Source organism: Acinetobacter thutiue (assembly GCF_030385805.1).
In the GTDB taxonomy this organism is placed as follows: domain Bacteria; phylum Pseudomonadota; class Gammaproteobacteria; order Pseudomonadales; family Moraxellaceae; genus Acinetobacter; species Acinetobacter corruptisaponis.
In genome coordinates this window covers 115,343-170,047 of sequence record NZ_JAUDZE010000007.1, presented here as the reverse complement: position 1 = coordinate 170,047, position 54,705 = coordinate 115,343, and the positions used below count along the sequence as shown (strand labels likewise).

The following is a 54,705-nucleotide window of genomic DNA, read 5'->3' as shown; positions in this document are numbered from 1 at the left end:
TGATGGTAGTGTGGCGTTTGCCATGTGAGAGTAAGTCATCGCCAGCTTTTAAATTGAAAACCTCCCAACCAATGTTGGGAGGTTTTTTTATGCTGAAGAAATAAAGAATATTATAATGAAAAGAAGATTCCAACAAAATTTAATATCCATTTATACTCAATAAAATTTAGATACTTACACAGTATAAGTGAAACCGATGACAAATGTTTATATTGCTGGTTCTGGTAAATTAGCCCTCGAATTATTGAATAGATTAATGCCTGACCATAATTATGAGGTACGGGCATGGGCTGATAGAAAATTGTCAGAACTTTCTATTGTGGTACACGCTGGTTCAGGACGAGAATTAAAGGACATCATTGGGTATTGTGAACAGACAAACTCTGTTCTAGTTGAGCTATCAACTGAAACGAACCTATCATCTGAGCCTTTAAATATTCCAGTCATTCTATGTCCCAACACCAACATTTTAATGCTCAAGTTTATGTTTATGCTGGAAAAGGTAGGCTATAGCTTTAGTCAATACCAGATTAACCTGACTGAGTCGCATCAATCGGGCAAGACTTCAACGCCAGGAACCGCAATTGCCATGGCGAAGTCATTAGGGCTGGCAGAAGAGAATATTGAGTCGATTCGTGATCCTAAAATACAGCGTGAGGAACTAAAAATTCCAGAACAGAGTCTGAATCGGCACGCCTATCATCGAATTGAGATTTCTGATCATCAGTCCTGTTCAATTAATATGGAAACCAAGGTATTGGGTGATTCACCCTATGCTGAGGGTGTTAGGCAAATTATTATTGCCGTCAGCAACAATACACTCGAAAAAAGGCTTTATCAGGTTACGGAATTTATTGATAAAGGCTGGATATAAACCAATAGCACTGCATTGATTGCTAGGGCTTATTTTTAGAATAAAACCATGTATAGAAAATTTTATTGGGATTATATTCTATATGCCTTGATTGCGTGTAGTTTACTTGTTGGTTATGCCTACATTGACCAGGAACCCTTTAACTGGGTGGCTGTCATATTTGCCTTTATTTTTGGCATTTTATTGATGACATTTATCATGATTAGGTTGCCCCTATTTAATCAATATTATATTCATCGCGCTCAATTGAAGCATAAGATATTAAAAATGAAAGCACATGATCATGGTACTCATCGTGTTGTACCAGTCATGGCCAGTTTAATCTCAGCAATGATTTTCGGTATTATTCTCTATGTTTTAGGTTTTGAATCTTTTAAGGTTGAATGTTTTGTTGCTGCCATTGCAACTGGGGTGATGAGCTTTTATTACGCTCCTGATTAGTCGTCTGTACCTTAAAAAATCATAAAAAGGAAGTTTCTGTGTTGAATGTCATTGTGCAGTTGATGGGTGGAATCGGGTTATTCCTTTTAGGCATGACCTTGATGACAGATAGCCTGAAAGCAATGGCAGGGGAAGCACTACGTCAATGGTTGGTAAGATTTACTGATTCTCCAATCAAGGCGGTTTTATCAGGTATTGGGTTGACACTGGTCGTGCAGTCCTCAACAGCAACCACCTTGGCAACAATTGGTTTTGTAAGTGCTGGGGTACTTAGTTTCAGCCATGCGATTGGGGTGATCATTGGTGCCAATATTGGAACGACCAGTACGGGCTGGATGGTGGCGCTACTTGGTTTAAAGTTTTCGATTTCAAGTTTTGCCTTACCATTGATTGGTATCGGGGCCTTACTAAAATTATTGGGAAAAGAAAGGGTTGGGTTTATTGGACTGACCCTGGCAGGTTTTGGTCTATTGTTTTTTGGTATCCAGCTTTTGCAGGATGCCATGAGTGGCGTGGCTGAACTGATTGATCTCTCGCGCTGGGCGGAACCGACGCTGTTGATGCGTTTGTTTCTGGTGCTGGTCGGTATTCTCATGACGATTGTACTCCAGTCATCCAGTGCGGCAATTACCACAACTCTTGCGGCATTGTCTACCCAAACCATTAATTTGGAACAGACCCTGGCGTTGGTGATTGGGCAAAATATTGGAACGGTGGCGACAGCAGTTCTGGCGGCAATCGGGGCAACCACGAGTGCTAAGCGAACGGCTGCGGTTCATGTCATTTTTAATGTGGTCACTGCGGTTTTTGCATTTACGCTTTTATCTCCAGCGTTTATATGGGCGTATAACCATATTGAAACCATTCATCAACTCGGAGCGGTTTTGCTGGTTGCCGCATTTCATACTTGTTTTAGTGTCTTGGGGGCATGTATTTTTATGCCTCTTTTACCTAGGTTTGAACAGTTCATTATTTACCTGCTTCCAGAAAAAGAATATTCAACAACACGTTATTTGGATGAGTCTCTGTATAGTGTTCCTGCGCTGGCAATTGCCGCAGCAGAACGAGTGTTGTTACAATCGATTGCTGATATGTATGGGATTTTTATACGCTGTATCCGTCGGGAAATCGTTGCTGGGTTGGTGAGGACAGATGAGCTTGATCATATTCTGGTAAAAGTTGAAAATTATCTGGATGCAATGACTATCCCACAATCCCTTGCAGATCAACGCCGCTTTATTATTCTGTTGCGGCTGGCTGTTTATGTCCGTGTTTTAAGGAATGACTTAAAGGATGTCTCAAAGATTGAAACTATTCAACATCAGGCTGCCATTTATGATTTAGCACAGCATTTTGCGGCATTGATTGAGCAGTATATTCCTTATTTATTACAGGAACCATTTGTAAAAATACCTAAATCTTTAGTGGATGAATTGAGCTTGATCGCGAATGAAATGAAAGAGAGACAAGAGTCTGTAAGGCAAAAGATTATCGAGGATTCCGCCCATCGAAATGTTTCTGCAACCTATACTCTGGAATTGCTCGCTGCCCAGCGTTGGCTGGAGCATTTGGTTGTACATTCTGAACGGGTTGCAATTCTGCTGGGTGATACCGATCAGGACATTGTCCATGAGGAGTTGGCTTAATGCAGAAGTGTGGTTAAAAGCCAGAACAGGCAATAATAGAAAAAGAGTCGTGAAGCCTGAACTAGAAAGTTTTGTTATAAATCAGCATCACAAATCGTTAAATATCAATTTTTGATGATAAGGTTAAACTGCGTATAATCTTTTTAAAGACGATAAGATATAAAGGATCATTCATGACAACCGACCAACAATTTCCAACACCTGCCAATCTTGGTATTGCGGTATATGCAAATAATGCGGAAGCGATTGGGAATACCCCACTCATTCGTATCAACCATATTATTCAAACAGGGGCAACGGTTTTAGCCAAGGTTGAGAGCCGTAACCCTGCATTTTCAGTGAAATGCCGTATTGGTGCGGCCATGATTGCTGATGCTGAACAGCGTGGTGTACTCAAGGCGGGCATGCATATTGTTGAACCGACCAGTGGCAATACAGGCATTGCACTGGCGTTTGTGGCGGCGGCAAAAGGTTATCCCATTACCCTGACCATGCCTGCAAGTATGAGTCTGGAGCGTCGTAAGGTGCTGAAAGCCTTGGGTGCAAACCTTGTACTGACTGAACCAGCCAAAGGCATGAAAGGTGCGGTGGATGAGGCGGTACGCTTAGCCACTGAAAACCCTGAACAATATTTCTTACCACAACAGTTTGAAAATCCAGCCAATCCACAGATTCATACAGATACTACAGGTCCTGAAATCTGGAATGCCACAGGTGGTAATGTTGATATTCTAGTGGCGGGTGTGGGAACTGGTGGCACCATTACAGGGATTTCACGTTATTTTGAGCAGGTACAGAATAAGCCATTGTATTCAGTGGCAGTTGAGCCAGCTGAATCACCAATTATTACTCAAACTAAAAATGGTGAGGGTATTACACCTGCACCACATAAAATTCAGGGGATTGGTGCCAACTTTATTCCTAAAAACCTGGATTTGGACCTGGTTGATGAAGTCCTGCCAGTGAACAGTGCCGATGCGATTGAGTGGGCAAGAAAGTGTGCCACCCAGGAAGGCATTCTGGTGGGCATTTCAAGTGGCGCAGCATTGGCGGCAGCGGCCCAGATTGCTGAACGTCCAGAAAATGCAGGGAAAACCATTGTGGTGATTTTACCTGACAGTGGTGAGCGTTATCTATCTTCGGTGTTGTTTGAGGGCTTGTTTGACGACGCTTAATCAGTCGTTGAATATAAAAAACCATGCCTAGCGCATGGTTTTTTATTGTCCAATTTAAAGTGCTTTCTTTAAAGCCTTTTCATGTCGCTTCACGGATTTCGCGTATTTCTTGCCTTTGTGTCGGGTCCAGAAACTGCGTTGATAACCTGTCGGTCCGACATTGTAATAGGCAACGGCTTTTGACCAGCTTCCCGCAGATTTATAGTAGGTCGCAAGCACTTGGGTTCCACAATTAATATTGACACTTTCATCATAAAGATTGCCAGGACAGGCCTGACGCCAGTGGCTTGGAATGATTTGGGTCAGTCCCACTGCACCTGTTGGTGAGCGTGCGGCACTATTGTAGTTGGATTCCTGTCGAATAATCGCCGCAATTAAAAGTGGCGAAACATCGTAACGCTCTGAGCTTTGAATGATAATGGGCGATACGCGATTGGCGGTACTAGGTGAAACAGAATAAGCGGTTTGTAATCCTGATGAGAGTTGATTGGAACGATTGGCAAATGATCCGCTTAGACTGCTGCATGCAGACAGGGTGATAGCGGTCAGAACCAGACCGATTCTTAAAAGCAGCAAGATGGGTTTTTCAAAAATGTATTGTTGAGTTGTTAGGATTTGCAAAGCAAACAACCAGAAAAATAAAATGATCAGTCATGGTATTAATCCAAATTGAGTGAGTCAATAGCGATTATTTTATCGTTCTATGTGTATGCGAATTAAACATGAGGCCAATAAAAAAGCCCCGACATCCTGTCGAGGCTTTCTCATATTTGGTTTCTTGCCGCCAACTCCTGTCAACGACCACGTCCTGTGCTTCTTGTTGTTCTGAATGAGACTTCCTGTCTCTCTATGATTTGTATATTAGGGGATAAACCTGCTATCAGCTATTCGCCAATCACCGCAACCTGTGTACGTTTTAACCTACAAAATACAGGGTCATGACCAAACGGTTACATTTTATCAGTGAGGGGTTAAGGCATGCGGCAGTATGTCCCGCAGAAAACCATATGCAATGCCCAACTTTTCAGGGTTTTTTAAAGGCAGCCATTACAGGGAGTCTAAAAGGGACTAAAATCAAACCAGACCTGTAGAAAAAGCTGATTTATGTCGGACATTGTCAAAACCCATATTGAATATGGTTCAAAATCATTTACCGCGATTTTATGGTCATTGTTCTTTGCAGGGTTTGCCTCGTTCTCATCCCTGTACTGTGTGCAGCCGATGATGCCGATTTTTGCAAAGTTCTTTCAGGTCACCCCGACACATAGTAGTTTTCCATTATCCTTTTCCACCATTGCCCTGGCCATTGGCCTGCTGTTTACAGGCTTTATTTCTGATCGTTTCGGGCGCAAGCCGATTATGGTGTTTGCATTGTTCCTTGTTTCGGTTTTATTGCTGGTCAGTGCGTCTTTTCCAATCTGGGAAATTTTCTTAACAACTCGTATTTTTATAGGCTTGGCAGTGAGTGGTGTTGCCGCAGTTGCCATGACCTACATTGGAGAGGAGATTGCACAGAAAGATATTGGTTTGGCGATGGGGCTGTATATCTCAGGCACGGCTATTGGAGGTATGGGCGGACGCTTGATTGCTGGGGTGTTGGTTGATTTTATCTCATGGCAATCAGCAACTTATATTATTGGTTTTATCAATCTTATCATTGCCTGTCTGTTCTATTTACTCTTACCCAAGTCCCAGCATTTTCAACCCTATCCTTTTCGATTTTCCCGTTTTAAGGCGGCGTTTGAACAAAACTTAAAAGACCGTAAATTACGCATCCTGTTTGCCGAGGGTTTTATCCTGATGGGATGTCTGGTTACAGTATTTAACTATATTAGTTATCACCTGCTGGAAGCACCATTTCAGTTATCACAAAGCTGGATTGGCTTAATCTCGATTGCCTATTTGGCAGGAATTTACAGTTCATCAAAAGCAGCGCAGTGGAGCTTTAAGTATGGGCGGGACAAAGTCTTACCCCTCATGTTATTGATGATGATGGCTGGACTGCTGATTACCCTGATTCCAGCACTTTGGACCATTTTGTTGGGACTGATTATTTTTGCCTTCGCATTTTTTGCAGCGCATTCCACCGCCAGCAGTTGGGTATCTGTGCAGGCAATTCAATATCGGGCGGTGGCTGCATCGCTGTATTTATTCTGCTATTACATCGGTTCCAGTTTGCTGGGAAGTAGTGGGGGGCTGATCTGGGAAAACTTTGGCTGGGTCGGGATCAATCTCAGTGTGGTGTTGGTGTTGGCAGTGGGACTGTTTCTGACATTTTATCTCCATGATGCAAAATAATTATTTTCTCAACTTAAACGACAGTTACAGTCGCAGGGAACTTGCTAAAAACCATTGAATTTCGGTAACTTAAGCAAGTGCTATATTCAGCATGACAATACAAAATAAATATGGGGAAAGCAGATGGAATTACATAGTCGTGTTTATTATAAACATCCTGACTCAACAATCATGGGGCAATTAGAAGCGTTATTTACCACACACCATGGAGATGAGGAGAAATTTAATCAGGCAGCTTTATTGATTAACCCACAGGCAGGTGAGATTACTCAAGAACTGCTTGATTTGATTGATTCGATTGAACATGACCTTGCGCCAGAGACGCTTGATTATGTTGCTGGCTTTGCAGTGCTGGATTTTACCCACGGCTCAAACGGTGATGAAAATATTGAGAATATTCTAATTTTCCTAAAAGGCCTGCTGCCAGAAATTGTTGTACAGGCTTGGGGCTGTGGTGACGATGATCCCTGGGAATTCTGGTTTAAGTTTAATGGTGATGAATTAGTTCGTGAAGATGATGAGCCATTCAATGACCCTGAACAGGATGAGGAAATCAAGGCATCCATTTATGCATGGTGGCATCAGGGCTTGCCAGTGGAAATCAAGGAAGGTTTCCTAAACGAAGAATAAGGTTTATCAATCCCTTATCTCTATATTTCCCCATAATCCTGATCAGGGAAGTGGGGAAATATGATTTGTTTATTTTTTAATCTATAAAAATGAATCAAATTCATGTTAAAATGATCGGCTTTCATCTTTAGATGTCTCTCCTCCATCTGCTAGCCGAGATTCGCAAGCCATGTCTACTGCCTACACCATGCAGACCGCGCCCAAAGCGCTGTTTGATTACGACAAATATTGGGCGTCGTGTTTTGAACCCGCACCATTTTTGCCGATGTCACGAGAAGAAATGGACCTGCTCGGCTGGGATGCTTGTGACTTCATTTTAGTTTGTGGTGATGCCTATATTGACCATCCTTCCTTTGTGTCAGGTGTGATTGGGCGTGTGCTTGAGGCACAGGGCTTCCGTGTCGGGATTATTGCGCAGCCAGACTGGACCAATGTGGAAAGCTTCCGTGTGCTGGGCAAGCCTACCATTGCGTGGGGGGTAACGGCTGGGAACATGGATTCAATGATCAACCGTTATACGGCAGATCGTAAAATCCGTTCAGATGATGCCTATTCTCCAAACAATGAAGCCAATAAACGCCCTGACCGTGCGGCAACCGTGTATTGCCAGCGTTGTCGTGAGGCATTTCCAGATGTGCCTGTATTGCTGGGGGGAATTGAGGGCAGTCTACGCCGTATTGCACACTATGATTATTGGTCAGACAAGGTTCGCCGTTCCATTCTGATGGATTCAAAGGCTGACCTGTTGATGTATGGTAATGGTGAGCGTGCCATTATCGAGGTGATGCACCGCTTGGCCAAAGGTGAAAAGGTGCATGACATTACTGATGTTCGTGGCACTGCATTTATTATTAATAAACACAATAAAGCTTCTAAGGCAAAATTCGTTGAAATTGCCAGTAACGATGTCGATACCATTGGACGTGTCGATCCCATCATCAATCCGTATGTGATGACAGAAGACATTGATGGTTGCGAGGTTGAGAAAGAAAAAGGCAATTCTTTAGCCCAATATCAGAATTTCCAGAAAGAAATTGTGGCAAATCCAATTGTACGTGAGGGTGATCAGTTAGACCCTGATACCCAGATTGTGCAACTGAGAGCTGCACCATCCAAGGCGATTAAGCATAAACTGCCACCACGTGAACTGGCGGTGATTCGTTTACCCTCATTTGAAGAGGTGGCAAATGATCATGTGCTGTATGCCCATGCCAACCGTATTCTGCATCTTGAAACCAATCCAGGCAATGCACGTGCCCTTGTTCAGCGCCACGGTGAACGTGATGTCTGGATTAATCCACCGCCGATTCCACTGACCACAGAGGAAATGGATTACGTGTTTGACTTGCCGTATGCACGTTTACCACACCCTGCGTATGGGGATGCACGTTTCCCTGCATTTGACATGATCAAGTTCTCTGTCAACATCATGCGTGGCTGTTTTGGTGGCTGTACATTCTGTTCGATTACGGAACATGAGGGGCGGATTATCCAGAACCGTTCGGAAGACTCAATTTTACGTGAAATTGAAAAGATTCGTGATACTGCACCAAATTTTACAGGCATCATTTCAGACTTGGGTGGCCCAACCGCCAATATGTACCGTCTGCACTGCAATGATCCTGAAATTGAGAAGAACTGTCGTAAGCCATCCTGTGTCTATCCAGGCGTATGCCAAAATCTGCACACCGATCATGCGCCACTGGTTCAGCTTTACCGTAAGGCGCGTGAAATCAAGGGCGTGAAGAAGATCCTGATTGGTTCAGGTTTACGTTATGATTTGGCTGTACTCAATCCTGAATATGTCAAGGAACTGGTTCAGCACCATGTCGGTGGTTACCTGAAGATTGCACCTGAGCATACCGAACAGGGACCACTCTCCAAGATGATGAAACCTGGAATTGGTACCTATGACCGCTTTAAGCAAATGTTTGAGCGTTTTAGTAAGGAAGCGGGCAAGGAACAGTATTTGATTCCATACTTTATTGCTGCACATCCAGGTACAACTGACTATGACATGATGAATCTGGCGGTCTGGTTGAAGAAGAATGGTTTCCGTGCCGATCAGGTACAGACGTTCTATCCATCGCCGATGGCCACCGCCACCACCATGTATTATTCAGGTAAGAACCCACTGTCCAAGGTGGCGCGTTACACTGAAAATGTGGATATCGTCAAAGGCGAGAAACGTCGCCGTTTGCATAAGGCGTTTCTGCGTTACCATGATCCAAACAACTGGCCTCTATTGCGCGAGGCATTAAAAGAAATGGGGCGTTCAGACCTGATTGGAAATTCCAAGCAGCACCTGATTCCGACCTACCAGCCACAGGGAACTGCTGAGGGCGAATATAAGTCGGCGCGCAAGAAAAACTCCACTGTGGCAGGGGATTCCGCAAAACGTACAGGACATCCGCAATCAGGCCAGAAACGTCCACAAAAAGGACAGATTCTAACCCAGCATACGGGCTTGCCACCGCGTGAAACAGGTGAGAAACGTCCTTTCTCGGCAAAGCCAAAACCGAAGTCCAAAGCCCATCGTTAAGTTGAGCTTGGGAAAGCATGAACCCCTCATGCTTTCCTTTAGATACACAAATGAGGGGGTAGTCACAGATTATTGGTAAAACTACAATTTATAGAAACATATACTGACAATATCGACTTGAATATTCCCCGCAGGATGATTATAAATAAAGGTGCAGGACGCTTTTACGACTTTGGTCGGCTGTTCAAACACGATTAAAAAATTTAAGTTTGTACTGCTAAAATGACTTTGCTATCGCTCGCTGTTGATTAAAAAAGTATTGACTAAAAAAATTGGCATCAAAGCCAAAATGATTATAAAAAATCTAAAGGGATTGGTTAGAAATGTATTATTTCATAACAATAGTTGGACTGCTGTTTATTACAGTATTTGCAGTTCGAAGTTTGCACCAAAATCGGCGTCAGGACAGCCCATTGAAACGACGTGGTATCTTGAATATTTCTGAACAGATTACCCTGATGCGTTTACAGGCGGTTTTGCCACGGCATACCGTATTGGCGCATGTGTCTTTTGATGCCCTGCTCACCACAAAGTTTGCCCATACCCGCCGTAAGTATCAGGGGCTGGTTGCCGATTTTGTGGTGCTGGACCAGCAGCATCAGGTGCTTGCCATCATTGAGATTGCAGACGAATCCTATGTCAATCGCCTGCAACAAAAACATTATCAGGACAGTCTGCTGGAACTGGCTGGATACCGTGTATTGCGTTACAGCGCAATTCCAACTGAACAGGAATTACGGGAAGACCTGATTCCTGACCTGTTCGCCCCTGCTGCACCAAGAAGTGCTACACCAGTGACCATGCCACAGGCGGAGCGCGCGATAAAATACAACGTTCTGGCGGTGAAATCGTCCTAGTCTGGACGCACTGCCGTGACGGTCATTTCCACCAGAACATCAGGCGCATAGAGCTTGGATTCCACACAGGTACGTGCTGGGGGATGCCCCTCAGCAATCCACGCATCCCAAACGGCATTCATAGCCGCATAATCTTTTTCAATGTCTTTCAGGAAAATAAACACAGATAAAATATGGGTTTTGTCTGTGCCTGCCTCAGCCAGTAAACGGTCAATGTTGTCTAAAGTCTGCTGGGTCTGTGCGCGAATATCCACGCTGGTGTCATCTGCCAGTTGTCCAGCCAGATGAACCTGATTTCCTGAAATTGCAACTTCGCAATAACGTGAGGTGACATGAAGTCGTTGCACAGACATAATGGTGACCTAATTAAAAAAACATAGGCTGATTGTACTGCATGCCCTTTAGCCACAGTGTAATTTTGTATAAATCAGGCAGCAAAGCTTTCCATGCGAACCAGCCTGCGTTGCTGGAAAAATAAAATAGAGTGTTGCTGCGGACAAATGATCATATTGCCAAGATTCAGGAACTGAATTTTTGCCTCTCTCAGTTGGTTTAGGCAGGATGCGATTGAACTGTGTAATGGGCAGAGCTGGTCAAGTATCATTAAGCTGGTGTGGTACATGGTATTTTCCTTATTTGCAAAATAAAGGATGGAGCGAAGCAATGGCTTCGCCCCAATCGCTTTAGACCGTTTGTTGTTCAGATTGATACCAGTTGACATGGCGTGTGACGAACATGACGCAGGCGATCAGTGCAAAGGACAGGATGGAACCGAAAAGGAATGTTTTTCCACTGGATTGCAGCAGTAGGTACATCATGCCGTAGAGCACACTCAGCAAAATACCAAACAGGATTGCAGCCTTGAGGCCCTTGACCACGAAATATAGATACCAGGTGATCAGGCCCACACAGGCAATTGCTGCAATTAGGTATGCCAGACTAAAGCTGTAATATTCACTGATAGATAACAGCAATACAAAGAATACCCCTTGTGCCATCGCGACCAGCGCATACTGGACAGGGTGGATTTTCAGGTTCTTTAACACTTCAAATAGAAAGAAGCAGCCAAAGGTAATGATAATCACCATGATGCCGTATTTGATGGCACGATCTGTTTGGGTATAAATATTGACCTGATCGAGAAACTGAATTGAAAGGCCCGACTTGGTGGCTGCATTGGGGTAGGGATAGGCAGCCGATGCATCACGCTGGGAATTGAATTGTTGATAGAAACATTCACTATTTTCACACATGGAAAGCTGGTCAAGATTACGTTTGCCCAGCGCGATATTTTTCCAGTCTGCCTGAAACTGCTGTTGCTGGCTGGATTTTTTAAAAGGCAGGCTTTGACCGTCATATTTGGCATCGCCCCAATTGCCCTTGGCCTGATAGGTCATTTCATAGCTGGTGGGAATAAAGGTAAACTCACTCAGTCCCTCAAGCTCAAACTGTAGGTTGAATTTAAAGCCTTGCTGTAATTTCTGGATCAGTTCAGGATATTGCTTGGTGGTGATATGCATCACATCAAAGCCACGCTGGCTTTGGCTCTGTTCAGCAAAGTCAAATTTATAGGCCTTGCCATCAATGTTAAGGTTGGGTTTGGCATTCAGTCCGCGTGTATCCTGAATCGGAAAAACAATTTCAGCCTGATCCCAAAGATAGGTGCGTTGTGGCTCATTGGAAAAGTTTTTAAATATGCCCTGTGCGGTCATGTGGTTCTGGTAGCTGATCGCCTTATAAATGGTGCGCTTATACGTGCTATCTGACACCTTAAACTCTGCTGTCCAGTCGGAATTTTCTGCGCCTAGGGTGATAAACCGTATTTCATTACATTGATAGGTTTCTTTATTTTCATTGGTACAGGTGGTTTGAACCTGATACGGCAGTTTTAAGTAAGGGGCAATCACTTGTTGTGGACGGATTTGCTCATTGGCAATGTCTTTAATGACCTGCTGCTGATAACGTTGTCGTTCGTTCACCAAACCTGAAATAAACAGCAGTCCGAGATAAAAAATCAGGATCAGGAACAGAATCACTCCAATCTTAAGGTTAATAAAGTTACGGCGCATCGTGGAATCCATTGTCATTGTAATAGGACAAGTATCCAGAACTGATATGCGCTTAGGATGAGCTGGGCTTGAAGCTTAAGTGAAGTTTGTGTGAAGTGTGATGCTGACCAGTACACCAGATGCATGATTTTTCAGGAAATCTAGGGTGTTCTCGGCAATATTCTGGATATGAATCTCTCCGTGGTGCTGCTGAACAATCTGCTGCACAATACTAAGTCCAATGCCTGTGCTACGTTGCTGATTGTGGGGACGCGGCAGGGAAAAGTAGGTTTCAAAAACACGGCCCAAAGCGTATTCGGGAATCGCCTCGCCCTCATTAAATAACAAAATTTGCAGATGACGCTGGGCAGGGTCTGCTTTAAGTTGCAATGCAATTAGTCCCTGCGTTGGGCAGAAGTCTCGCGCATTATCCAGTAGGTTGTTGAGTGCCTGTTTGAGCCAAAAGGCATCGGCATATACGCCGCATTGTGGAGGTAGATCAAGTTGTAGCTGAACCTGCTTGAGTTGCAGGGCGCTATGTTGCTGTTGAACACATTGTTGAATCAGGGCATTCAGGTCAAGGGTCTGGAATTCTAGAACATGCTGGTTTTTTTCCAGACGCGTCAGTAACAGCATCCGCTCAATCAGGGATTGCAGGCGCTGGCTTTGCTGCACAATATGGGTGGCAAACTGCTGCTGGTCTGTCAGTGGCAGATCATCTTGCAACAGTTCGGCACTGGCTTGAATTGCAGTCAATGGGCTTTTAAGTTCATGGGTGAGTGTGTTGACATAGTTTTCAACATAGGCACGGTCTTCCAGTTTTTCCCGCATATCGCTTAATGCCTGAGTCACCTGATTCAGCTCTTTGGCGGAGTAGAAAAAAGGTGCTTGATTAACAGGTGCAAGGGCTTGGGCATAACGCCGTACCTTATCAATGCTATGCCTTAGCCAGTAGGCGACAATACTTGCCAGTAATAAACTGAGCGCCGCAATCCACAACGCCTGATAAACCAGTTGTTGTTCCGCACGCTCAATATAAGGCTGTACCGACTGGTTTGGTTTGCCGATACTCACCACACCGATGAGTTGCTGTTGATGGATAATCGGTGCGGCAATATACATGACGCTGCTATTTCGGTCATAGGGATAGATGGCTGTGGAACGTGCGCCATATTTGCCACGCAGGGTCAAATAGACATCATTCCATTTGGAATAGTCCTGTCCAATGGCTTGGTGTTCAGAATCGTAAATCACAATCCCATTTTGGTCAGTAATATAAAGCTGCTGGTTGATTTGGTTCTTTTTATGCTGCCAGATGGTGGCATTCAGTTGGCGTGACAGCGCCGCCTGTATTTTCTGGTCGAACTTGGGAGTATTGACCTGATGCTGGGTGACATCCTCCGCAACCAGTTGTGCAATGATGTTGGCGTTTTCAGCCAGTGTATCTTCAACCACTTGCCGTACATTGGGTTTGACCTGCTGGGTCAGAGTATAGGCAATAAAGCCTAGACTGAGGATAACCACCAGACTAAAGAAAAACCAGATACGGATAAAGATGGACATTGCTTATTCCATTATTATTTTTTTAAACTATAACCAAAGCCCCGATGGGTTCGAATAGGTTCATCATCAGGCCTGACCTGTTTTAGCTTTTGCCTTAAACTCTTGATATGGGTATCAACCGTCCGTTCCAGACTATGCTCAGGATGCTCCCAGATATGATCCATCAATTGCTGACGGCTAAACACTTGTTCAGGATGCTGAATCAGCAAAAACAACAGGCGATATTCATAACGGGTGAGCTGTAGGATTTGTCCGTGATACTGGATTTGCAGCGACTGTGGAAAGCATGACCATACTGAGGACTGAAGCAGGGATTCTGCTGTTCGTGGTGACGATGGGATTGGAGCAACGACCGTGGTTTGGGCTTCCATTCTGCGCCAGATCGCCTTAATCCTTGCCACAATCTCACGCGCGCTAAAGGGCTTGCTGCAATAGTCATCCGCGCCAATTTCCAGACCCACCACACGGTCAATTTCGTCATCACGTGCCGTTAAAAAGAGTAAAGGGGTCTGATACTTCTGGCGCAGTTGCTTGCATACCTCAAAGCCATTGATATCAGGTAGGCCCACATCCAGAATAATAAAATCAAAACCCTGCTGTGAAAGCAGTTGCAGTGCCTGAGTCCCCGTATTGGCCCAACTGACCTGCCAGCCCTCACGTTCAAGTGCATAGCGCAAGGGTAAAACAATGGCGGATTCATCTTCCACACATAGAATTTGTTTTTGATTCATGATGATTGATCATTCAAGATATTCTAATGGTATGGATACAGTTTAGCTGAACACGGCAGGGAGAAAAGTGCAATCCTGAAAATTTTATGGGCGGGGAAATTGAGAAAGGACACCAGAAGCGCCCTGTAATATTCGGATTTGATCGTCACGCCAACCACAGGAGCAGATGCTAAAAGTGAGGATTTCTTTAGCATCAGCAAATCACATGGATAATGTGATTGCGCTGCCTAGAGTACTGAAAAGTGCATAAAAAGCAAACATAAATTTAAACAGAAACCATGCTTTTGGGTAAAAAAACGCCATTACCACAAGCAAAGCTGGGGTTCCTGCTGGGCTTGCTGTAATTGATAAACGCCCACGCCAACCAGACGAAACTGTAAACTGGGTTCAATATGCATTTCATTCAGCAACTGCGACACCACCTGCCACAGGTCCTGCTGCGATTGCAGCGGCTGTTTAAAGCTTTTACTGTGCTGTAAAACCTGAAAATTCTTTAACTTCAACTTGACGTTGACACCACGGGCTGCCAATTGCTTCTTATTGAGGCTACGCCAGACCTGTTCCGTCAATGGCTGCCATGTATGGCTGCATTGATCAAGGGTGTAATCATCATCAAAGGTGATCTCCTTGGAAATTTGCTGCCGTTCCCGTTCAGCCTTGACAGGGCGGTGGTCAATGCCTTGGGCATATAGATAGAGCTGTTTGCCATATTTGCCAAAATGGTGAATCAGCACCTTTTCCTCAATTTGTTGCAGTTGACCCAAGGTATGCAGATTGAGTTGATGTAGCTTGTGCTGGGTCACCTTGCCGACACCGTGAATTTTACTGACGGGCAAATCCTGAATAAAGCTGAGTACCTGTGAGGGCTTGATCACAAACAGGCCATTGGGCTTGTTCCAGTCCGATGCAATTTTTGCCAGAAACTTATTCGGGGCAACGCCTGCGGAAGCGGTCAGTCCAGTGGCTGCCAGAATATCGGCACGGATCTGTGTTGCAACCTCGGTGGCGCTGGGGATGTTTTTTAGGTTCTCGGTCACATCTAGATAGGCCTCATCCAGTGACAGAGGTTCAATCAGTGGGGTATATTGCTGAAAAATCTGGTGGATTTGTGCAGACACCTCTCGGTATTTCTCAAAGTTCGGTTCAAGCACAATCACCTGTGGACAAAGTTTTCGTGCCTGCCCCATCGACATGGCAGAACGCAGGCCAAAGACACGGGCAGGGTAGGAGGCGGCGGCAACCACACCACGGGTATGATGAAAGGCCACTCACTACCACAGGCAAATCCCTGAGCTCGGGACGTTCCCTTAACTCAACTGAGGCATAGAAAGCATCCATGTCGATATGGATGATCTTGCGCAGCTCATTTGCCATCCTGAATGCCTTGTTGTTTTAAAAATATTCGCCACTGTTTGGGAGAGTCGGCATAAACATTTAAATCGACAGGTTTATTAATGCCATCAATTTTGCCATTCTGGGTATGTTGCCAAAACAGCCATTGTCGTCCATCTTTCAGTTTGGGCTGTTCCTGATAATCACGTACCCAGAGCGGTGTATTAACGAAGCTGCCCATCAGCACAATATGGTAAAAGCTCTTGGAAATATAGAAAATGGGCTGCTTGCCATAATGCTGCTGTAGCTGGTCGTGCATGACCTGAATTTCCCTGAGTAACTGCTCCTTGGTAAAGGTGTTGATGCAGTTGCTATCATATTCAAGGTCAATCACGGGTGGCAGGGCATCCGCTTTGTTGGGTACGGTGGCGATAAAGTTTTCCGCCTGCACCTTGCCATCCCGACATAAACGGTAGAAGTGGTAGGCACCGACATGCAGGCCCTGTTCGCGTGCCTTAAGCCAGTTCTCCTGAAAGTTTCGATCTTTAAAGTCGCCACCCTCGGTGGCTTTTAGATAAACAAACTGGTACTGCACTGGAGAGATCTTTTTCCAGTTAATCTCACCCTGATGGTGCGAAACATCAAAGCCACGAATGGCGTAGTCCTGCGCAGAGGCTTTCTGCTGATGGAACAGGCCGAAATAGCTCACCACACCAAGCATGACAGCCAAGCCAACACTGGCATAGGTTGGATAATATCGGGAGAGTGGATGTTTCGCAGGTTTCTTTGCCATGTTGTCAGCTATTACGCGAGGTCTAAACTGGAAGTTGCTTTGCAGTATTGGTCATGTAGGGATTGTACCCGTTTCGCCTTGGCATGGGTCACCTGGCTACCGAATTGTTCCACAAATTTACAGGAAGCAAAGTTTTCAGCACGTTTTTGATAATCCCGAACCCAGTTTTCGCGAATGGGCAGACGTTCCGCACTGATAGGCCATACGCCTAGACGTAAACGTTCCACTCCGATTCTCTAGGGCTTTGGACTGATTCTGGCCCGAAAACAATTCTGGTTTTTACACATTCGCACGTAGTTGGGATCGGTATGAATGGCATTAAACAGCAACAGGGTTTCATCACTCTGCGGGTCGAAAGTTTGGTGCATCACCAAAACACGCAATCCTTTCGGGGTACGGTAAACGCGTAGGTGCCATGAGGGATGTTGTTGAGAGAAAGTCCTGATCAGTTTTAGGGAATGTTGCTCAGGCGTACCTGTAAACCGACTTTGTACCTGAAATAGCAGTCTGGCAAATAGGCTGCCGAGTATTAATGCGATTAGAAATCCCATGACAAACACTATCCATGAGGTAAGGTAAACAGCGACTGCGGTTGATATAAGGAATAATGCTATAAAAGCAATAAGATATAAACTAAAGCGTGGGGCATGGTCAAAATCAATATCGGCAAACAGCACATCAGGTGTATTCAGGCATAAGGCTCCATAAGAATTTCGTGTGATCACCACATCATCATGCTGGGAGATGATCTCTTCACGGATCGGCAAGCCATCTGCGCCGTTGTAGGGAACCTTATGGTCGATTTTTCGGATGTTTTCTCCCGTCTTAAGCTTTTCGAGCGCTTCAGCAAGTCTTTGTTCGGCATGGACCTGTGCCTCCGCAACACTATGATCTGACCAGCCAAAGCGCTTGATGGTGAACTGGCGTGCTGCAATTCTGGTTTTTATTTTGGCCTCGGCCCAATGCTGGGGAACAATCATTGATGCTGTCCTTATTCTTGTCATTCAATTTGGGAGATTTTTCTTGGTTCAGTCTAGTCTGCCATTTCTTTGGGAATTTGCCAAAACACCAATGCAGTGATCAGGTTGATACAGCCCAGTGTCATCAATGTGGCATGGAATGCGGTGGTGAGGGAAGCGCTTGAAAAATGCTGACCAAAAACATTAATCAAGGTTCCTGCCAACGCCACTCCGATACTCATTGACAGCATCATGATCATGGAAAGGAAACTGTTGCCACTGCTGGCATCCTGTTGCGGCAGGTCTTTCAGAGTCAGGGTGTTCATCCCGACAAATTGCAGCGAATTCAGTGTACCAAAGATAAACAGGTGCAGCACTTTAAGCCATAGAGGGGTTGCTGCTGTCATTAGGGCGAAACTGGCGATACATAATCCAACCAGAACGGTATTGGTCAATAGAAAACGACGATAGCCAACACGCTGGATCAAAGGACGGATAATTGGCTTGGAAAATAATGAGCCCAATACCAGTGGAATCATCATTAAACCTGTGAAGAACGGTTCAAAACCAAAAGCCACCTGTAGCATCAGCGGTAAAATAAAGGGAATGGCGTTACTGCCCAGACGCGCAAAGAAATTGCCCAAAACCCCAATCGAAAAAATTTTGTAGCGAAACAGACGGCCATGAAACAGCGCATTTTGATGACTATGCGCATGATAGGCATAGCCAATGGTGGCAATGGTTCCCATCACCAGCAGGCTAATGCTGACAAGGCGGGAATATTGGGGTGCCGCAATATTTTCAATACCCAACGACAGCCCAACCATTGCGATCATCAACAGGATGAAACCACTTAAATCAAAGGGTTTTACCGTCGGTTCGGTTTGGTTGGGCATGACTTTCAGGGTCATGATCATGCCAAGTACACCCATCGGCAGGTTGATCAGGAAAATCCAGTGCCATGTCGCCACCTCAACCAGCCAGCCGCCCAGCGTGGGTCCCATTAACGGGCCAATCAGGCCTGCAAGGCTCATTAAACTCATGGCGGAAAGGAACTGCGAGCGCGGAATGATTTTCAGCAATGCCAAACGTCCCACGGGCATCAGCAATGCGCCCCCAATACCCTGAATCACCCGAAAAAACAGCAGTTGATTCAGGTTCTGCGATAACCCACAGCCCAGTGAGGCAAGGCTAAAAATCACCATTGAGGCAAGGTAGACATTGCGAATCCCAAAGCGGTCGGCCAGCCAGCCACTCAATGGAATGCAGGCCGCCACAGACAGCACGTAGGCCACGATCACCCCATGCATCTGCAAGGGATTTTCATTGAGCTGGGCCGCCATGCCTGGAATTGCGGTGTTGACAATGGTGGTGTCCAGCGCCTGCATAAAAAAGCCAATGGAAACCAGTAACACCAGCAGTCGAAATTCAGGCTGTACGGCTTGATGGGTGGTTGTGGACATGCAATATCATGAATAAAGGTTTTAGCTTAGTTTAAGGCAACCCTGATGAAAATAAAGGCTTAAATTGTCAAGGAGCCGTCATGGAATTGACATGAAACTGTCATCCAACTTGAATCTCAAGGCATTAGCTTAGCCGTACAAAAGAAATGTATGGAAGTTGATGATGAAATTTAAGATTTCAGTTTTATTGACGGCACTGCTGTCGGTGGGGATGGTTGGTTGTGAAGATGATCAGGACATCTTGCCTAAGGAAGAGGTGCAGCCAAAACCAGAAGTGGTTGAGCCGAAGCCTGAACCTAAGCCAGAGGTTGAAGCAACGCCAGAGCGTATTCAACTCAGCTTGTTGGGGCGTTATGAGGCGGGTGCGTTTGGTGTCAGTGCTGCGGAAATTCCAGCCTATGATCCTGCAACGAAACGTGCGTTCATTGTCAATGCCAAAGCAGGTGCATTGGACGTACTTGATTTATCCAATCCAGCTCAGCCTGTGTTGCTCAAATCGCTGACTGTAACGGATATTGCTGCGGGTGCAACCGTGAATAGTGTCAGTATTCGTCAGGGAATTATTGCGATTGCCATTGAGGCAGGCAAGAAAACCGATACAGGTTTTGTCGCTTTTTATCAGGCAAGTCATTTAAGCCGTCTAAGCTATGTGCCTGTGGGGGCATTGCCTGATATGTTGACCTTTAGCCCAGATGGTCAAACGGTATTGGTTGCCAATGAGGGTGAGCCGTCGGATGATTACCAAGTTGACCCAGAGGGTTCAATCAGTGTGATTAATGTCAGTGACATTCATAAACCAAGCGTGAAAACAGCAGATTTCAAGGCATTTAATAACCAAAAAGAAGCATTGCTTGCCAAAGGCGTGCGTATTTATGGACCGAACGCCAGCGTTGCCCAGGATTTAGAGCCAGAATATATTGCGGTTTCCAGTGATGGCAAAACTGCCTGGGCAAGCCTACAGGAAAATAATGCGATTGCAGTGATTGATATTGCCACAGCAACCGTGACTTCGATTGAGGCATTGGGACTGAAAGATCATGGTTTAACGGATAGCTCATTTAAATCCATGCTGGATAGCAGCAAAAATTCAAGTAATGGATTGGATGTGAGCGATTTTGATGGCAAGAAAACCGTACAGGATATTCTGATCAAGGCATGGTCGGGCCTGAAAGGCATGTATCAGCCAGATAGTATTGCTGCATATACCGCAGCGGATAATAAAACCTATTTGGTTTCTGCCAATGAGGGCGACTCGCGTGCATGGGGTGAGACGACCGTAGAATATTTTGGTTTGACCAAGCCAAAAGATTTAGAGAAAAATAAATTAAAACGTTGTGATAACGACAACAGCAAAGGCTTTGTTGAAGAATGGCGTGTGAAGCATCTTGTGCATAAAGATGGTTTTGACCGCCGTTGTGCCGATGATTTACCTGCGCATTTACGTGACCTCGCCGCAGGTGCGCATTTGAACCCAACAGTGTTTGGCTATTGTGGCGCAACTAAGGGCGATGCAGGCGATTGCCGTGATGATAAACAGTTGGGGCGTTTAAAAGTGACATGGACACAAGGCTATCAAACTGAAAATGGTAAACCTGTGTACTACTCCAAAGCAGGCGATAAAATCGGGGTCAATGGTAATCCACTCACTGACTATTTGATGTATGACGCGTTATATGTATTGGGTGGACGTTCATTCTCGATTTGGGATACGCAGAATCAGGTCAAGATTGCCTATGACTCAGGCGACTTTATTGAACAATACCTGAATAGTGATCAATGTAAATTAGGCAAAGATCGCAAGATTCCATGTAAGGACTGGTTTAACAGCAACCACGAAAAAGGCAATACACTGGGTGGACGCAGCAGTAACAAAGGCCCAGAACCAGAAGGTCTGACCATTGGTAAAATTGGCAATAAACAATTCCTGTTCTTAGGCCTTGAGCGTATGGGTGGGGTGATGGTCTTTGATGTGACCCAGCCAAAACAACCGATTTTTCAGGATTATTTAAATACTCGTGAAATCTGGGATGAAGCTGATCCATCAAAGAACTTGTCTGCACATGGTGATCTAGGCCCAGAGGGATTGATCTTTATTGCTGCTAAAGATTCACCAAATGGCAAACCAATGTTGATCGTTGGTAATGAAGTCAGTGGTTCAACCGCGATCTATCAGGTCAATACACAGTAAAAAAAAGCGGATCAGATGATCCGCTTTTTTATGTTCTTTTTAAACCCTGATATGTTCAGGACTATTCAGATTTTTGATGACATTGGAAATCTGCTCAGGATTTTCACAAATAATCAGTTTGGCGCGATGCTGTGGCGGTAAAAAGCCCTCATCAACGGCATGGTCAAGCTGGGCAATCAGCGCATCATAAAAACGGTTGACGTTATAGATAATCATCGGTTTCTGGTGCTGGTTGAGCTGCCCCCAGGTGGCGATTTCCAGAATCTCCTCAAACGTTCCCAATCCGCCTGGCAGGGCGATAAAGGCGCTGGCACGTTCCGCCATCAAGGCCTTGCGTTCATGCATGCTCTTGACGATATGTAGTTCGGTTAGCTGACCGTGTGCAATCTCATAATCCAGCATAAATTCGGGAATCACCCCAACCACTTCACCGCCATGCTCGAGCACGGTGTCGGCAACCTGACCCATCAGGCCAATGCTGGCCCCGCCATAGACGATTCCGAAACCCTGGGTGGCAATATGCTGGGCTAGTTCAATGGCTGTGTCACGGTAAATGGGTTTATTGCCTGCACGGGAACCGCAATATAAGGCAATCAGGGATTGGGTGGTTTTGATGGGAGATGTTTCGTTGTTGTCAGTCATTTTTACAATACTATTCATTCAGTTTATTTTTACCTTATCATTTTCACTGTCGTTGTCTAGGTTAAATGACTTTTATGACAGTTTGATGCACACTTTCCATACAGGGTACTCTGTAAACTTTAGAAAAAAATTACCCAGATCATCCCTATAAAAATGATGAATTCCACCGCAATCTTGCCTATACTGAAAATCCTTTTATTAATCTATGTACCTCTATGAGTAGTGGTTGTTGTCGCTCCGCTTTGTTCTTTTTTCCTATAAAAAATGTTTTGGCTACCTGTGCCGATCTTTTAGATTTTAAATTTCATCATAACACTGCCAATTTTGCAGAGGAGTCAGCTCAATGATTCTGGAATGGATGTCCGACCCCTCTGCATGGGTTGGCCTGGCGACATTGGTTGTACTTGAAATTGTACTGGGTATTGATAACCTGGTCTTTATTGCCATTTTGGCAGAGAAACTACCACCGCACCAACGTAACGCCGCCCGTAGGGTGGGATTGGTCCTCGCATTGCTGATGCGTCTGGTGCTGCTTGCATCCATTGCATGGGTGGTGACCCTAACCGAACCACTATTTCATATATTTGACCATGCTTTCTCAGGTCGAGACCTCATCCTGTTGTTCGGTGGTGTGTTCCTGTTGTTTAAGGGAACCATGGAGTTGCATGAACGGATTGAGGGCAAGCAGGCATTAAAAGAGGAAAACCCTGTCCATGCCGCGTTCTGGATGGTGGTGGTGCAGATCGTGGTGCTGGATGCCGTATTCTCACTTGACAGCGTGATTACCGCCGTGGGGATGGTGAAAGAGCTTTCCATCATGATGATCGCGGTGACCATTGCAATTGGTATCATGCTGCTGGCGTCACGCCCGTTGATGGATTTCGTCAATAAGCATCCAACCGTGGTGATCCTGTGTCTTGGTTTCCTGATGATGATTGGTTTCTCACTGGTGGTGGAGGGCTTCGGTTTCCATATTCCGAAAGGCTACCTCTATGCGGCGATTGGTTTCTCTGTGCTGGTCGAAATGGTCAACCAAACCATGCGCCGCAATCAGGAGAAACTGGTCACCACCACGGATTTACGCTACCGCACCGCATCGGCTGTTTTACGTATGCTTGGCAGTAAAGGCAATGGTGGTGAGGGGCAGAACAACGAGTCTGAAGATGTGTTGGCGACACAGGCCTACGCCAAGGAAGTGTTTGATGAGGACAATGGCGTTTATCACAGCGTACTGGTACAGGGCGTATTGGGCCTGTCTGAGCGTCCTGTAAAATCGGTGATGACACCACGTCCTGAACTGGAATGGCTGGACCTTGAGGCTGACCCAGCCGAATTGAAAGAACGTTTGATGGCAATGACCCATTCACGCCTGATCATTGCACGGGGTGAGCTGGATAATATTGAGGGTGTGGTACTGACCCATAAAATTCTCAATGAATACATTGAAACAGGAACGATTGATTTCAGTAAACATCTGCGTGAACCTGTGATTGTGCATGAAAATGCACAGGTGTTGATGGTGATGGAGCAACTGCGTCAGGCACCGTTACAAATGGCAATCGTACTGAATGAATATGGTTCGATTGAGGGCATTGCCACACCAATTGACGTCCTGGAAGCGATTGCAGGTGAATTCCCTGATGAGGACGAACTTGAAGCGGCAGCGGAAAGTCTTGAAGATGGTTCCATGATATTGGAGGGTTCAACCGATATTCGCCATGTTTCATTGCTGCTGGGTAAAGACCTGGTAGATGAAAGTGAGGAATACTCAACCCTGTCTGGTTATCTTTTGTTCCATTTGGGCCGTTTACCTGAAAATGGTGAGACGGTTGAAGCAGATGGCTACCGCTTTGAAGTGGTGACCATGGATGGGCACAAGATTGAGAAAGTGCGTATCATCGCGGAAGAGAAACAAGCAGAGAAGTAATTAGTTTCCACCTCAATAGCCTTTGAGTTTGATCTTGTTGTACAAGATTTTCTCAGGGCTATTTTTATTTGAGAGTTGAAAATGACCTCCTTAGAAAACTGTCCATGTGGACAGGGGCAATATGTAGCGTGCTGCCAGCCCTTACATTTGAAACAGAAAACGGCCCAAACTGCCGAACAGTTGATGCGTTCACGCTATAGCGCCTTTGCCTTGCAGCAGATTGACTACCTTCTGGAAACCACGGCGTTGGGACAGCAGGCTTTTTTAGACCGCGCCGCAATTGCGGATTGGAGCAAGGCGAATCAGTGGCTGAAACTGGAAGTGGTAGAACACCAGCCCAAGCTTGATAAAAGCCATGCCTTGGTAGAATTCAAGGCCCATTACCATGATGGAAAACAGCAACACGTTCATCATGAGATTTCACATTTTGTGTTGCATCAGCAACACTGGTATTTTCTTGATCCAACGCTGGATATGCAGATCACCATGAAACAACCCTGTATCTGTGGCACGGGGAAAAAATTTAAGCAATGCTGTGCGCAATTCATCTAAGTTTGACTTAAAATAGCGCACACTTTTATGCCTGATTTAAGGATGTAGGCAGATGTTGCTCACCGTGATTTATATAATTGCCATCACTGCGGAAGCCATGACAGGTGCACTTTCGGCAGGGCGACGGAGTATGGACTGGTTCGGTGTGGTGCTGATTGCCTGTGTCACTGCACTGGGTGGTGGCTCCGTGCGTGATGTGTTGCTGGGACATTATCCCCTAACCTGGGTCAAGCATCCTGAATATCTGGTTTTAACCTGCTGTGCAGCATTTGTCACCATTATTATTGCCAAATGGATGAAGCATTTACGCAGTGTGTTCTTATTGCTTGATGCCATGGGATTAATTGGTTTCACCATCATTGGCTGTCAAATTGCCTTGTCGATGGGGCATGGTTTTGTGGTTTCTGCCGTTGCAGGGGTATTAACAGGGGTATCGGGGGGTATTTTGCGCGATATCCTGTGTAATGATGTGCCGTTGGTGTTCCGTCGTGAGCTGTATGCCAGTATTTCCTTTGTTGCGGTGATTTGTTATTGGGTCTGTCTGGAAATTGGGCTGCCACATGACCTTACCGTAATTTTTACATTGGTGTTTGGTTTTACCTTGCGCGTGATTGCAATTTATTTTGGTCTGGAAATGCCAAAATTTATTTATAAGGAAGATGATGCCGAGTCTGCATCTTCAACGGATGAGCATTGATAAAAATTCCCTCAATAGCGAAAACAAGATGTTGAAAAGAGTTGATATAAGTACCTATTGCTGTCACTCAGTAGAAATTGATGGTTATATTCCGTTTTCCATTTGTTTTAATGAAAAGTCTCCAGATTTATATTGGAGAGGTGGCAATGGTCAGAACTCTTTGGTTGAAATAGGATTATTAAAAACAGGCGAGTTATCAACGATTACTCTGGTGAGTTTTAGTAGGCAAGATCTGATAGAAAATCATAAAGATTTATTTTATAACGAGTCCAAAAAAACCTACTTACCAATTTTTGATGTTTCATTCTGGATGGTAAATACAGAAAATTTTTCTAATATTTTTATAGATAAACTTTCTAGCGAATTGCGATTATTTATTGGGAAAAATTATGTTGAGGTTACATTCTTGCCTTTGGAAAGTGCAATTGATTACGTAAAAGATAGTAATTTTGGCTTTGGTTTTAATGATGATGAGCTTGTTGCCTTGCAAATTTTGAATCTTGAGGAGAATAGAATAAATTTACTCAGAGAGAGTCTGCAATAAGATAGTTTCTGGTTAAAAATTTCTTTCGCCATTCATTCTTTTAGGAAGACACCACTTGACGCATAAACAACAACAAAGACTTGTCACAATGCTTTCATCCACATAGCATACAAGGCATTGACGATTACAATGATTTTGGATGACTTGCTGACATGACCAGCCTTGCACATCATGCAACAGAAAACCGCTCCGTAGCCGAATTCACAGAACAAGCTTACCTCAACTATGCCATGTACGTGATTATGGATCGTGCATTGCCCCATATCAGTGATGGTCTGAAACCCGTACAGCGCCGTATTGTTTATGCCATGAGCGAGCTGGGCTTGAAGTCAACAGGCAAGCCAAAGAAGTCCGCACGTACCGTAGGTGATGTACTGGGTAAATATCATCCGCATGGTGACTCTGCCTGTTATGAGGCGATGGTGTTGATGGCACAGCCATTCAGCTATCGCTATCCACTAATTGAAGGACAGGGCAACTGGGGTTCACCTGATGATCCAAAATCATTTGCGGCAATGCGTTATACCGAAGCCAAACTTTCTGCCTACAGTGAACTGTTGCTGAGCGAGTTGGGACAGGGCACTAGTGAATGGCAGGACAACTTTGATGGTTCGATGAAAGAACCAATCACTTTACCCGCTCGTATTCCCAATATTCTCTTGAATGGTACGACGGGTATTGCAGTGGGTATGGCAACCGATATTCCACCACATAATTTACGTGAGGTGGTGAAAGGGACGATTGCGCTGATTCGTAACCCTGAAACCACCGATGAAAAACTGGCGGAATATATTCCTGCACCAGATTTACCGACCAAAGCTGAAATCATTACATCACCTGAAGAATTGCTTAAAATTCAAACCACAGGGCGAGGTAGCTATCGGGCACGTGCGGTGTATACGGTAGAAAAAAATGAAATCGTGATTACGGAGCTTCCATATCAGGTTTCAGGCTCTAAAGTTGTGACTCAAATTGCTGACCAGATGATTGCGAAGAAGTTACCTCTGGTCGCAGATATTCGTGATGAGTCGGATCACCGAAATCCAACGCGTTTAGTCATTGTATTGCGTTCCAATCGTGTTGATGCGGAAACGGTGATGAGTCATTTATTTGCGACGACTGATCTAGAATCCAGCTATCGCGTTAACCTCAACATGATTGGGGCCGATGGTCGTCCGCAGGTGAAATCGATTCGCCGTATTTTATTGGAATGGATTGAGATTCGTAAGCAAACCGTCACCCGCCGTTTGCAGTACCATTTAAATAAAATTGAAAAACGTTTGCATATCCTGGCAGGTCTTTTGATTGCCTATTTGGATATTGATACCGTGATTCGCATCATCCGTGAGGAAGACCAGCCGAAACCTGTGTTGATGCAGCATTTTGGTATTGATGACATTCAGGCCGAAGCCATTCTGGAACTCAAGCTTCGTCATTTGGCCAAGCTTGAAGAAATGGAAATCCGCCGTGAGCAGGAGGAGTTGGAGGCAAAGGCAGCCATTATCCGTGAACAACTGGCAAATCCAGAATCATTGAAAAGCCTGATTATCAATGAACTGAAAGAAGATGCGAAAAAGTTTGGTGATGACCGACGTTCGCCAATCGTTGCGCGTGCGGATGCCGTCCAGATTAAGGAACAGGACCTAATGCCTGCCGAAACCGTGACGGTGGTGTTGTCTGAGGCTGGGTGGGTACGTGCCGCCAAAGGTGCGGAAGTTGATGCGGCCAACCTGAATTATCGTGCAGGTGACCAGTACTTGAGCCACGCAGTCGGTAAAACCAATCAACGGGTGTATTTCCTTGATGAGACAGGGCGTAGCTATGCCTTGCCAATCAGCAGTTTGCCATCGGCACGTGGTTTGGGCGAACCCCTGAGTTCCAAACTTGCGCCAGCAAGCGGCGTATCCTTTATTCAGGTCTTTATTGAGGATGATAACAGTGAGCTGCTTGCCGTCAGTTCAAATGGCTATGGCTTTAAAACCCAGGCCGCACAGTTGGATACCAACGCAAAGGCAGGTAAAGCATTCTTAACTGTTGCAGACAAGGCGACTGCCTTGCCATTGCTTCCAATTCAGCAGGCCACCCATGCTGCAATCCTGAGTTCATCAGGCCGTTTACTGATTATTGACTTGGCCGAACTGCCTGTCCTGAACAAAGGAAAAGGTAACAAGTTGATACAACTTGAGGAAAAAGAGCAGATTTTATCCATGACAACCCTGACGTTAGATGAAATAATCCAAGTCGCTGCAGGACAACAGCACTTAAAACTGAAAGGGGATGATCTCCAAAAATATATAGGAAAAAGAGCAACAAAGGGGCAACTTTTACCACGGGGATACCAAAAAGCAAATAGACTCTTCATTCAGAGATAAGGCTAGTATTCTGTAATACAAATACGTTATATATGACAATGTATTCATATTGTTTGAATAGGTTGACAGGGCAATTCAAAAAGTTAAAAAAAATGTTTTGTCATGGAAAGTAACGTTGTTACATTTTTAAGGATTACCACTCGGAGATAATGGCATTATGGAAAAGATTTGGTTTGCTGAATACCAAAAGACAGGAATTCCAGAAACAGTTGCACTGCCTGCTGAAAACACCTCACTTGTTGATATTTTTGAACGCAATTTCCAAAAATTTGGTTCACGTGATGCCTTTATCTTTATGGATAAAGTTTTAACGTATAATGAATTAGAAGTCGCTAGCCGTAAATTCGCAACCTACCTACAAAGCCTTGGTTTGGCAAAAGGATCGCGTGTTGCGGTGATGATGCCGAACGTATTCCAGTATCCAGTGGTGGCATTGGGTGTGTTCCGTGCAGGTCTGGTACTTGTGAACGTGAACCCGCTCTATACAGCGCGTGAGCTTGAGCATCAGTTAAATGACTCAGGTGCTGAAGCACTGGTGATCATTGAAAACTTTGCCAGCGTATATCAAAGCATCATTGGCAAAACACCTGTGAAGCATGTGATTGTTGCCTCTGTGGGGGATATGTTGGGTACGCTTAAAGGCACCATCGTAAACTTTGTTTTACGCAAGGTTCGTAAGCAAATTCCAGCATGGAGCATCCCTGGCCATGTGAAGTTCAACACTGCGTTGAACAAGGTAAGCCCAAGCAACTACAAGCGTCCAAGCCTGACTTTAAGCGACACGGCTGTACTCCAATATACGGGTGGTACAACAGGTGTTTCAAAAGGCGCTGAGTTGACTCACCGTAACCTTGTATCAAACTTATTACAATGTGAAGCCATCTTCTCAAGCAAGTTTGGTGAAGGTGATGGCACCAAAGAAGACCGTATTGTGTGTGCATTGCCGCTTTACCACATCTTTGCATTCATGGTGTGTGCCATGTATGGGATGTATAAAGGTCAGGCCAATATCCTGATTCCTAACCCGCGTGATCTTCCAGCGGTTGTGGGCGAATTGCGTAAATACCAGCCTTCATTCTTCCCAGCAGTGAACACATTGTTCAATGCCTTGGTGAATAACGAAGAGTTCAAGCAGCTCGACCATAGCAAATTGAAGATGGCGATGGGTGGTGGTATGGCTGTATTGCCATCGACTGCTGAAGCGTGGAAAAAAGTGACGGGCACCATCATCATTGAAGGTTATGGCTTGTCTGAAACTTCACCAGTTGCAACAGCAAACCCACCAGCAACCACAGAGTTCAGTGGCACAATTGGTATTCCATTGCCGTTGACCGAAGTTGTATTGCTTGATGATGATGGTAATGAAGTTCCTCAGGGCGAACAGGGTGAAATCTCGATTCGTGGTCCTCAAGTCATGAAAGGCTACTGGAACCGTCCTGATGAAACTGAAAAAGTCATGACGAAAGATGGCTTCTTCCGTACTGGCGATGTCGGTGTCATGGACACACGCGGTTACTTCAAGATTGTAGACCGTAAGAAAGACATGATCCTGGTATCTGGCTTCAACGTTTACCCAAGTGAAATTGAAGAAGTAATTGCAAAACATCCGAAAGTATTGGAAGTGGCTGCAATTGGTGTTCCAGATGAAAAATCAGGCGAAGTGCCGAAGTTGTTCATTGTGAAGAAAGATCCATCTTTAACCACTGAAGAAGTGCTTGCTTATGCAAAACAAAACCTAACTGGCTACAAGTGCCCACGTTATGTTGAGTTTATGGATGAATTACCTAAATCAAACGTTGGTAAAATCCTGCGTAAAGATTTACGTAAACCAGCTTAAGCTGTACTGTAAAAAACGCCGCAATTGCGGCGTTTTTTTATTTATGATTAGATTTCATTAACCAACGGTCAATATAAGGACGGCCAATTCCCACAATCCCTACAAACACCAGCATGGTGGCAAGCTGAAAACGTAAACGGCTCGGGTCGATTCCATTAAAGCTAAAATAATTGTCGGCAAAGACATATAGCACAATCACCAGTAGCCAGTGCCAAAGAGTGAAACGCTGAATCCCCACCGCATAAAAGGCAATGGTCAGCACCACAAAAGTTCCCAAGGTAGACTGCCAGTTTAAGTTGGCACAAATCACGCTTAGCAGAAACGCCATAATAGGCAGGACCACTTTCAGCGCGCGATCAACCAAAAGCTGATGCTGTCGTTGTTGGGCCAGAACATCAAACATTTCTTTTTGATCTTGAGGTTGCATAACTTGACCTTAAAACAGTATGAAAAACACCACTTCTACACAAAGAAAATAACTAACCTTGCGTTCAGCTACACTTGATTTATCCCATTCACCATCATCTTATCTTATCAATACAGCATCAACGTGCTTTGCTAAGGTTCAGGCTCGTTTGAGGAATAGGGCAAATTGTAATTCTTTCTGAGTTACAAACTCTACAATTTGTGTGTAGTGATCACTCACCACTACACGGGGGAATATACAAGATTAAATATTTTTGTACAGGCAAAGCGGCATTGCATTTTTTTATGCACCAGAATCAGATCATCAACAGGAAATAATCCAGCAGGCTATCTTGCCTCTCGCCCCAATTCATTCTTAAAAGTTCAACAATAGACCCATCAATAATAGACCCATCAATAATGAATAAAAATATCGCTGCATCCTCCATTGTGGCGCTAGTTTTGATTTTTAACAGTAAAGACCAGATTTGCTCCAGTAGCCATGTTCTATATTCAATAACAATTTTATAGGCGTTGGGATATAGCTTCTCAAGCTCAAAAATAGCCTTAAACAACAAATGATACGGGCCATTTAAATCAACATGGAGCAGATAAATTTTCCTCAATTGGTCAACCACATTTGAATGACGATAAGCCGTTTTAATATTGCTGATTTTTTCTTCCAGAGTTTCTTTTTGAAAAACAAGGCACAGTTCTATAAGTTTTTCTTTGGACTGAAAATAACGATAAAACGTTGCCTTCGCCACATTGGTTTCCCTAATAATCCGATCCACACCCACCTCCTGAAATCCATACAAGTTAAAAAGATTTCTTGAGTAATCAAGCACTGACAAGGCTCGTGAGGAGATTTGCAAATTTGGCATAAGCACACCACCGAACATAAGTTTTTTTGTTGTATATCCATGAGATCAAAACATCAGTGTCTTTTCAGGAACGTAGAAAATAGACAAGACTGTGCCTTAGCCATCTCACATGCTTTATTGTTGATATGATTTTTTAGTTGGTCTGATCTAAAGTTTGTAAAACCTATAGACGATCAAACAGCATGAAAGGTTTGCTGGAATGTATGGGAATAAAGGCTTTGGCAATGATTGCCGATGAAAAAACAGAAATGGTGCGCATAGTAAACCCCTGTAAAATAGAAGTTCTACCAAACCATTGCCTGATTATGGTGGCAGAACGAAAGAGGGTTGACCGACTGGGCATACAGAACCAGCACGCGTGAACGCGTCCCTCATCCGTTCTACCGCAAAGGAGGCACGGCTATAGACACTTGAAGTCTTGCCCCAAACCGTTGCGGATGAAGTGTCCGAGTATTATATTTCATCAAGGATTTTATATCGAACTCAGATGATTAAATAGGGTGGCAGAACGAAAGAGGGTTAGCAGACTGGTTTAGACTCCAGCACACCCGAAAGTGTCCCAATCTCGTTCTACCGCAAAGGAGCATAAACACTTGCAGATGACGTTTTCAGACTATATAAAAGAAACACTTGGTGAACAAGCACAAATGAAAATTCAATAGATTATGAGTTATGATAGCATGACCAAAAGAACTTCAAATGATGGATGTGAGCATGCAAGGTATTAGCGGCATTATATTGATTATTATCGTCGCATGTTTGTTGCCGTATGTTTTTACCCTGATTGCAAAATCAAAAGGTGGTTTTCAGGCAAAGGATAACCAGAATCCGCGTGAGTTTTTAGCCAAGACCACGGGTCTGGCGGCCAGAGCCAATGCGGTGCAGCAAAACAGTTTTGAAAGCCTGCCCCTGTTTATTGCCGCAATCCTGATGGCCGAATATATGGTGGTGCCAGAGAAATTCATTCTTACCCTGGGCTGGGCATATATCGTATTTCGGGTGATTTACGGAATATGTTATTTGGCCAATCTGGCGACCTTGCGTTCAATCATCTGGTTTTTTTCAATACTTTGTCCCATCTTCCTTTTTGTGATTACCATTAAAATGACCTAAGCTGCGTTGGGCAGAAAATTCACCAGCGCTCAGCATATCTAGCATCATTTTCCTTGTATTCACGTTATAATCTGTCGGATTTTCATCTGACTTCACAATATAAACGAGTGTTGATATGAGTTATAGCAATATTCCTGCGGGTAAAGACGCACCAAACGACATCTATGTCATCATTGAAATTCCTGCAAACGCAGCGCCAATCAAATATGAAATCGACAAAGATTCTGATGCGTTGTTTGTAGACCGTTTCATGGGTACAGCAATGTTCTACCCAGCAAACTACGGTTATGTGCCAAATACATTGTCTGAAGATGGTGACCCATTAGACGTGCTTGTTGTAACTCCACATCCTGTTGCTGCTGGTTCTGTGATTCGTTGCCGTCCAGTGGGCAAACTAAACATGGAAGATGACGGTGGTATCGATGCGAAACTGATCGCTGTTCCACACGAGAAGTTATCTCCACTGTATAAAGATGTTCAGGAATATACCGATCTTCCTCCGCTGTTGATCAGTCAGGTTGAGCATTTCTTTGCACACTATAAAGATTTAGAGCCTGGAAAATGGGTGAAAATCAGTGGTTGGGAAAATGCCGCTGTTGCGAAAGAAGAAGTGTTGAAAGCAATCGAAGCTGCTAAAAAATAATTTTAAAAGATAAAGCCTGATTTTATCATCCTAAAATCAGGCTCATAAAAAAACCGCCATTCAATTGAATGGCGGTTTTTTTATGAGTTGATCTAAATTGAATTAGAACAGTTTCACTGGAATATCAAGGAACAGGCGCCATTCATTGGTGTCACCGATGTATGCCTTGTCATAGGCATCGCTGGCACGGTAGTGTGAATAACGTACTTTCAAGCTGGTGTCTTTTGCGAAACCACTTTGAATCTTGTAAGAAACCTGATTGAAGAACTCACGTTCCTTTGCATTGTCATCAACAAGGTTGTTCTTGTTGTCTGTCGCATGGATGTTCCAGCCATAGACATAGGCAGATGTCCAGCTTAAACCTGCAAGGTCAAGCGCGGAGAAATCAAAGGTGTATTGAAGCTGAGCCGATTTCTCGCGGTTACCAATAAAATCAGACAGGTAAGAGTTCGGCAGGTAAATACTTTGTCCACCGTCAGCATTTTGACCATAGTCATAACCGACATTACCCGTATTTTGCTGGTAAGCCAGCATCACAGTGTGTGGGCCTGTGTTATAGGTGGTTGAGAACGCCCAGATATTGTTTTTCTTATCTTCGCTGGCTGGGCCAGTCGCAGAGTAAGTGTTGGCATTCTTGTCAAACTTGGTGTGGTAGCCACTCAGGTCATACGTCAGTGAGCTTTTGTCAGCAAGGGATTGCTTGTAGTTCACATTGGCATAATGACGCTCAAGCGTATCTTTACTGTCCAAACCATAGTATGCCGTATTGAGCTGATCATTCACCTTGTATTTGGCACCCCAAACCACTGCACGGTCCAATTCGTTCTGGTCAGTGGCGATCTGGTCTGGAAGCTGGTTCTTGGTAAATTTACCCGCAGTCAATTCCAGTCCGTTAATTTCACGGCTGGTGATCAAGGTACCCTCAAAGTATTCAGGCACCATACGAGTGGTCATGCTTGCCAATACAGGCAGGTCGAGAACCTGTGTACCGTAGCGTACAGTGGTGTTTGAGAAACGCGCTTTCACACTACCGCCACCACGGGTCCACTGGTCATAAGGTGAATTGTCATTCTTTCTTGGCACCATGCTGTTGCCAGAATGTTCATTGTCACCAATTTTAAAAGAGAAATCGCCTACCGCACCGACACCAAAACCCACGATGCCTGGGGTAAAGCCTGATTCAACATTCAGCATTGCTGACTGTACCCATGAACTGGTGTCTGGAGCACCATTTTTTTTGTCACGGGAAATATAACCGTTACGTAATAAAAGAGAAGCCTGGGTATCTTGCACAAACCCTTTTGCCTCACTTTGTTCACTTGCATATGTTGAGGAGATCAATGCGGCATTAATCAAAACCGCCAATATAAGTTTCTGTGCCTTTGGCATGCTAAGCCTCATAAATAACAAATTTGGGGAGAGAAACTGAAAATTTGACCAATTGTATAAGTTGTGCGTAAAAAAGATAGATTTTTATTAAAATAATTTAATTAATTTTAAATAAAATACTTATAGGATATTGTGATTTGTTTCCCATTTAAAATCGCCATTTGTTTGATTTAATTATTTGATTATATTTGAATTAATATTTATTTTTGATGTTGGTTTTGATGGATTGTTTTTGGATTTATCTTTATTAAAATATGTGATTATTTGATGTATTTTTTCTTTTAATTTAATTATTTATTTACTACTTGGTTAAAAATAGCCCGCTTGACTGGCGAAAAATACCATCCCGACGAACGGTATTGGTGCTGAATTACACCTCAGTAGATTCCATCTGGCGCATTGTTCCACTTTTTCTGCACTTTTATTGAACATTCTATGTGAAGAGGGGCTGCAATATGAATTTCAATCATTCCAACGGTTTTCATGGGTTAAAAAAGCATTGTTTTTGTGCAAAAAATAGTCTGGTTTTATTTATGTGCCTTTAAATGGTTCAAATTTCAGCCAAAATCCTGCATCAAGCTTATAAATAATGAGGGTGAAAATGCGTTTTAGCCCTTTAATGATACAAATATGCGATTTTATTGGCTTTTATTGAGTTGGCATAGCCTTTGCAAGATACATTTTGATGCAATTTAAAACATAAATCAGTCAAATATCCATCATGGGGAGATCAAATGATGAAACTTGCATATAAAGCAGTGGCGTTAAGTGTTATGGCGATGGCTTCAACTTTGGCAATGGCTGAAGAATCGAATGCGCTGTCTCAGGCAGGTGTAAGCTTTGCAGGAACCGCTGCCTTAACTTCAGATTACCGTTATCGTGGTGTGACCCAAACTCAAAATGACCCTGCGGTGCAAGTTGGCTTTGCATTAACGCATGAATCAGGCCTTTATGCGGGTGTCTGGGGTTCCAATGTAAATTTTGGTGGTGCTGATCCACATCTTGAGCTAGACCCATATGTTGGCTATGCAACTGAACTGCCATTTGCAGGCAAACCAACTTTGGATGTTGGCCTATGGTATTACGGTTACCCAAGCGCATCAGATATCAACTGGCTTGAGCTTTACGCGAAACTTGGATTCAAGGATGTATTGACCTCTGGTGACAGCTTGCTGGGAGCAGTCAACTATACCAATGACTTTGCTGGTCTGGACGAGAATGGCTGGTATGTAAATGCAACCTATAATGTGCCATTTGCCGCTGGCTTTGGTGGTGTGGCAAGTGTTGGCTATACCAAGGTGGATAACTACGACTTTAGCGACAGCGGCAGTGAAGATGACACCTATGTTGACTGGAAAGTGGGCCTAACCTATAACGTGAAGTCTGTTTCTGGCTTGACTGCTGAACTTGCTGCGATTGGCACCAATATTGATGCCAATGCCCAACCATACAAACGCGGTACAGAAACGGGTGCGGTGTTTACCTTAACCAAGGCGTTTTAATATAGTTGGGGGGTGTATTGAACTTTCATTTATAAAGGTTTGCCAGATCCTCTAGCGAAGAAAACAGCCAGCACATATGCTGGCTGTTTTTTATATCCGAAATTCGCCTGATGTGAGTGATCCATTCAGTATAGGGAAAAGCATCCCTGCACTTTTAGGGCGCACAGGAACGCTAAAAAAAAGTGCCGTTTTCATGCGCCAACATTCTCCATGACCGCACACTATTACTGCACCATATCGGTAAATCCTGAGTAAATGTTAAAATTTATCAGGAGGGGTAATCATAATTAATTTTTATATCTAATTGTTATTTAATATGAAAATATATTATTTTACAAAATTTTTTCTAAAGGTCCTGCATTCCATAAAAACTGGCACAGCATTTGCTAATTACACAGTGATGCAATTCAAAACATGAATCAGTTGAACATCTATAATATGGGGGAGATCAATATGATGAAATTTGCATGCAAGGCTGTTGCTTTAAGTGTTATGGCTGTAACGTCAACTTTCGCTTTGGCTGAGGATAGTAAGCTTCCATTCCCAGGTGAAGTCACAGGTAATATTAGTGCTGTATCCAGCTATAATTTACGTGGCATTACCAATGCACCTGAAAATAGTGGTCCAGCTGTACAGGGTGGACTGGACTATGGCTACAATGGCTTCTATCTAGGTTATTGGTTTTCAACCCTGGATTATTCATATGCCTGCCTAAACCCAGATGGCTGTAGCGATACAAACTCAAGGGATTCTTTTGAAAGTGATTTTTATGCAGGTTATAAAGGCAAAATCACAGATGATCTAGGCTATCAGGTTGGTGGAACAATTTATTATTACTATCCTGGCTGGGAATCAACAGGATATGAAACTTTCCTGGGTCTAAGCTATAAAGAACTCACCGTAACGGCTCAAACGCTACTCAACAACGTTACTTTCGGTAATAAGGGCGACACTTATTTCCTTGCGACTTATGCACCTGCATTGCCTGCTGGTTTTACAGGTAAGGCGCAGATTGGTGCTTATTATTATGGGGATGATGATGAGTTCACTGCAAAAACAGAAAACACCTTTGCTTTCCGTCATGCAACGCTTGGTTTGTCTCATGCTTTAGGTGAAACAGGTGCAAACTGGAGTCTGGATTACATCCTGGGTGGCTATGACCGTACTGACACCAAACAAAAGAACAAGGTTGTGTTGGGACTGGCTTATGCTTTCTAATAACAATAAAAATCAAAGCGACCTCTAAGGTCGCTTTTTTTATGGCCTGATTTTAGGCTGAATTACCCCGATAAGACAGTGCTTCAGTTAAGTGCGAACTTGAAATGATTTCACTTTCTGCCAAATCCGCAATGGTTCGTGCCACCCGTAACACCCGATGGTAGGCACGGGCTGAAAGGTTTAGGCGCTGTTGGGCCATTTCAATAATTTTGCTTGAGCTGTCATCCAGACAGGCATATTGTTCCAGCAAAGTGGGTGAAAGTGCCTGATTTAAACATTGCTGTCGCTGAATTTGCTGCTGATAGGCCTTCATCACCCGCTGACGCACCGTTTCAGAGTTTTCACTCGGTGTCCGTTCCTGTAATTCCTGTGCCTGCAAAGGGGGCACATCAATATGCAGGTCAATACGATCCAGCAATGGACCCGAAATACGGTTTTGGTAGCGCTGGATACTTTCAGGTGAACATTGGCAGCGACTGTCCAGATTAAAGGCATAGCCACAGGGACAGGGATTCATCGCGGCAATAAACTGGAAATTTGCTGGAAAGGTCATTTGCCTTGCGGCGCGAGAAATGACAATTTCTTTGGATTCAAGTGGCTGGCGTAAAACCTCAAGGACTTTTCGGTCAAACTCAGGCAATTCATCCAAAAATAACACACCTAAATGGGCCAGGGTAATTTCACCTGGTTTGGGTTGTGAGCCACCCCCAACCAATGCTATCGCTGAAGCAGTATGGTGCGGTGCGCGGAATGGCCTCTGCCCGAAAGTGTGCTGAGCATTTGCAACTGAGTAGATGCTGGCAACCTCTAAATTTTCCTGCGCATTTAATGGCGGCAAAATAGAGGGTAAACGCGAGGCGAGCAAGGTTTTACCTGTGCCTGGTGGCCCCTTAAATAATAACGAGTGTCCACCTGCCGCGGCAATTTCCAGCGCACGGCGGGGGCGTAACTGTCCTTTGACATCGGCAAGGTCAAATGGATAGCGTGAGGATGCCGCAGTTGATTTTTGTGGTGCAGCTTTTAGTGGCGAACTGCCCAGAAAATGTGCACACACTTCCTGTAAATGATTGGCTGCATACACTTCAAATTCAGGTAGTTGGCTGGCTTCATCGAGATTGGCAGTTGGCAGTAACAAGCGATGTTGTGCCTGCTGGCAAGCCATGGCAATGGTCAATGTCCCTGAAACAGGGCGTAAATGCCCATCGAGTGCAAGTTCACCAATAAATTCAAAACCATCGGTACAGTTTTCGGGTAACTGTCCAGAGGCGATCAGAATACCCAGTGCAATCGGCAAGTCTAAACGGGAACCATCCTTGGGCAGGTCTGCGGGTGCCAGATTAATGGTTAAGCGCTTGGTTGGAAAAAGAAAACCACTGTTGATAATCGCAGAGCGCACACGGTCCTTGCTTTCACGGACTGCGGCTTCAGGTAACCCCACAATGGTTAGGGAGGGTAGGCCTGAGCTGATATGGACTTCCACTTCGATCTGAGGGGCATGTAGCCCCAGTAAGCCTCTCGTATAAATTTTGGCAAAAGACATTTTGTTATTGTTCCATCATGGTGCTTTATTTTTAGTCATTGTTCAGTATTGGTTGCACTGAGTTGGTGCTTATTTTTTGTTCTGCACCATTTCTTCAAGTGTTTTCATTTGCTGTTGCAACTCACTCAGGCGCTGGTTGGCCAAATTCAGTGCTGTTCGCTGACGATCCAGCTCCTGTTTTGAAACCAGGTCCAGTTTTTCGATGCTTTCATTCAGGAGGGCGCGTAAATTTTTTTCTAAATCTTTTTTCGGCTGGTCAACTTGCTGCAAAATGGCTTGTAAAAGTGTCTCAATCATAAAGTGCTCAATCGGTTATGGGTATTTGTTGCCCAGTGTATCACTGCTCACTGCATTCCCATAGCCTTGTGCATCATGGCTGGATGAGTGACTGATAAATCTAGCTAAATAGTCGCAGTTGAAACTTATTTTCGATTGGGTATCTACATCTTCAAGGCTAAATAGGTTATAAAGAAAGCTTGTGTCCAGTATTTTAAAACCCCCAACCTTTAAATATTGGCATGAAAATTGAACATAAAACCTTACTGGTGAAAATAAGCCGAAGGAAAACAAACATGAAGCTTGTAACTGCAATTGTAAAACCATTCAAATTGGATGACGTGCGTGAAGCACTCTCTGATATTGGTGTTCAAGGGATTACCGTAACTGAAGTCAAAGGTTTCGGGCGTCAAAAAGGTCACACAGAACTGTACCGTGGTGCAGAGTATGTGGTTGATTTCCTACCAAAAGTAAAGATTGAAATTGCGATTAGCGATGAAATGGTTGATGCGGTGATCGAATCAATTACCCGTGTCGCAAGCACAGGAAAAATCGGTGACGGAAAAATCTTTGTCACCAATCTAGAACAAGTCATCCGTATTCGTACTGGTGAGACTGGGCCAGACGCTGTCTAAATTGGCATAAAGTTTGCTGAGTTAGAAATTAAGACAGATAGCTCACAAAATAAGGTTGGGGGACACGAATGAAAAAAATGCTTATGGCGCTCAGTCTATCTGGCGCACTCTTAGGTGGCTCTGCTGTAGTTTGGGCAGAAGACGCCGCATCTACACCAGTCGCTGCTGAACAAACTATGGCGGCAACTGACACCGCGGTTGCAACACCAGAAACTGTAGTGGCTGAGGCGCCTGCAACTGAAGAGGCAGCTCCTGCCGCTGAAGCTGCACCGACAGTGGATACAGGTGACACGGCGTGGATTCTGGTTTCAACAGCGTTGGTTCTGTTGATGACCATTCCAGGTCTGGCTTTATTCTACGGTGGCATGGTACGTAAGAAAAACGTACTGAGCACCATGATGTTCAGCCTTTCTGCGGCAATTCTGGTTAGCTTGATCTGGGTGATTGCAGGTTACTCACTTGCGTTCTCTGGTACTGGCGCATACTTTGGCGACTTGTCGAAAGCCTTGCTGAATGGTGTTGCATTCGATGCCTTGAGTGGAACCATTCCTGAAAGCCTGTTTGTTATTTTCCAAATGACCTTTGCCATTATTACTGTTGCGATTATTAGCGGCTCAATTGCAGACCGTATGAAATATTCAGCATTCATGGCATTTATCGCAGTTTGGGTGATCCTGGTTTATGCACCAATCACACACTGGGTTTGGGCAGCGGATGGCTGGTTATTCAAGGCAGGCGCACTGGACTTTGCTGGTGGTACAGTGGTTCACATCAACTCAGGTGTTGCTGGTCTGGTTGCTGCATATATGCTGGGTAAACGTACAGGCTTGGGCCGTGAGTCAATGGCGCCGCATAACCTGACTTTAACTGTTGTAGGTGCAAGCCTGATCTGGGTGGGCTGGTTCGGCTTTAACGGTGGTAGCGCATTGGGCGCTGGTGCTCGTGCAAGTATGGCAATCCTGGTCACTCAAGTCGCCGCTGCCGCTGCCGCATTCTCTTGGTTGGTGGTTGAGCGTGTCGTTCGTGGTAAAGCCTCAGTTCTTGGTGGTGCTTCTGGTGCGGTTGCTGGTTTGGTTGTGATTACACCTGCTGCTGGTTTCGTTGGTGTCGGTGGTGCGTTGGTGATGGGCCTGATCGGTGGCGTGGTTTGCTTCTGGGGGATTACTGCACTGAAACGCCTACTTAAAGCAGATGATGCATTGGATGCCTTTGGTCTACATGCTGTGGGTGGTATGGTAGGTGCCGTATTAACAGGAGTCTTCTATAGCGATGAAATTATCAAGGCGGCTGGTGTGGTTCTTGCTCCAACATTTGCAGGTCAATTGTGGATTCAAGTTGAAGGTGTGTTGGCAACCATCGCATATAGCGCAGTGGTGACATTCATTATCCTTAAAGTGATTGATCTGGTGATTGGTATCCGTGTGAGCGCTGATGACGAACGTATGGGTCTTGACCTAAGCCAACATGGCGAACGTATCGAATAACTGATTATTCAGTGATCCAAAAACAGCCCATCAGGGCTGTTTTTTTGTGTATTTGTTCTTGAGCTTCCTTTTACGCTGTGATTAAAACAGTGCTCTGCTTTTGCCCAGGTTCAGCAATTGCCGAAACTTTGCTACACTTAAGCAAAGTGATAAATAATTGCGCCACTATGCATTGTCCATTTTGTAACGCTGCCGATAGTAAAGTCATCGACTCCCGTCTGGCTGCTGAAGGCTGTCAGATTCGCCGTCGCCGTGAGTGTGTTGTTTGCGGTGAGCGTTTTACCACCTTTGAGAGTTATGAAGTGGTGATGCCGCGGGTCATTAAATCGGATGGAAAAAGTGAACCTTTTGATGAGGCAAAACTTCGCCGCTCATTGATGCATGCCCTGCAAAAGCGTCCTGTGACCCAAGAACAAATTGAAACGGTACTCAGTGATATTCAGTCGCAGATCCGTCGTCTGGGTGAGCGGGATGTGAAGTCGAGAACCATTGGTGAGATTGTCATGCAGGCATTGTTTGCGCTGGATCATGTCGCCTATGTCCGTTTTGCCTCTGTTTACCAAGATTTTCAGGATGTTGAGGCATTTCGCCGTCAGATTGAGCAAATGCAGCAACGTGAAAATGAAACCTGAGTTAGATAAATCATGTCGGAATTAAAGTCAGATCAATATTGGATGCAACGTGCCATTGAGTTGGCTCGGCTTGGACAATATTCAACTAAACCGAATCCGAATGTAGGCTGTGTCATTGTCAAGGATGGTCAACTGATTGGAGAGGGTTTCCATCCCAAAGCAGGGCAGCCGCATGCGGAAGTATTTGCATTGCGTCAGGCAGGTGGCAATGCCAAAGGTGCAACTGCTTATGTGACTTTGGAACCCTGTGCGCATTACGGCAGAACACCTCCATGTGCCGAAGCCTTGGTGAAAGCACAGGTCAGGAAAGTGGTGGTTGCCTGTTCAGACCCAAATCCACTGGTGGCAGGGAAAGGTGTGCAAATCCTGCGTGATGCGGGGATTGAGGTTGCAATAGGTGTTTGTGAGGCGCTTGCAAAAACACTCAATTTCGGTTTCTTAAAGGCCATGTCCACGGGCTTGCCTTATGTACGCTTGAAAATTGCATCCAGTCTGGATGGACGTACCGCGATGGCGTCGGGTGAATCAAAATGGATTACAGGTACGGCTGCCCGACAGGATGTACAGCATTGGCGAGCAGTTTCTGGTGCTGTGATTACGGGCATTCAAACGGTACTGGTGGATGACTGCGAACTCAATGTTCGTCATCTATATCACCCCTCTCTAAATCTCCCCCCTGCAAGGGTGGAGACTTCCACAAATATGAGTCGTGAAGTCCCTCCCCTTATTAAGAGGGTGAGGAGCGATGTAGCTCCGCAAGGAGGGGTTATTGACCTTGACAGCATTGTACAGCCAAAACGAATCATTTTAGACCGTCAGGGACAGTTGCCACTTTCTGCCAAGATATTACAAAATCCTGAAACAGTGATGGTGATGACCCCATTTCGTCAGGAACTTGCCGATTTAGGCGTGATACAATTGTCGCCGCAACCTTTAAACCAATTATTGCAGTCCTTAGCTCACCAATACCAAATTTATGATGTATTGATTGAGGCTGGCGCAACTTTATCCACCGCCTTTTTACAGCAGGGTTTGGTTGATGAAATGATCAGTTATGTTGCACCCACCTTACTTGGTCAATCTGCCCGCGCTATGTTCAATGCTGAATTTAGCCAGATGGCAGAGCAGCTGCGGTTTGAGTTGGTCGATGTAATCCAACTTGGGCAAGACATTCGCCTAAGATTGCTCCCTATCCAAGAGATGATATGAATCCAGAACCATCGGTTTATCACAAACGTCGGCACGCGGCACGCACCACTGACGAGTATCTTTTTCATCAGCTCGTTCCCTATCTCGGTAATAAGCGTCGTCTATTGCACCTTATTTTAGAGGCGCTTGAGATTACGGGAACACTGAATAGCAAGAAAAAGAATCCACCGATTTTTGCTGATTTCTTTGCGGGGAGTGGTGTGGTCTCTCGTTTGGCGCGCCAGAATGGCTATCGTGTGATAGCCAATGACTGGGAACCCTATAGCCATGCGCTTAATCATGCCATTTTGGCCTGTGTCGATGCGCCTGCCTTTAAGGAACTGGGTGGCTATCAAAAGGCCATTGATTATCTTAACCGTCTGCCTGAAGTTAAGGGCTGGGTTACGCACAACTTATGTCCGCGCAATGATGATGTGTATGATCCAGCACGTGACCGTTTGTTCTTTAAACGCCGTAATGGCATGCGGATTGATGCGATCCGTCAGCAAATCGCAACCTGGCAGGCACAGGGTGCAATCAATGATGTGGAAATGAGTGCCTTGTTGGCACCACTTTTGTATTCGGCCAGCTTTGTCAGCAATACCAGTGGCGTCTTTAAAAGTTTCCATCAGGGGTGGGGCGGTAAAACCCAAACTGCACTGGAACGGATTGAATCCTTACTGTGGCTGACTCCAAGCCGTTTCTGTGAGATTGGCGATACGAAGCGTCCTGCGGCTGAAATGTGGTGTGTGGATGCCCAACATCTGGCCAATCAAATGAGTGGCTTTGAAGTGGATGTGGCTTATCTCGACCCACCCTATAATCAGCATGCCTATAGCAGTAATTACCATGTGCTCAATGCGCTGACCTTATGGGACCAAGTCGATTTACCCTCCCCAGATACCAAGGGCTTTAAAAGCGGTATTGACCGTGCATGGCGTAAACAGCGCCCAAGTCCTTATAACTCATCCAAATATGCCAAAGAGGCGTATGAGAAGTTATTGGAAACCATTAATGCCCGCTATATTTTGACCAGTTATTCGACTGATGGAAATATTGAACCGAAAGACCTGCTGACCGCCAATTTAAAACGCGGTAAGGTCACATTGTTGACTCAGGATGTTCCTCGCTATCGGGTCAGTAAACAACGTCAGTCTGAACGGGCACGGGTACTGGAATTTATCGTGATTACCGATACCCATGCCAAGTCTGGTCCACCATTGCGACAGCTTTTAGGACAGTTGTATCACTTTGCTGAATTGGGTGGGGTGGATACCACAGGCAACAGTACTCAATTGGCTTTGTGGTAATACATTCCCCTCTTTGAAAAAGAGGAACAACGGGAGATTTTATGTTTACAGGCATTATTGAAAGTTTAGGTAAGGTTGAGAGCCTGCAAAGTGTAGGCGGTGATGTTCGTCTACGTATTCAAACTGATTTGGATATGTCTGATGTACATTTGGGAGACTCAATTGCCACCAATGGAATTTGCCTGACGGTCATTGAGTGGGGTGAAAACTGGTATGCGGCGGATGTTTCGCGTGAGAGTTTAAACCGTACCACACTAGGCCAATGGAAAGTTGGTCAGGCGGTGAATGTTGAAAAGGCGATGCTGCCAACCACACGTTTTGGTGGGCATATTGTCAGTGGGCATGTCGATGGTTTGGGTGAAATCACCCTGGTACGTCAGGATGCACGTTCTTTGTATTTTGAGGTCACCGCACCTGCTGAGTTGGCAAAATATCTGGCAGAAAAAGGTTCTGTGACGGTAGATGGCATTAGCCTGACCATTAACCATTTACGTGGCAATATCCTGAGCCTGAACCTGATTCCACATACTGCTGAGCGTACCAATATTGGGACATGGCAAGTTGGAACCAAAGTGAATCTGGAAGTAGATGTATTGGCTCGTTATATTGAGCGTTTATTGTTGGGTGATAAGGCCGCAGAGCAAAAAACTGAATCGAATATCAGTATGGCATTTTTAGCGGAAAATGGTTTTCTAAAATAGAATGGCAAGCATAAAAAAGCCCAGTTTGATGAACTGGGCTTTTTATTATTTCTCGTCTGAGAACTGACTGTTTTTCAATATGTAGTCAATTTCGTCCTGAGCCAGTGCATGCAACTTGGCACGGAATACGGTCACGGCCTGTTCAATCAAACTTTCCGCTTCCAGTTCCAGTCGAACACGGACACTTTCCAGTTCAGACAGAATTTGCTGATCTTCAATCACAACGCGCTGACCTTGGGCGTAATCAACACTTGGCTGTTCAGGATTGACCTGATAACGTTCAGTTTGTTGTGCAATTTCCTGATCGATATGGCGACGCAACACAATCAGGCTTTCAGTTTGCTGTTCAAACTGCTGTTCTTCATCTGCCTGTAGCTGTGCCGCATAAGCCGCCTCAGCCGCACGTTTTTCCGCCAATGCCTTTTCCAAAGCCTGCTGTTTGCGGATACGTGCCTGTTCAATCAATTCTGCCTTTAAGTCGGCATAGGCCTGATCGATGCGTTGTTGGGAACGCTGCTGTGCTTTCTCTTCGTGTTGCATCCATGTTTGAATCAGGGTTTGGGGCAATAGCAGATCGCAGATACGTGCCAAATCTTCCTGATAGGTCTGGCGGACTGTTTCAGGTGCATTTAACCAGCGTTTTTTAAAATCCTGACCTACATTTAATGCCACGCGACACTCCTCAAAATGATGCTCTTTGTTGCAGACTTATAATTTAAATGTTCGAGGTTCGATACCCAAACGACGATACATTTTAAACTTTTCCCGACCAGCCTGTTTCGCAGTTTCATTATTTTCAATAATTTCGATAATGTGGCGAAAATCCTGAGTTTGTTCAAGTGCATGATTGTTAAAATTAAACACGATCCAATCATTGGATGGTGGTAATTGTTCTGAAATGCAGACGGAACTATGCGGTTGATGAATACCATGCGGTATAAAACTCTGGGGATCAAAAGTCCAAAGCTGTTCATCCAGTTCGGTTTGTAATTCTGGATCAGCACAATACCACCAGATATGAGGATGCTGATTCAGGATTTTTCGACATAAACGGCAAGCACTTTCGACTTGCCGTTCGGTACTATTTTCAAACAGATAAAAACTGATTTGTGCCATGTGTTAGTTATTCGTTGCAACACGATTCGCTAAAAACTGCATCAGTAATGGTACTGGGCGACCTGTTGCACCTTTGGCGGCACCTGACAACCATGCTGTACCCGCCACATCCAGATGTGCCCAACGATAGTCACGGGTAAAACGTTCAAGGAAACATGCTGCCGTAATTGCACCGCCGTATGGGCCACCAATATTGGCGATATCAGCAAAAGGAGAATCCAGCAACTCCTGATATTCCTCCATCACTGGCATACGCCATACACGATCCAGTGACTGCTCGCCTGCCTGTTGTAAATCCTGAGCCAGTTCATCATCTGGTGTAAATAAGCCGCTGACCACTTTACCCAGTGCCACGACGCAGGCACCTGTCAGCGTCGCAATGTCAATCACAAGGGCAGGGTTGAAGCGTTTGATATAGGTCAGCGTGTCACACAGTACAAGGCGACCTTCAGCATCGGTATTCAGAATTTCAACGGTTTGACCGCTCATAGTGGTCACGATGTCACCTGGACGGGTGGCATGACCTGATGGCATGTTTTCAGCCGCAGCCACCGCACCGACCACATGAATTGGGAGTCGGGCTTCACACAAGGCACGGATGGTGCCAAGTACCGAGGCCGCACCACACATATCAAACTTCATTTCATCCATACCCAAGCCTGGTTTAAGTGAAATGCCGCCTGTATCAAAAGTCACGCCTTTACCGACCAGTACCACAGGTGCCTGATCTACCTGAGTATTGTATTCCAGTGTGATCACGCGCCCTGGACGTTCTGAGCCTTTGCTGACGGCGAGGAAAGCATACATGCCCAGGTCAGCCATTTGCTGTTCATCCAGTACCGTCACCTTGAGCAGGTCTGGATATTGTGCGGCAAGGGCAAGGGCCTGATCAGCAAGATATTCTGGGAAGCAAAGATTCGGTGGGCAGTTGCCCAGATCACGCGCATAGTTTTGACCTGACTGAACTGCATGAATCAGGTTGAGTTGGGCATCATTCAGTGGGCTTTCGCTTGCCACCAGATCAATGCTTTCCAACACAAATTCATTTTTCTTGGATTTAAATGCATCATAGCCATAGGCTGCCTGTGTCAGGTTCAAGGCAAACAATGCATGTAAATCAGTTGGTAACACCGAAATGTCTAGCGTGATGTGCTTAAATTTATTTTGTGATGATTTGATAATGGATTGTGCGAGTTTTGCTAACTTAATGGGTTTTAATTCTGCACTTTTCCCAAGACCCAGTAGCTGGGCGTTTGGCTGTACCGCAATACTGGCAATTAACGGCAGGCTTTCATTAAAACCCGCCTTAAATTGAGTGGCATTGAGAATGTCATCTAGATGGTTGATTTGATAAGCATTTAAATTCTGTTGTAATTGTTCTGAATCAACCAATATCCACAAAGATTCACTTGATGTTTGTGCTGGAAATGCGGTTTGCAGTGTAAATTTCATTGTCTGTTTCGAACCTAATGGACAAAAAAGAAAGATAAGTCCATTAAACACTTTCGGATATGAGGTTGCAATCGGCAACAAGCGATAGGTTTTATATTTTTAACATTCGGGTAAACTACAGTTTCCCCTCGACTGACTCTATCTGGAAGCATTACCTTGATTATTCGGCGTTACCTCGTCAAACAAGTGGTGTCCACCTCGCTGGTGGTGACTGCCTTGCTCACCTTAATCATTATGGGCGGTCAGTTGATCAAGATTTTTGGACGTGCTGCACAAGGTCGTCTGGACGGTGGTGTCCTGCTGAGCATCATTGCCTATCGCCTGCCTGAGTTTTTAACCCTGATTTTGCCATTGGGCTTTTTTATTGGCCTGATGCTGGTGTTTGGCCGTTTGTATGTCGATCACGAAATGGCGGTGCTGAATGGCAGTGGGGTGAGCCGCAACCAGTTGGCACGGCTGTTATTGCCAATGACGCTGGTGTTTTTGATTGTTCAGGCAATCTTGATGTTTTGGGGAGCATCTTCAGGAATACGCGCCTATGAAAGCCTGATGCAGACTCAGGCTGTGCGTGCGGGCTTTGATCTGGTTCGACCAAAGGAGTTTATCTCCTCGGGGCCGTATACCATTTATGCAGGTTCGCTTTCGGAAGACCGCAAGAATTTAAAGGATATTTTTTATTATCAAAAGGCGGATCGGGAAGATAAACCTGATGTGATGATTCTGGCGAAAGAGGCCACCCGTGTGGAAATGGCAAATGATACTGCCAATGTGGTTGATCTGGTTCAGGGCCGTCGCTACGAAATCTATCCAAACCAGCCTCGATATACCCAGGCCGAGTTTCAGTCCTATCGTTTACGTCTGGAAAATGATAAGGATGTCAAATTTGAAAGTGATGATGTGGAAGCCTTGCCGATGAGCAAGCTATGGCAAAAGCGCGATGATTCCGTGGTGCGGAGTGAGCTGGGCTGGCGAATTTTTGGTCCATTGGTTATGGTGATTGCCCTGATGCTGACAGTGGCCTTGTCTGAAGTCAGTCCACGCCAGGGACGTTACTACCGCCTGATTCCTGCCATTTTCATTTTTGCCAGCCTGATTGTGTTGATGATCGCGATTAAAACACGGATTAGTAAGGAACAGCTGGATATCTGGGCCTATCCAGTGGTGTTGCTGGTGTATGCAGGTGCTGCGGCAATCTTTGCCCGTAAACAGAAGCTGGCACCCAAAATCAAGAAAAGTATGCAGCGAGTGGGGTTGTGATGTTAGCACGTCGAATAGTCGCCAGACATGTCACCAAAACCACGGTTCTCGCCATGCTGGGAACCACGCTGGTGCTGTCTTTTCTACAGGTGTTGTTTACCTATCTGGGTGAGCTGGGTTCGCTTAAGCCCGATTATAACGCATGGCAGGCGTTCCTGTTTGTGATGTGGGGGGCGCCGCGTTATCTCTATGAAATCCTACCTGTTGCGGCATTGATTGGTTCGGTTTTAGGGCTGGGGGCATTGGCATCCAATAGTGAGCTGATTGTGATGCGTTCAGTGGGCATTAGCCTATGGCGCATTGTGGGTTGGGTGATGCGTTCAGCTTTATTGCTGATTATCCTGTCATTCGCCTTGAGTGAATGGGTGATCCCATATACCAATGAAAAGGCGCAGAGCATTAAAAAACAGCGCAGTGTCGCATCCTTGGGTGAGGTAAAGGGCTATTGGTCACGTGAGGGGCAGCGCTTTATCTATATTGACTATGCCAATGCCCAGGGGCAACTTCGTAATATTAATGTCATTGATTTCGATCAAAACTATCGTTTGCAGTCTTTTGTCAGCGCCGAGCAAGGGCAGTTTGTCAAAGATGGGCAGTGGACTTTAAAAGAGTCGCATCAGGTCGATTTACTGGCTCAGGGTAATGCGATCAAGACTGATCATGAGCAACAGCCATTGGGTTTGGCATTACAGCCTAAATATGTACATATGGTTACGCTGGACCCAGAGGATTTGTCGCCAAGTCAACTGATCAGTTTTATGCGCTACCTGAAAGAATATAGTCAGGTGCCAAAAACCTATGAATTGGCATTCTGGCAAAAAGTTGCTTCACCCTTTGCCCTGATTACGCTGGTATTGATCGCCTGTTCCTTTATTTTTGGTCCATTGCGTCAGCAGTCGATGGGTTTCCGTCTGGTGATTGCGCTGTTCACAGGACTGGGCTTTTTCTATTTACAGGACTTTTTGGGCTATGCGAGTCTGGTCTATGCACCATCGCCTGCGTGGTTTGTGTTGCTGCCAATCCTGTTGATGTTTGCGGCAGGAAGTTATTTGCTCTATCGCGCACGCTAGAGGTCTGAATAGTTTGAATTGATAATCATTATTGATTAAAGCGTCTGCAAGATCATGGAGAAATTTATCAAATTTCGGTAAACTATGCCGATCAAATGATAGACAAACAGAGAGTCCATTATGACGGATGCAAATGCTGGCAAAATTCCTCACGTTCTGGTCATTATGGATGGCGTGGGACATCGTGAAGCGGTTGAGGACAACGCTTATCTGGCGGCAAAAACGCCAAACCTCAGCGCCATGAAAGCCAGGCATCCAAATAGTTTAATTTCTGGCTCAGGTGAGGATGTGGGCTTGCCTGATGGACAGATGGGCAACTCAGAAGTTGGGCATATGAATCTGGGTGCAGGTCGTGTGCTGTATCAGGATTTTACCCGTATTACCAAAGACATTCGTACAGGTGATTTCTTTGAGCATGAAGTGCTGGTGGATGCAGTGGAAAAAGCCAAGGCAGCCCATGGTGCGGTGCATGTGATGGGGTTGCTGTCAGAGGGTGGTGTACACTCGCATGAAGACCATATCGTTGCCATGTGTGAGCTTGCGCTAAAACGTGGCGCAACAGTGTACCTGCATGCATTCCTTGATGGTCGTGATACACCACCACGCAGTGCCAAGCCATCACTGGAAAAACTGGATGCCATGTTTGCCCAATACCCAAATCAGGGGCGTATTGTCTCAATGATTGGCCGCTATTTTGCAATGGATCGTGACAATCGCTGGAACCGTGTTGAGGAAGCCTACCGCCTGATGACAGAGGGTGAGGCAATCCGTGTTGCCAATTCTGCGGTTGAGGGATTGGAACAGGCCTATGCGGCTGATGAGAACGATGAATTTGTTCGGGCAACCCGTATTGGTGAAACCGTCAAGGTAGAGGATGGTGACAGCATTGTATTTATGAATTTCCGTGCTGACCGTGCCCGTGAAATCACACGTGCCTTTGTTGAAAAGGATTTTGCAGGCTTTGAACGTAAAGTTGTTCCGCATTTGTCAAAGTTTGTGATGCTGACCCGTTATCAGGCCAGCATTGATGCACCTGTTGCCTATATGCCTGAAGAACTTAAAAATTCCATTGGTGAATACCTGTCTGGTTTGGGCAAAACCCAGTTGCGTATTGCTGAAACTGAAAAATATGCACACGTCACTTTCTTCTTTAGTGGTGGCCGTGAAGATGAATATGCAGGTGAGAAGCGTATCCTGATTCCATCACCAAACGTGGCAACCTATGACCTGAAACCTGAAATGAGTGCCATAGAAGTCACGGATGAACTGGTGAATGCCATCAATTCAGGTGAGTTTGACCTGTTGGTGGTGAACTATGCCAACGGTGACATGGTCGGGCATACAGGCGTGTTTGAAGCTGCGGTAAAAGCGGTTGAGACGGTGGACACCTGTTTGGGACGTGTCTATGAGGCTGTCATGGCAAACAAAGGGCATATGTTAATTACCGCCGATCATGGTAATGTAGAGCAAATGCAGGACTACGACAGTGGACAGGTTCATACCCAGCACACCACTGAACTGGTTCCATTTATCTATGTTGGACCAACGCAGGCAACCATTGCCGAGGGTGGGGTTTTGGCAGATGTCGCGCCAACATTGCTTCATTTGATGCAGATTCCTGTACCGCCAGAAATGCAGGGTAAAAATTTAATTACTCTAAAATAAATCTCCCCTAATCCTGAGAAGCATTTAAAGCTTTGCAAGGTGAAAGAGAGTTCTTCATAAGGTGAACGAATGAACCAGCACAACAACATTTACAGGGCTTTATATGTAGGTTTGTTGATGTGCTGGGGGCATATCCTATATGCAGCACCCAGCCCACATTCATCGGGCTGGGTGGATGAGACTGCACCGCATAGCACCGCCGAAGTGCCAATTGAGTCAATTCAACAGTTTGTACAAATCTATGGCATTGTACGGGGCAACTATGTTGACAAGAAATCTGATGATGTCCTGTTCCAGCAGGCGATCAAGGGATTGGTCAGTGGTCTGGATCGCTATTCCCGTTATCTGTCTGCTGAGGAATATCGCCAGCTGATTCAATATACCGAGGGTGATTTAGCTTCTGTTGATTTTAATTTAAATTACGACAGCTTTGCCCGCTTATGGCAGATTCATGACCTAAAAACAGGGTCGGATTCCAATAAGTTGGGATTACGCAATGGGCAAACCATCCTGAAAATTGACAATCAGGAATTAAAGAGCCTGAATCAGGATCAGGTGCAGGGTCTACTTTACGGATCGATTGGCAGCACCCTGCAAATACAACCTGAAAACAGCAATAGCACCGTAATTCTGGTTCGGAATAAAAAAGTTGAAACCGATATTGAGCCTGTTTTATTGCATAATCAGGTACTGGTACTCAAAATTCGGGTATTCCAGCAAGATACAGCCAATGAAATCAAACGCCTGATTGAAGAATACAGTTCAACCAAGTTAAAGGCAGTCTTGCTGGATTTACGCAATAATCCAGGTGGGCTGCTTTCCGCAGCAGTTGAATCCGCAGACTTATTTTTGAATCAGGGACTCATTGTCACCACAAAAAGCCGTTCTGAGGGCGATCAGCAGTTTCAGGCATTGCCCTCCAATGATTTTCAAAATATTAAACTGGGGATTCTGATCAACCGTCGTTCCGCATCAGCGGCTGAAGTGTTTACCGCAGCCTTGAAAGAACATAAACGGGCATGGGTGATTGGGGAGAACAGTTATGGTAAAGGCGTGGTACAAAAGCTTTTTCCTCTTCCAAGTGGTGCAGCTTTACAAATGACGGTATCGCATTATTACACTCCAAATGGCAACATGATTGAGGGACAGGGAATTCAGCCAAACCAGACCTATCCCTTGCCGCCAGAAATGAAAGAGGACAGTTATTTAGAACATGTCACTGAACTGGTGCTGAAAAGTAAGCTTTAACATAATAACGCCCCTTTCAAAGGGGCTTTATTTTTAGATCAGCGTATTACTCATCATCTTCAGTATCGAGTCCAAATTTTTTCAAACGATAGCGTAAAGAGCGGAACGTCATGCCCAGTTTCTTGGCGGCCAAGGTACGGTTCCAGTGGGTGAGATTGAGTGCATTGAGCAGGATTTCTTTCTCAATATTCTCTAGATAACGTTCCAGCCCCTCAGGCGGAAGTTTTTTAGAACTCATTGCAGGGCTAGAGCTTTGATGAGTCTGTTCATGCTCTTCCTGTGTTGCAAATGGCATGGTGACAGGAGTTGCAATTGAGCCGCGTAGCGGGGCTGTTTGCAAGTGTGCAAGATCGATGTTTTCATCATCACTGAGGGTGATGGCGCGTTCAATGATGTTGCGTAACTCACGCACATTGCCTGGGAAATATTGCTGTAACAGGAATTGTTCTGCACGAGACGACAGGGTTTTTGCAGGAAGTTCCCATTCCTGGCTAATTTTCTGGACAAAGTGATTGGCCAGCAGGAGAATGTCTTGGCCACGCTCACGCAAAGGTGGCAGCACGATATCCATGACGTGAATACGGAAAAATAAGTCCTGACGGAAACGGCCCTGCTGAACCAGTAGTTCAAGGTCCTGATGGCTGGCACTAATCACACGGAAATCCACATCAATTTCCTGGTCTGAACCGACAGGGCGGATTTTCTTCTCCTGTACGGCACGCAATAATTTGACCTGCATATTGAGTGGTAGTTCTGCAATCTCGTCCAGAAACAGGCTGCCACCGTGTGCTGACAGAATTAAGCCCTGTTTGTCCTGTGCTGCACCTGTAAAACTGCCTTTCTTATGTCCGAACAGTTCACTTTCCATCAATTCAGTTGGAATGGCACCGCAGTTAATCGCAATAAAAGGCCCTTCACTACGGTTACTTAGACGATGAACCAGATTGGCAACGACTTCCTTACCTGTTCCAGACTCACCCGTGATAAATACAGGTGCCTGAGAACGGGCAATTTTCTTGAGCGCGATACGTAATTGTTGAATCGGTGCCGAACGGCCGATCAACAGTTTGTTTTCTAGTGCTGTTTCAGCCGCTTCCTGTTCAGGTTGCGGGCGATTTAACGCCTTTTGAATCAACTGGTCTAAATGTGTTTGATTGACAGGCTTACTGACAAAATCAAATGCACCCGCTTTTAATGCCGCAATGGCAATATCCATATTGCCATAGGCGGTTAGTACCGCAATCGGTGTGTTGGGATAGTTCTGTGTTACGTGTTTGACTAAATCGAGACCGTTGCCATCTGGAAGGTTTAGGTCTGTTAAACAGGCATCATACTGAAATTCAGTAAAGAACTTTTTTGCTTGCTCTATACGATAGGCAAGATGAGTTTTAATCCCCATTCGTGCAAGCGTCATTTGCATGAGGAGACATAAGTCTTCTTCATCGTCTACCAGCAAGACGAGTGGTTGTTTAGTTGCCATTTCCCCGAAAACCTAATCTAAATCAATGAATTTTTGAGCATTCAATCCTGAAACATGCTCCTTGTTGTCGCTCTACATAGGTGAGCTTTGCATGATTTGCCTCACAAAAGCTATGAGACAGGTACAATCCTAAACCAGTTCCTTTAATTTCGGTACTAAAAAATGGCTTGAATAGCTGAGAAATATCACGTTTTGCCACGCCTGTACCAAAATCAATGACATCAATACAGGTTCGTCCCTCTTTTAAATGCACTTGCACCTCAATATATTCGGCATCTGCGGCATTATGTCTCAATGCATTGCGAATCAGGTTGATCATGACCTGCCTTAACTGTTTTTCATCAAACAGGATACTGGCTCGTTCAGGCAGATTGAGCTGAATCTGT

At 45.0% G+C, this 54,705-nt stretch carries 48 protein-coding genes and 3 pseudogenes (1 of these 51 running past the window's edge); 30 read left to right on the top strand and 21 right to left on the bottom strand.

The window, feature by feature from the left end; genetic code table 11:
- Positions 1 to 196 precede the first annotated feature (196 nt).
- From QTA56_RS14035 to cysK, 4 genes are all read left to right on the top strand, one after another.
- The gene (locus QTA56_RS14035) at positions 197 to 874 is read left to right on the top strand and encodes a dihydrodipicolinate reductase C-terminal domain-containing protein (protein ID WP_267981627.1); all 678 of its coding nucleotides are present in this window, start codon (positions 197 to 199) and stop codon (positions 872 to 874) included.
- Between the two features lie 48 nt (positions 875 to 922).
- The gene (locus QTA56_RS14030) at positions 923 to 1,315 is read left to right on the top strand and encodes a hypothetical protein (RefSeq protein WP_267981626.1); all 393 of its coding nucleotides are present in this window, start codon (positions 923 to 925) and stop codon (positions 1,313 to 1,315) included.
- A gap of 38 nt (positions 1,316 to 1,353) precedes the next feature.
- Positions 1,354 to 2,961 carry a Na/Pi cotransporter family protein gene (locus QTA56_RS14025; RefSeq protein ID WP_267981625.1) on the top strand — a complete coding sequence of 536 codons (1,608 nt, stop codon included), beginning with the start codon at positions 1,354 to 1,356 and terminating at the stop codon, positions 2,959 to 2,961.
- Positions 2,962 to 3,134: 173 nt separating this feature from the next.
- The gene (gene cysK, locus QTA56_RS14020) at positions 3,135 to 4,136 is read left to right on the top strand and encodes a cysteine synthase A (protein ID WP_267981624.1); all 1,002 of its coding nucleotides are present in this window, start codon (positions 3,135 to 3,137) and stop codon (positions 4,134 to 4,136) included.
- A 54-nt stretch (positions 4,137 to 4,190) separates the two neighbouring features.
- Here the strand turns inward: cysK and QTA56_RS14015 are convergent, their stop codons facing one another.
- A complete protein-coding gene (locus QTA56_RS14015; protein ID WP_267981623.1) occupies positions 4,191 to 4,757 on the bottom strand; it encodes a lytic transglycosylase domain-containing protein in 567 nt (188 codons plus the stop codon).
- Positions 4,758 to 5,074: 317 nt separating this feature from the next.
- On the opposite strand from QTA56_RS14015, the pseudogene QTA56_RS14010 reads away from it, so the two are divergent.
- The 5 genes and pseudogenes from QTA56_RS14010 to QTA56_RS13990 form a co-directional block, all read left to right on the top strand.
- Positions 5,075 to 5,227: pseudogene (locus QTA56_RS14010) on the top strand (MerR family transcriptional regulator); the annotation flags it as partial.
- A 13-nt stretch (positions 5,228 to 5,240) separates the two neighbouring features.
- Complete coding sequence (locus tag QTA56_RS14005) at positions 5,241 to 6,434, top strand: MFS transporter (protein WP_267981622.1); 1,194 nt, start codon at positions 5,241 to 5,243, stop codon at positions 6,432 to 6,434.
- Between the two features lie 123 nt (positions 6,435 to 6,557).
- Complete coding sequence (locus QTA56_RS14000; protein WP_267981621.1) at positions 6,558 to 7,064, top strand: hypothetical protein; 507 nt, start codon at positions 6,558 to 6,560, stop codon at positions 7,062 to 7,064.
- A gap of 169 nt (positions 7,065 to 7,233) precedes the next feature.
- Positions 7,234 to 9,606, top strand: coding sequence for a YgiQ family radical SAM protein (locus QTA56_RS13995; protein WP_267981620.1), 2,373 nt, complete (start codon positions 7,234 to 7,236; stop codon positions 9,604 to 9,606).
- A 323-nt stretch (positions 9,607 to 9,929) separates the two neighbouring features.
- Entirely contained in the window at positions 9,930 to 10,463 is a 534-nt protein-coding gene (locus QTA56_RS13990) for a DUF2726 domain-containing protein (RefSeq protein WP_267981619.1), read from the top strand.
- Here QTA56_RS13990 and QTA56_RS13985 read toward each other — a convergent pair.
- From QTA56_RS13985 to mdtD, 9 genes and pseudogenes are all read right to left on the bottom strand, one after another.
- On the bottom strand, positions 10,460 to 10,816 hold the full coding sequence (locus QTA56_RS13985) for a RidA family protein (protein WP_267981618.1): 357 nt from the start codon (positions 10,814 to 10,816) through the stop codon (positions 10,460 to 10,462). The genes QTA56_RS13990 and QTA56_RS13985 overlap by 4 nt on opposite strands.
- A 74-nt stretch (positions 10,817 to 10,890) precedes the next feature.
- On the bottom strand, positions 10,891 to 11,085 hold the full coding sequence (locus QTA56_RS13980; RefSeq protein WP_267981617.1) for a hypothetical protein: 195 nt from the start codon (positions 11,083 to 11,085) through the stop codon (positions 10,891 to 10,893).
- A gap of 61 nt (positions 11,086 to 11,146) precedes the next feature.
- Positions 11,147 to 12,532, bottom strand: coding sequence for a cell envelope integrity protein CreD (creD, locus tag QTA56_RS13975; protein WP_267981616.1), 1,386 nt, complete (start codon positions 12,530 to 12,532; stop codon positions 11,147 to 11,149).
- Between the two features lie 75 nt (positions 12,533 to 12,607).
- On the bottom strand, positions 12,608 to 14,074 hold the full coding sequence (creC, locus tag QTA56_RS13970; protein WP_267981615.1) for a two-component system sensor histidine kinase CreC: 1,467 nt from the start codon (positions 14,072 to 14,074) through the stop codon (positions 12,608 to 12,610).
- Positions 14,075 to 14,088: 14 nt separating this feature from the next.
- Positions 14,089 to 14,808, bottom strand: coding sequence for a two-component system response regulator CreB (creB, locus tag QTA56_RS13965; protein WP_267981631.1), 720 nt, complete (start codon positions 14,806 to 14,808; stop codon positions 14,089 to 14,091).
- Between the two features lie 299 nt (positions 14,809 to 15,107).
- Positions 15,108 to 16,167: pseudogene (dinB, locus tag QTA56_RS13960) on the bottom strand (DNA polymerase IV).
- Between the two features lies 1 nt (position 16,168).
- The gene (locus tag QTA56_RS13955) at positions 16,169 to 16,930 is read right to left on the bottom strand and encodes a glycoside hydrolase family 25 protein (protein WP_267981614.1); all 762 of its coding nucleotides are present in this window, start codon (positions 16,928 to 16,930) and stop codon (positions 16,169 to 16,171) included.
- Positions 16,931 to 16,941: 11 nt separating this feature from the next.
- Positions 16,942 to 17,910: pseudogene (locus tag QTA56_RS13950) on the bottom strand (hypothetical protein).
- 53 nt (positions 17,911 to 17,963) lie between these two features.
- Positions 17,964 to 19,352, bottom strand: coding sequence for a multidrug transporter subunit MdtD (mdtD, locus tag QTA56_RS13945; RefSeq protein ID WP_267981613.1), 1,389 nt, complete (start codon positions 19,350 to 19,352; stop codon positions 17,964 to 17,966).
- 163 nt (positions 19,353 to 19,515) lie between these two features.
- Between mdtD and QTA56_RS13940 the strand changes: the two genes are divergently transcribed.
- A complete protein-coding gene (locus QTA56_RS13940) occupies positions 19,516 to 21,540 on the top strand; it encodes a choice-of-anchor I family protein (RefSeq protein ID WP_267981612.1) in 2,025 nt (674 codons plus the stop codon).
- 39 nt (positions 21,541 to 21,579) lie between these two features.
- Here QTA56_RS13940 and QTA56_RS13935 read toward each other — a convergent pair whose 3' ends face one another.
- Positions 21,580 to 22,200: an LOG family protein gene (locus QTA56_RS13935; RefSeq protein ID WP_267981611.1), complete on the bottom strand. Its 621-nt coding sequence runs from the start codon at positions 22,198 to 22,200 to the stop codon at positions 21,580 to 21,582.
- Positions 22,201 to 22,525: 325 nt separating this feature from the next.
- Between QTA56_RS13935 and QTA56_RS13930 the strand changes: the two genes are divergently transcribed.
- The 6 genes from QTA56_RS13930 (at position 22,526) to QTA56_RS13905 (ending at position 30,111) form a co-directional block, all read left to right on the top strand.
- Entirely contained in the window at positions 22,526 to 24,109 is a 1,584-nt protein-coding gene (locus QTA56_RS13930) for a TerC family protein (RefSeq protein WP_267981610.1), read from the top strand.
- A gap of 81 nt (positions 24,110 to 24,190) precedes the next feature.
- The gene (locus tag QTA56_RS13925; RefSeq protein ID WP_267981609.1) at positions 24,191 to 24,661 is read left to right on the top strand and encodes a YchJ family protein; all 471 of its coding nucleotides are present in this window, start codon (positions 24,191 to 24,193) and stop codon (positions 24,659 to 24,661) included.
- Between the two features lie 52 nt (positions 24,662 to 24,713).
- Entirely contained in the window at positions 24,714 to 25,358 is a 645-nt protein-coding gene (locus QTA56_RS13920) for a trimeric intracellular cation channel family protein (RefSeq protein ID WP_267981608.1), read from the top strand.
- Positions 25,348 to 25,902 (top strand): hypothetical protein, encoded by a 555-nt coding sequence (locus QTA56_RS13915; RefSeq protein WP_267981607.1) that lies wholly within the window; start codon positions 25,348 to 25,350, stop codon positions 25,900 to 25,902. Before QTA56_RS13920 ends, QTA56_RS13915 begins: the two co-directional genes overlap by 11 nt.
- Before the next feature lie 152 nt (positions 25,903 to 26,054).
- Positions 26,055 to 28,274, top strand: coding sequence for a DNA topoisomerase IV subunit A (gene parC, locus QTA56_RS13910; protein WP_267981606.1), 2,220 nt, complete (start codon positions 26,055 to 26,057; stop codon positions 28,272 to 28,274).
- Between the two features lie 157 nt (positions 28,275 to 28,431).
- Positions 28,432 to 30,111, top strand: a complete 1,680-nt coding sequence (locus QTA56_RS13905) for a long-chain-fatty-acid--CoA ligase (RefSeq protein ID WP_267981605.1) — start codon at positions 28,432 to 28,434, stop codon at positions 30,109 to 30,111.
- Positions 30,112 to 30,148: 37 nt separating this feature from the next.
- On the opposite strand, the gene QTA56_RS13900 is transcribed toward QTA56_RS13905, so the two are convergent.
- Entirely contained in the window at positions 30,149 to 30,538 is a 390-nt protein-coding gene (locus QTA56_RS13900; RefSeq protein ID WP_267981604.1) for a hypothetical protein, read from the bottom strand.
- A gap of 295 nt (positions 30,539 to 30,833) precedes the next feature.
- Positions 30,834 to 31,400: a TetR/AcrR family transcriptional regulator gene (locus QTA56_RS13895; protein WP_267981603.1), complete on the bottom strand. Its 567-nt coding sequence runs from the start codon at positions 31,398 to 31,400 to the stop codon at positions 30,834 to 30,836.
- Between the two features lie 714 nt (positions 31,401 to 32,114).
- On the opposite strand from QTA56_RS13895, the gene QTA56_RS13890 reads away from it, so the two are divergent.
- Together QTA56_RS13890 and ppa are read left to right on the top strand one after the other, a co-directional pair.
- Positions 32,115 to 32,513: an MAPEG family protein gene (locus tag QTA56_RS13890; protein ID WP_267981602.1), complete on the top strand. Its 399-nt coding sequence runs from the start codon at positions 32,115 to 32,117 to the stop codon at positions 32,511 to 32,513.
- 115 nt (positions 32,514 to 32,628) lie between these two features.
- The gene (gene ppa, locus QTA56_RS13885) at positions 32,629 to 33,156 is read left to right on the top strand and encodes an inorganic diphosphatase (RefSeq protein WP_005060879.1); all 528 of its coding nucleotides are present in this window, start codon (positions 32,629 to 32,631) and stop codon (positions 33,154 to 33,156) included.
- Between the two features lie 102 nt (positions 33,157 to 33,258).
- Here the strand turns inward: ppa and QTA56_RS13880 are convergent, their stop codons facing one another.
- Positions 33,259 to 34,545, bottom strand: coding sequence for an OprD family outer membrane porin (locus QTA56_RS13880; protein ID WP_267981601.1), 1,287 nt, complete (start codon positions 34,543 to 34,545; stop codon positions 33,259 to 33,261).
- A 734-nt stretch (positions 34,546 to 35,279) separates the two neighbouring features.
- On the opposite strand from QTA56_RS13880, the gene QTA56_RS13875 reads away from it, so the two are divergent.
- Both QTA56_RS13875 and QTA56_RS13870 read left to right on the top strand, forming a co-directional pair.
- Positions 35,280 to 36,047: a TorF family putative porin gene (locus QTA56_RS13875; protein WP_036602238.1), complete on the top strand. Its 768-nt coding sequence runs from the start codon at positions 35,280 to 35,282 to the stop codon at positions 36,045 to 36,047.
- 453 nt (positions 36,048 to 36,500) lie between these two features.
- Positions 36,501 to 37,265: a TorF family putative porin gene (locus tag QTA56_RS13870; protein ID WP_267981600.1), complete on the top strand. Its 765-nt coding sequence runs from the start codon at positions 36,501 to 36,503 to the stop codon at positions 37,263 to 37,265.
- A 52-nt stretch (positions 37,266 to 37,317) separates the two neighbouring features.
- Here the strand turns inward: QTA56_RS13870 and QTA56_RS13865 are convergent, their stop codons facing one another.
- Positions 37,318 to 38,805: a YifB family Mg chelatase-like AAA ATPase gene (locus tag QTA56_RS13865; protein ID WP_267981599.1), complete on the bottom strand. Its 1,488-nt coding sequence runs from the start codon at positions 38,803 to 38,805 to the stop codon at positions 37,318 to 37,320.
- Positions 38,806 to 38,874: 69 nt separating this feature from the next.
- The gene (locus tag QTA56_RS13860; protein WP_004674247.1) at positions 38,875 to 39,102 is read right to left on the bottom strand and encodes an accessory factor UbiK family protein; all 228 of its coding nucleotides are present in this window, start codon (positions 39,100 to 39,102) and stop codon (positions 38,875 to 38,877) included.
- Positions 39,103 to 39,377: 275 nt separating this feature from the next.
- Between QTA56_RS13860 and glnK the strand changes: the two genes are divergently transcribed.
- From glnK to QTA56_RS13830, 6 genes are all read left to right on the top strand, one after another.
- Positions 39,378 to 39,716, top strand: a complete 339-nt coding sequence (gene glnK, locus QTA56_RS13855) for a P-II family nitrogen regulator (protein ID WP_000780326.1) — start codon at positions 39,378 to 39,380, stop codon at positions 39,714 to 39,716.
- A 68-nt stretch (positions 39,717 to 39,784) separates the two neighbouring features.
- Entirely contained in the window at positions 39,785 to 41,200 is a 1,416-nt protein-coding gene (locus QTA56_RS13850) for an ammonium transporter (RefSeq protein WP_267981598.1), read from the top strand.
- Positions 41,201 to 41,367: 167 nt separating this feature from the next.
- Positions 41,368 to 41,832 carry a transcriptional regulator NrdR gene (nrdR, locus tag QTA56_RS13845; RefSeq protein WP_267981597.1) on the top strand — a complete coding sequence of 155 codons (465 nt, stop codon included), beginning with the start codon at positions 41,368 to 41,370 and terminating at the stop codon, positions 41,830 to 41,832.
- Between the two features lie 12 nt (positions 41,833 to 41,844).
- Entirely contained in the window at positions 41,845 to 43,041 is a 1,197-nt protein-coding gene (gene ribD / locus QTA56_RS13840; protein WP_267981596.1) for a bifunctional diaminohydroxyphosphoribosylaminopyrimidine deaminase/5-amino-6-(5-phosphoribosylamino)uracil reductase RibD, read from the top strand.
- Positions 43,038 to 44,330: a DNA adenine methylase gene (locus QTA56_RS13835; RefSeq protein ID WP_267981595.1), complete on the top strand. Its 1,293-nt coding sequence runs from the start codon at positions 43,038 to 43,040 to the stop codon at positions 44,328 to 44,330. Before ribD ends, QTA56_RS13835 begins: the two co-directional genes overlap by 4 nt.
- Before the next feature lie 41 nt (positions 44,331 to 44,371).
- Positions 44,372 to 45,031, top strand: coding sequence for a riboflavin synthase (locus QTA56_RS13830; RefSeq protein WP_267981594.1), 660 nt, complete (start codon positions 44,372 to 44,374; stop codon positions 45,029 to 45,031).
- Between the two features lie 45 nt (positions 45,032 to 45,076).
- Here the strand turns inward: QTA56_RS13830 and blhA are convergent, their stop codons facing one another.
- From blhA to QTA56_RS13815, 3 genes are read right to left on the bottom strand one after another with little or no spacing between them, the layout of a single operon-like run.
- Positions 45,077 to 45,703: a cell division protein BlhA gene (gene blhA, locus QTA56_RS13825; RefSeq protein ID WP_267981593.1), complete on the bottom strand. Its 627-nt coding sequence runs from the start codon at positions 45,701 to 45,703 to the stop codon at positions 45,077 to 45,079.
- A 36-nt stretch (positions 45,704 to 45,739) separates the two neighbouring features.
- A complete protein-coding gene (locus QTA56_RS13820; RefSeq protein ID WP_004674261.1) occupies positions 45,740 to 46,147 on the bottom strand; it encodes a DNA polymerase III subunit chi in 408 nt (135 codons plus the stop codon).
- A gap of 3 nt (positions 46,148 to 46,150) precedes the next feature.
- On the bottom strand, positions 46,151 to 47,599 hold the full coding sequence (locus QTA56_RS13815) for a leucyl aminopeptidase (protein ID WP_267981592.1): 1,449 nt from the start codon (positions 47,597 to 47,599) through the stop codon (positions 46,151 to 46,153).
- A gap of 156 nt (positions 47,600 to 47,755) precedes the next feature.
- Between QTA56_RS13815 and lptF the strand changes: the two genes are divergently transcribed.
- The 4 genes from lptF (at position 47,756) to QTA56_RS13795 (ending at position 52,839) form a co-directional block, all read left to right on the top strand.
- On the top strand, positions 47,756 to 48,856 hold the full coding sequence (gene lptF / locus QTA56_RS13810; protein WP_267981591.1) for an LPS export ABC transporter permease LptF: 1,101 nt from the start codon (positions 47,756 to 47,758) through the stop codon (positions 48,854 to 48,856).
- A complete protein-coding gene (gene lptG / locus QTA56_RS13805) occupies positions 48,856 to 49,926 on the top strand; it encodes an LPS export ABC transporter permease LptG (RefSeq protein ID WP_267981590.1) in 1,071 nt (356 codons plus the stop codon). The genes lptF and lptG overlap by 1 nt, the downstream gene beginning before the upstream one ends.
- Positions 49,927 to 50,046: 120 nt before the next feature.
- Positions 50,047 to 51,591: a 2,3-bisphosphoglycerate-independent phosphoglycerate mutase gene (gpmI, locus tag QTA56_RS13800; protein WP_267981589.1), complete on the top strand. Its 1,545-nt coding sequence runs from the start codon at positions 50,047 to 50,049 to the stop codon at positions 51,589 to 51,591.
- 69 nt (positions 51,592 to 51,660) lie between these two features.
- Complete coding sequence (locus QTA56_RS13795; protein WP_267981588.1) at positions 51,661 to 52,839, top strand: S41 family peptidase; 1,179 nt, start codon at positions 51,661 to 51,663, stop codon at positions 52,837 to 52,839.
- A gap of 46 nt (positions 52,840 to 52,885) precedes the next feature.
- On the opposite strand, the gene QTA56_RS13790 is transcribed toward QTA56_RS13795, so the two are convergent.
- A complete protein-coding gene (locus tag QTA56_RS13790; RefSeq protein ID WP_267981586.1) occupies positions 52,886 to 54,319 on the bottom strand; it encodes a sigma-54-dependent transcriptional regulator in 1,434 nt (477 codons plus the stop codon).
- A 22-nt stretch (positions 54,320 to 54,341) separates the two neighbouring features.
- On the bottom strand, positions 54,342 to 54,705 hold the 3' portion of the coding sequence (locus QTA56_RS13785) for a sensor histidine kinase (RefSeq protein WP_267981584.1). The gene runs 1,202 nt beyond the window's last position; the window shows 364 of its 1,566 coding nt (coding positions 1,203-1,566); its start codon lies off the right edge, out of view; its stop codon occupies positions 54,342 to 54,344.

Excerpts from the sequence above, each read along its gene's own strand:
- QTA56_RS14035 (WP_267981627.1), top strand. The coding sequence starts at position 197 with ATGACAAATGTTTATATTGCTGGTTCTGGTAAATTAGCCCTCGAATTA.
- QTA56_RS14030 (WP_267981626.1), top strand. The coding sequence starts at position 923 with ATGTATAGAAAATTTTATTGGGATTATATTCTATATGCCTTGATTGCG.
- cysK (WP_267981624.1), top strand. The coding sequence starts at position 3,135 with ATGACAACCGACCAACAATTTCCAACACCTGCCAATCTTGGTATTGCG.
- QTA56_RS14005 (WP_267981622.1), top strand. The coding sequence starts at position 5,241 with ATGTCGGACATTGTCAAAACCCATATTGAATATGGTTCAAAATCATTT.
- QTA56_RS14000 (WP_267981621.1), top strand. The coding sequence starts at position 6,558 with ATGGAATTACATAGTCGTGTTTATTATAAACATCCTGACTCAACAATC.
- QTA56_RS13995 (WP_267981620.1), top strand. The coding sequence starts at position 7,234 with ATGTCTACTGCCTACACCATGCAGACCGCGCCCAAAGCGCTGTTTGAT.
- QTA56_RS13990 (WP_267981619.1), top strand. The coding sequence starts at position 9,930 with ATGTATTATTTCATAACAATAGTTGGACTGCTGTTTATTACAGTATTT.
- QTA56_RS13985 (WP_267981618.1), bottom strand. The coding sequence starts at position 10,816 with ATGTCTGTGCAACGACTTCATGTCACCTCACGTTATTGCGAAGTTGCA.
- QTA56_RS13980 (WP_267981617.1), bottom strand. The coding sequence starts at position 11,085 with ATGTACCACACCAGCTTAATGATACTTGACCAGCTCTGCCCATTACAC.
- creD (WP_267981616.1), bottom strand. The coding sequence starts at position 12,532 with ATGCGCCGTAACTTTATTAACCTTAAGATTGGAGTGATTCTGTTCCTG.
- creC (WP_267981615.1), bottom strand. The coding sequence starts at position 14,074 with ATGTCCATCTTTATCCGTATCTGGTTTTTCTTTAGTCTGGTGGTTATC.
- QTA56_RS13955 (WP_267981614.1), bottom strand. The coding sequence starts at position 16,930 with ATGGCAAAGAAACCTGCGAAACATCCACTCTCCCGATATTATCCAACC.
- mdtD (WP_267981613.1), bottom strand. The coding sequence starts at position 19,352 with ATGTCCACAACCACCCATCAAGCCGTACAGCCTGAATTTCGACTGCTG.
- QTA56_RS13940 (WP_267981612.1), top strand. The coding sequence starts at position 19,516 with ATGAAATTTAAGATTTCAGTTTTATTGACGGCACTGCTGTCGGTGGGG.
- QTA56_RS13935 (WP_267981611.1), bottom strand. The coding sequence starts at position 22,200 with ATGAATAGTATTGTAAAAATGACTGACAACAACGAAACATCTCCCATC.
- QTA56_RS13930 (WP_267981610.1), top strand. The coding sequence starts at position 22,526 with ATGATTCTGGAATGGATGTCCGACCCCTCTGCATGGGTTGGCCTGGCG.
- QTA56_RS13925 (WP_267981609.1), top strand. The coding sequence starts at position 24,191 with ATGACCTCCTTAGAAAACTGTCCATGTGGACAGGGGCAATATGTAGCG.
- QTA56_RS13920 (WP_267981608.1), top strand. The coding sequence starts at position 24,714 with ATGTTGCTCACCGTGATTTATATAATTGCCATCACTGCGGAAGCCATG.
- QTA56_RS13915 (WP_267981607.1), top strand. The coding sequence starts at position 25,348 with ATGAGCATTGATAAAAATTCCCTCAATAGCGAAAACAAGATGTTGAAA.
- parC (WP_267981606.1), top strand. The coding sequence starts at position 26,055 with ATGACCAGCCTTGCACATCATGCAACAGAAAACCGCTCCGTAGCCGAA.
- QTA56_RS13905 (WP_267981605.1), top strand. The coding sequence starts at position 28,432 with ATGGAAAAGATTTGGTTTGCTGAATACCAAAAGACAGGAATTCCAGAA.
- QTA56_RS13900 (WP_267981604.1), bottom strand. The coding sequence starts at position 30,538 with ATGCAACCTCAAGATCAAAAAGAAATGTTTGATGTTCTGGCCCAACAA.
- QTA56_RS13895 (WP_267981603.1), bottom strand. The coding sequence starts at position 31,400 with ATGCCAAATTTGCAAATCTCCTCACGAGCCTTGTCAGTGCTTGATTAC.
- QTA56_RS13890 (WP_267981602.1), top strand. The coding sequence starts at position 32,115 with ATGCAAGGTATTAGCGGCATTATATTGATTATTATCGTCGCATGTTTG.
- ppa (WP_005060879.1), top strand. The coding sequence starts at position 32,629 with ATGAGTTATAGCAATATTCCTGCGGGTAAAGACGCACCAAACGACATC.
- QTA56_RS13880 (WP_267981601.1), bottom strand. The coding sequence starts at position 34,545 with ATGCCAAAGGCACAGAAACTTATATTGGCGGTTTTGATTAATGCCGCA.
- QTA56_RS13875 (WP_036602238.1), top strand. The coding sequence starts at position 35,280 with ATGATGAAACTTGCATATAAAGCAGTGGCGTTAAGTGTTATGGCGATG.
- QTA56_RS13870 (WP_267981600.1), top strand. The coding sequence starts at position 36,501 with ATGATGAAATTTGCATGCAAGGCTGTTGCTTTAAGTGTTATGGCTGTA.
- QTA56_RS13865 (WP_267981599.1), bottom strand. The coding sequence starts at position 38,805 with ATGTCTTTTGCCAAAATTTATACGAGAGGCTTACTGGGGCTACATGCC.
- QTA56_RS13860 (WP_004674247.1), bottom strand. The coding sequence starts at position 39,102 with ATGATTGAGACACTTTTACAAGCCATTTTGCAGCAAGTTGACCAGCCG.
- glnK (WP_000780326.1), top strand. The coding sequence starts at position 39,378 with ATGAAGCTTGTAACTGCAATTGTAAAACCATTCAAATTGGATGACGTG.
- QTA56_RS13850 (WP_267981598.1), top strand. The coding sequence starts at position 39,785 with ATGAAAAAAATGCTTATGGCGCTCAGTCTATCTGGCGCACTCTTAGGT.
- nrdR (WP_267981597.1), top strand. The coding sequence starts at position 41,368 with ATGCATTGTCCATTTTGTAACGCTGCCGATAGTAAAGTCATCGACTCC.
- ribD (WP_267981596.1), top strand. The coding sequence starts at position 41,845 with ATGTCGGAATTAAAGTCAGATCAATATTGGATGCAACGTGCCATTGAG.
- QTA56_RS13835 (WP_267981595.1), top strand. The coding sequence starts at position 43,038 with ATGAATCCAGAACCATCGGTTTATCACAAACGTCGGCACGCGGCACGC.
- QTA56_RS13830 (WP_267981594.1), top strand. The coding sequence starts at position 44,372 with ATGTTTACAGGCATTATTGAAAGTTTAGGTAAGGTTGAGAGCCTGCAA.
- QTA56_RS13820 (WP_004674261.1), bottom strand. The coding sequence starts at position 46,147 with ATGGCACAAATCAGTTTTTATCTGTTTGAAAATAGTACCGAACGGCAA.
- QTA56_RS13815 (WP_267981592.1), bottom strand. The coding sequence starts at position 47,599 with ATGAAATTTACACTGCAAACCGCATTTCCAGCACAAACATCAAGTGAA.
- lptG (WP_267981590.1), top strand. The coding sequence starts at position 48,856 with ATGTTAGCACGTCGAATAGTCGCCAGACATGTCACCAAAACCACGGTT.
- gpmI (WP_267981589.1), top strand. The coding sequence starts at position 50,047 with ATGACGGATGCAAATGCTGGCAAAATTCCTCACGTTCTGGTCATTATG.
- QTA56_RS13795 (WP_267981588.1), top strand. The coding sequence starts at position 51,661 with ATGAACCAGCACAACAACATTTACAGGGCTTTATATGTAGGTTTGTTG.
- QTA56_RS13790 (WP_267981586.1), bottom strand. The coding sequence starts at position 54,319 with ATGGCAACTAAACAACCACTCGTCTTGCTGGTAGACGATGAAGAAGAC.